We start from the raw sequence: 57,493 nt of genomic DNA on the forward strand, positions 1-57,493 counted from the left end.
GCCCGCTGTGGCCTGGGCCTATCCCGCGCTACCTGCCGGTCAGCGCGTGACCGTTCCGGCAGCCCCCATCATCCCTGTCGAGACGGCCCGAAACTATCGCTATGGACTGACTGGCGATAGTCCGCCGTGGCGACCCATTTCTGTCTTTGACGATGGCCGCCGCGTCTATGTCGTCTTCCCGCGCGGCATCGTGCAGGGCGAGATGCCACCGATCTTCGTCATCGGCTCCGAGGGCGAGACCCAGATCGTCAACAGCCGCATTCACCAGAACATCCTGATCGTGGATCGCCTGTTCGGGGCTGCCGAGCTGCGCCTTGGCAGCGGCGATCGCCAGCAGACCGTCAGGATCGTCCGCGTCGAACAAAGGCCGGCGGCCCAGCCCGCAAAGACCGGGGAGACTCCGTCATGAGCGAAGAGGCGACCACCAACTCAGCCCCGATGCGTCTGCGCGCCGAGCCGCCGCGCGTCACCCGCCTGTCACGCAAGATGCTGGCCGGTGTGGGCGCCGTCGCGCTCCTCGGCATTGGTGGCGCATTGATCTATGCGCTCCAAACCCGCGACATGAATGGCAGCGGCGAAGAACTCTATTCAACCGAGAACCGCGCAACAGCGGACGGGCTGGCTGGTCTGCCGCGCGATTATACCGGCCCCGTCCTGGGGCCAGCTTTGCCGGGCGACCTCGGCGGCCCGATCCTCGACGCTCAGAACAGGGGGCAGCCTGTTACGCCGCCCCTAATAGTAACACCAACTCGCGATCCTGCCGAGGAGCGACGTCTTGCCGAAGAAGAAGCCGCGCGTCTGAGCGCGGTGTTCTTCCAGTCGGGGCAGCGATCAGCGACGACACCCGGCTCCAATATGCCGGGCTTCGCTGGCCTTGACCTTGGCGGTCAGCCCACAACGCAGGACCGGCACACGGCATTTCTGAATGGTCCGGTGGATCGCCAGACCGTCGCCACCGATCGGATCATGGCACCAGCCTCGCCCTATATCCTTTATGCAGGAGCCGTGATCCCGGCGGCGATGATTACCGGCATCCGTTCCGATCTCCCCGGCCAGATTACCGCGCAGGTGACAGAAAATGTCTATGACAGCCCGACGGGCAGCCTGCTCCTGATCCCGCAGGGAACGCGCATCATCGGCCAGTACGACGCCGGTGTGCAGTTCGGGCAGCGCCGCGTGCTGCTGGTATGGAACCGCCTGATCCTGCCCAATGGCCGCTCCATCGTGCTGGAGCGCCAGCCGGGTGCTGACGCTTCCGGCTATGCCGGTCTTGAGGATGGCGTCGATTACCACTGGTGGGATCTGATGAGGGCGGCGGGCCTGTCCACTCTACTCGGCATCGGCACGGAACTGGCGACCGACGACGAGGATCGCCTGATCCGCGCCATCCGCGACGGGGCGCAGGACACCATCAATCAGGCCGGACAGCAGATCGTCCAGCGACAGTTGCAGGTCGCGCCGACGCTGACCATCCGGCCTGGCTATCCCGTCAGGGTCATCGTCACCCGCGACCTGATACTCGAACCTTACAGGAGCTGACCATGACGAAGCTGAAACTTGGGCCACTCGTTGAAGACAAACCCGTCAAAGTGACGGTGGAACTGCCCGGAGCGCTCCACCGCGATCTGATCGCCTATGCCGAGGTGCTGGCCCGCGAAAGCGGCCAGCCCACTGCTGACCCTGTCAGACTCATCGTGCCGATGCTGGAGCGTTTCATCGCCACAGATCGCGGGTTCTTAAGGATGCGGCGAGCCGAAAAGAGGGGGCTGACAGTTTGATCGGCCGCATTGATGCCGATAACCCCTCAAATGGGGTCCGTATTCCATGGTGAATGACATACGGTGAATTCCATCGAAGTTGCCACGCTCCATGGTTGGAATTGCGGATAACTTCGCCTTTATGCGCCTAGCCATCTTGGCCTGATGTGTATCCAAGGGCTACACTCCGACTCATGAAGGAAAAAGATGCCGGAATGCGAATCCGTGTCGAGCGGGTGCTTCGCGATGAATTCCTGAAGATGTGCCGCGAGCAGGATCGCCCTGCCGCGCAGGTCATCCGGGAATTCATGCGGGAATACATTGCGGCAAGAAGAATGCAGCGCGCTGGCCAGGTCGAGACCATCGGCGAAATGGATGTCGCGCCAAGGGGTGAAGAATGAACGCCGTAGAGATCGAAGAAGCCATATCGGCTCTCGCCGAGCAGCCGTTTGACGCAGACGAATTTCCGTTCGCGTTCCTTCAGGCGTTCGGGGCGAAGGAGACCACGCTTCGACGGCTGCGTAGTGGCGAGACCAACAAGTCCGATCTGGGCGGCGTTCTTCAGACCAACAACATTCACATCGCGGTTGCGCCCGAAGGTGCGGTGACCGAGACGCTCGGCAAGCTCAAAGCCAGCCCGGCGACAACACGCGCGAAGGCGAAATTCGCACTCGCCACGGACGGCAGGGAATTCCAGGCGGAAGACCTGAACACGGGCGAAGTCGTCGTTTGCGACTTCCCGGATTTCCCGGATCATTTCGGTGTATTCCTGCCGCTTGCGGGCATTTCCACTGTCAAACAAATCCGTGAAAGCGCCTTCGACATCAAGGCGACGGGGCGACTGAACCGGCTCTATATCGAACTGCTGAAAGACAATCCGGAATGGAGTTCTGCCGCCCGCCGCCATGACATGAACCATTTCATGGCCCGCCTGATCTTCAGCTTCTTTGCCGAAGATACCGATATCTTCCTGAAGGATGATTTGTTCACCTCGACCATCGAGAAGATGAGCGACAAGGACAGCTCGAACACCCATGAGGTGATCAGCGAGATTTTTCGTGCGATGAACACCAAACGGGAAGATCGGGCCAGCGCTGGCATCGCCCGTTGGGCAAATGACTTCCCCTATGTGAACGGCGGCCTATTCTCCGGCAGCACCGAGGTTCCGCGCTTTTCCAAGATCGCCCGCTCCTATCTGCTGCATGTCGGCAAGCTCGATTGGAAAAAGATCAACCCTGACATTTTCGGGTCGATGATCCAGGCTGTCGCCGATGACGAGGAGCGCGGCGCGCTCGGTATGCACTACACCAGCGTGCCGAACATCTTGAAGGTCCTCAATCCGCTATTTCTGGACGATCTGCGCGAACAGCTTGAAGAAGCGGGAGACAATGCTCGCAAGCTTTTGAACCTTCGCAACCGCATGGCGCGCATTCGTGTGTTTGATCCGGCCTGCGGCTCCGGCAATTTCCTTGTTATCGCCTATAAGGAAATGCGCTCTATAGAGGCTGAGATTAACAAGCGGCGCGGTGAATCTGATCTCCGCACGGAAATCCCTCTGACCAACTTTCGTGGGATCGAGCTTCGAGATTTCCCTGCGGAGATTGCGCGCCTTGCATTGATCATAGCTGAATATCAGTGCGACGTGCTTTATCGTGGTCAGAAGGAGGCATTGGCTGATTTTCTGCCGCTTGACGCCAATAATTGGATCACTTGTGGCAATGCCTTGCGGCTTGACTGGCTTGGCTTGATGGATGTCGAAAACGTCGGTGTGAAACATCATGCCACTGATCTATTTCACGTGCCAGTCGACCAGCCGAAGATTGACTTCCAAAACAAGCATGGGGAAATTTATATCTGCGGAAATCCCCCTTTCAAGGGCGCTCGAAAGCAGTCGAGCGAGCAAAAGTCCGATCTTTGTGAGATATTTGGAGGTGGAAATGACTACAAGGACTGCGACTATGTCACTGGATGGTATTTAAAGGGGGCAGACTTTCTCGCCCGCGAACCTGGCGCTTTAGCGTTTGTCTCAACAAGTTCGGTTTGTGAAGGTGAGCAGGTTCAACATATTTGGAAGAGAATTTTCGACAAGGGGTTAAGTATATTCTTTGCGCACAGACCGTTTCCTTGGAGAAATAATGCAAGCAATATCGCAGTTGTAACATGCATTATTGTCGGGTTGCGTAGTTCCTCGGAAAAAACGTTGGGTATCTATGAAGGCGATAGTTTCCTGAGATGCCAAGGTATATCTCCATACCTGGTGCCAGGTAGCCCTGTGTTTGTGCAGGCAGAAAATTCGCCTATATCAGAGAATTTTCATGTGATGTCGTCGGGCAGTATGCCCAGAGATGGCGGCTATTTGCTTTTAGACAACGACGAAAAGTCAGACCTTGAAAAAGATTGGCCTCTCGCGACGAAATTCTTGAAACGGTACTCGGGCACCAGTGAACTTACCAACGGAAGTATACGGTGGTGCATTTGGATTGATGATGAAACGCTGCACGAGGCTGTCCATATCCCGCCAATTGCAGAGAGGGTTCGGCTGGTTGAGAAGTTTCGCCTAGATTCCACGGCCAAAACGACCGTGGGCTATGCTCGAATTCCGCATAAGTTCGCGCAACGATCACATCGTCAAGGAAATGCCGTATTAGTGTCTGCGACAAGCTCTCAAAATAGAGAATATATACCTGCTGACTGGATAAACGATAGAATAGTAGTATCAAATGCTGCGTATGTTGTTTATTGCGCAGACTTATTTGAAATTTCGATTGTTATGTCTCGAATGCATCTGGTTTGGATTGCGACCGTTTGCGGGAGGATGAAAACCGATTACAGGTATTCAAAAACCCTGGGTTGGAATGCCTATCCCGTCCCTAAGTTGACCGAGAAGAACAAAGTTGATCTGGCCCGCTGTGCCGAGGACATCCTTTTAGCACGCGAGGCGCATTTCCCCGCGACCATCGCCGATCTGTATGATCCTGAACAAATGCCAGCTGACTTGCGTGCTGCGCATGATCGCAATGATGAGGTGTTAGAGCGCATCTATATCGGTCGCCGCTTCCGCAGTGATACGGAACGCCTCGAAAAGCTTTTCGAGCTTTATACCAAGATGACGACCTTGAAGGATTCCAAAACTAGCAATTTGAAGATGAAAGCCTAATGCAATGACCAGCGAAAAACACGTCCCTTCCGTTTCCGTCACCTACGCGCAGAATGGCAATTCAACCAAGCCGAACGAGCTTGGCATGCGGCCTATGCAGGAGGCGGTGTACGAGAAGCGGGGCGAGCAGTATTTGCTGATCAAATCGCCTCCCGCATCGGGCAAGAGCCGAGCGCTGATGTTCGTCGCGCTGGACAAGCTCAACAATCAGGGCTGCAAACAGGCGATTGTCGTTGTGCCGGAGAAATCCATCGGGTCCAGCTTCGCCGACGAGGCGCTGTCGAAGCACGGTTTCTATTGGGATTGGCATGTCTCTCCGAAATGGAACCTTTGCAATGCGCCCGGCGCAGACGGCGGCAAGGTCAATTCCGTGGAGGCGTTTCTGGATGGCGACGACAAGGTTCTCGTCTGCACCCACGCCACTTTCCGCTTCGCCGTCGATAAATTCGGCATTGAGGTTTTCGATGACCGGCTGATCGCGGTGGATGAGTTTCACCACGTTTCCGCGAATCCTGACAACAAGCTTGGTTCGCATCTTGGTCAGCTCATCGGGCGCGGCAAGACGCATATCGTTGCCATGACCGGCTCTTATTTCCGGGGCGACGCCGAGCCCGTGCTGATGCCCGAGGACGAGACCAAGTTCGAGCCTGTTACCTACACCTACTATCAGCAGCTCAACGGCTATAAATATCTGAAGTCACTGGATATCGGCTACTTCTTCTACGCCGGAGCCTATTCAGACGACATCCTGAAGGTGCTCAATCCGGATGAAAAAACCATCATCCATATCCCGTCTGTCAATTCACGCGAGAGCACCAAGGACAAGATCAGGGAAGTCGAGCATATCATTGAAGAGCTGGGCACCTGGCAGGGCTCCGATCCGGCAACCGGCTTCCAACTGGTGAAACGTCCCGATGGACGTATCCTGAAAATCGCCGATCTGGTCGATCCCGATCATCAGGCGACAATCCAGGCCAGTCTCCGTTCGCCCGAAATGAAAACCAACCGCGATTATGTGGACATCATCATCGCCCTTGGCATGGCCAAAGAAGGCTTTGACTGGATTTGGTGCGAGCACGCCCTCACCGTTGGCTACCGCTCCAGCCTGACCGAGGTCGTTCAGATCATTGGCCGCGCGACACGTGATGCCCCTGGCAAAGCCCGCGCGCGTTTCACCAATCTGATTGCCGAGCCGGATGCGTCCGAGGAGGCCGTAACGGAAGCGATCAACGATACGCTGAAAGCCATTGCGGCGAGCTTGCTCATGGAACAGGTGCTCGCGCCCCGTTTCAATTTTACGCCGAAGCGCCCGGAAAACGAGCCGACGCCCGGCTTCGACTATGGCGATGGCGGTTATGATCCGAACAAATGCAATGTCGGTTTCAACGAAGAGAGCGGTGAGTTCCAGATCGAGATCAAGGGTCTTGCCGAGCCGAAGAGCAAGGAAGCGCAGCGCATTTGCCAGGAAGACCTGAACGAGGTCATTACAGCTTTCGTTCAGGACAAGAGGTCAATTGAACGGGGCCTGTTCGATGAAGAATTGGTGCCGGAAGAGCTGACCCAGGTCCGCCTTGGCAAGATCATCAAGGATAAATATCCGGAATTGGACGACGAGGATCAGGAGGCCGTGCGCCAGCATGCTATTGCAGCGCTGAACCTGACCCAGCAGGCCAAAGCCGCGCTGAACCCCGATGGTGAAGCTCCGAAGTCCGGCAATACAGCCTTGCTTGACGGCATACGGAAGATCGCCATGGATGTGCGAGAGCTCGACATTGACCTGATCGACCGCATCAATCCGTTCGGCGAAGCATATGCCATCCTTGCCAAGACGATGAACGAGGAGAGCCTGAAGCAGGTCGCGGCCGTCATTTCCGGGAAGAATGTCAAGTTGACACCCGAAGAGGCTCGCGATCTTGCGCGCCGGGCCGTCAAATTCAAGCAGGAGCGCGGGCGTTTGCCGTCCATCACCGCCGCCGATGCGTGGGAACGGAAGCTAGCGGAAGGTGTGGCTTTCCTCGCGCGCATGAAAGCGGAGGCCGCAAATGGCTGATTTCACCGACGAAGATGATGCTCTGCTTGCTGAGCTAGGGGTTGAGGTCGAAACCAAGAAGGCTGGCAGCCGCACGCCGCGCGAAGAGCGCATTATCGCAGGCTTTGAAGAAATTCAGCGCTTTGTCGAAGAACATGGCCGTGCGCCACGCCACGGCGAAGATCGCGACATTTTCGAGCGGCTTTATGCCGTTCGGCTGGATCGTATCCGTTCGCTGGAAGAGTGCCGCGCGCTGGTCGAACCGCTCGATCATCAAGGCTTACTTGGCGATGAGATTGCAACCGCTCAGCCCGATATTGACGAAATGGACGATGATGCGCTTCTGGCCGAACTCGGAATCGAGGCGGAAGCGCCAGAGATTACGACTCTGAGGCATGTTCGTTCAACGGCAGAAAAACGGGCAGCGGAGGAGATTGCCAACCGTGAGCGCTGCGAGGATTTCGAGAAATTCAAGCCACTGTTCGACCAGGTCCAGGCCGATCTGAAAAGCGGCGTCCGGACGACACGGAAATTCGTGAAGGACGCGGGGTTCTTGAAAGCCGAAATCACGGTGGGCCAGTTTTTCATTCTGGGCGGACAGACTGCCTATGTCGCGGACGTTGGCGAAACGATCAAGGCTCCGAATGGTGAGACAGACGCCCGTTTGCGTGTGATCTATTCCAATGGCACGGAAAGCAATCTGCTGCTGCGGTCACTTCAGCGCGCCCTTTATAAGGATGAGGCAGGTCGCCGTATTACCGAGCCGAGCGCCGGTCCGCTTTTTGCTGAGGAGACCGATGAGGATGATACCGCCAGCGGAACCATCTATGTTCTGCGCAGCAAATCGAACCATCCTCTCGTGGCCGAGAACCGCGACATCGTGCACAAAATCGGAGTGACCAGCGGCAGCGTCGAAAAGCGCATTGCCAATGCCAAGCTCGATGCCACCTTCTTGCTGGCAGATGTGGAAATTGTCGCGACCTACGAACTTTACAACATCAACCGGGCGAAGCTTGAAAACCTGATCCACCGGGTGTTCGAACCGGCAAAGCTCGAAATCAAAATCAAAGATCGCTTCGGGAACCCCGTTGTGCCGAGAGAGTGGTTCTTGGTGCCGCTGTTCGTGGTCGATGAGGCGGTGCAAAAAATCAAGGACGGGACGATTGCAAACTATATCTATGAACCAGCGACTGCTGGCTTGAGAGAGATGTAGATATAGATGTCACGTGAGATGGCCATATTTGATCATTCATCATTCCCTTCAGCTGCTATCAGAAGCCAGCGGAGTGAAGGCCGAGAAATGTGGTATGGTTGATGCATCTTCTTCATCCTGATCTGCTGGACGACTACAATTCACTTGCGAGTAAAGGAATATTTGCGGCCACGCTAAAAGGCCACGGGCTCTATAGTACATTTCAGTTTGTTCTACGCCTCTCGCCAGCCGTACACCGAAAGCTTTCGTCTATGCCTAACGGCATCGTCAATTCCGTGATGGTTGACGTCGCGGGAATCCAGGCCTTCTCGACATTCTTACATGAGACAATTCATTGGTGGCAGCATGTAGGATCGACCTATGGCCTGATGCTGAGTATGACATACCCGGCGCAGGCGCACGCCAATTACAAGCATCTTAAAAACCTAATCAGTAGCGTCGGGTTCAAAAAATCAGTTCGCCAGCTTGCCGATGTGCTGCCGGGCGGCGGTTATGGAACTCCGGCTGGTTTGGTCAATATTATTATCAATAACCACTTCGATATGGAGGCGTTCCGGGGGCTGACCGTGAGTCCGCATTCAGCAAGTCCGATCGTGCAGAATCCGCAGTTTGAGAATTTGGGCCATGCCTACCACATTGCGTACGGCAATATTATCAGCCTTCTCTCCGCAGTCTCAGACCATAAGTTCGATGTCATTCCCCACCCCAAGGAATGGAGCGAGCCGTTTTTTAAGCTCCAAGAGGCGAGAGAGGAAGGGTATTACTACGGATCACCAGTCTCGCTTTATCCTTTGGGAGCATACGAAATATTTGAAGGTCAAGCTCGGATGGCCCAGCTGCAGTATCTTCATTTTGCCACCGATGGGTTTCTCGGTATGGAATATGCTGAAAAGTCAGGGATGTTCAATGGGGTGTATGGAAAAGCGTTTTCTGATTTTCTCCATCTAACGGAACTTGAGCGACCGAATTCTATCGATCACCCAACCGTCGGATTGTTTCTGCTTATCTGCGATATCGCCCTCAATCCGGGATCAGGCTTCCCATTCCCGGTTGTCCACTATTCAACGTTTATACGAGATATTGAGCCGGGAGCGCGCTTTGTTTGGCTATGCAGAATAGCCCGCCTGAAGCACCCTGAAATCATGGATGTCGTTCGAGATTACTCCCGCGAAGAATATGCTGCCATCAGCAGCAAGCTATGTGCTGCAATCTTTGAACACCCTCCGCTTGAGATTGCTCAAGAATTTTGCCGTTGGGCTGCTCTGCCAGAGTTTTCGCCGTTAATGGCGGAACACCAATCATTTTCCTTCGAAAAGGGAAATGTTGCGGTCAGGATGATTTTTGCTCATTTTCTTGCGTTCATGCGAGATAAATTCGCGCATCCTGAATTTTTTTGTTGGCCGGGGGCGTGGATGGCCGGGCGGCGTATATCGCCGAATGCACAGACTCTTTTTGACCGGCACGGAGCATTGTTCATAGATAAAGAAGATGATGACGGCGTGTTTCCGAGACTACTGCCTGGGCGGAGTGAAAGCGATGTACAGAAGGCATTTGAGGACTTCTATGCGCATAACGTCGTTTTCGATCTAACGCGCCAGTGGATCACGGAGCCAGGTTCTTTTCGCTATGAATACCGATGGCTTTCTCAAACAGGCAGCAATTCGGAGATCCAAGGCTTCGCTGAGCGAACTTTTGAATCCGTATATGGCGTGAAGCCAAGTTCTGCCGAAATACTATAATGTAGCTGCGCTGGCTGATAGGTCCCGGTGCTTAGCAGGTCACGCCCTGCGCAATTTCCGCTTACTGTTTTGGGGCTTGCAGCCCCGTCCTCCGTCCAGACCAAGCCCTTCGGGCAAAAGCATCCGGGCCTTGGCTCGGCGTTCGCATGCGCCCGCACCGCCCCGCACGCTTTTGGTATGGACGGTTCCCCCTGATCTTATTCACGCAATCGATTTTGGCGTGCCTGCCGAGCTGGGCTGGCCGGCTTGGGTGCGGCTGCCGCATTGCACTGGTGGGTTGTTTTAGAAAAGACGAGGATAACGCGCGCTCGGAACCCCAAATGTTCTTGAGTTGTTCTTGTAAATTGTTACGCTGGTTGTATGAGCCACAAAACTAGCGTTTCGATTCTTGCCTCGCTATTGAGGCCCGACAACGACGCTCGCCCCACATTTTTGTTGGGGGCGGGGGCCTCATTTTCCTCCGGTGTTCCTCTCGCTGCTGAAAGCGTCCGTCGGCTTGCAAAGCAAGTCTATGCCGAGCGTGAGCTTGGAGGCAGGACACTTCCCGAGCGCATAAAACCCTCGGAATGGACCAGTTGGCTGCATCAGCAGGAGTGGTTTATTCATGGAGATGATCATCTCGCCGAGAATTTTCCGCTCGTCGTCGAGAATTTGCTAAAGCCGGAAGCGTATAGACGGCGGTTGTTGTTGGAGCTCGTCAGCCTGAAGGGCGGGCTCGGTTCAGGTTACCGCGCCCTTGCTGATCTCGTCCTGCGCGGGCTTGCCGGAACGGTGATGACCACCAATTTCGATTTGTGCCTGCCGATGGCGCTCGGGGAGAAGCACCCTCATATAAGGCATGTTGCGGAAATCAATCGCAGGCCCGACGACTTCAACGAATTTAACCCCTTCGCAAGGGCTCAGATTGTCTGGCTTCACGGCAAAGCAGAACAGTATACCGACCGAAACCTTGTTCATGAGACGCAAACTCTCGATAGCGCTCTCCTCGAAAAGCTGCATCCGCTCCTTGAGTTCTCGCCCTTGATCGTCATGGGGTATCGAGGGTACGAGCCGTCGATCATGTCATCGCTCCTCGGAGCCGCAGACCAGAAATTCCGGCACGGTATATTTTGGTGCGTGAGAGCAGGTGAGCAGCTTCACCCCAATGTTCAGGCGTTGTCGGACCGCTTGGGGAGTAATTTTCAAAAACTGGAGATCAAAGGCTTTGATGAAATTCTGTCCGACTTGAATGTGGAGCTTGCCGGTGTCCAGAGGTTCGTAGCTCTTCCAGTGGCCGAAGCCGGAGAGAGCTTTGATGACCGGATATGTGACGGGGCTGTTTGGGCTGATGTCGATGCGGACCTGGCGCTGGTAACCCTCCGGCAATATTGCGAGAAACTTGAGCGCGGTAGTCTCACATCGGATCAGCTCAAGCCACTGATGCGCGAAATCGGCCTATTGGCCCAGAAAAAGGATGCTCCCGAACAGCCGACGAATGCCTGCATCCTGCTGTTCGGTCGAAATCCTGAACGCTTCTTTCCGCACTCTGTGATTTCCGCGACTATTTCCGGAAAGAGGCGCATCGTTTTCGAAGGCAATCTCATCTCTCAATATCGTGCATTGCTTGAGTGGCTGGAAAGCAAAGACGTCAATCCCATCATCAAGGTTAAAGGCAAGCAAAAGCATTATACGCGCGCCGCATACCCTGAACGGGCCTTGATTGAAATGCTGGTCAACATGATCGTTCACCGGGATTATGAGATGGTTGCGCCGAGTCAAATCGACGTGGACGGAAATTCTGCCGTGTGCTTTTCCAACCCTGGTGGAATGTCTGCGCAGTCGAAAAATCGACTTGAGACAAATGATGAAGGTGCGTTCTCTCCCGTGCCGGAGTTCAGCGATCTCCGCAACGGAACCCTATGCGATGTATTCTTTGGGATCAGCGCCATGGAACGCGCGGGTACTGGGTTATCCGACACCCTCGATCTTTGTTTCGAAGCTGGGGGCTCTGCGTCATTCGCTTTCCCGCCGGGGGAGGATGGATTCCTTGCCAAGCTTTTCAGGCCGGGCGCTTCTGCGGGATCAGCCTCCGTGTCGATCGACACCCGCCCTGTGGGTACTTACACGATAAACTCGCTGATGTTCTCCGCTTTGCCGGAGACGATTACGCGCCTCAAGATCAGAGAGGGCGTCGATCTGGGGCGGGACGTTCCGCTGCATGAAGCCGGTACCTTTGTCTATGAGCGCCGCAGCGGCGATTTGTGGACGTTCTTGCCTGCCCCTATCGCCAACCTTTTATTCGCGAATGCCCTTTTGGAAGAGGCGACAGTCATCTCACTGACAGAGGCGGATTCAGACATTGTGCTGCACCGGAAAATTGCTTGGCTGATACGCAAGCATTTTGAGCAGCATATTCGGTCCTTTGAGAAGGACGGCCTTGTCGTTGAAAAGACGAAGAAAGGCCATCCGGCGAAACGTGCCTATTTCCAGAGCAGGAATAAAGACAACAGAACCATTGTTTATGACACGCCACGGCGGAAGGGCATCAGACGCGATGTTGTCAAAAAGCGCGGTGATGACGGAAAGCCTTGGTTCGAATGTGAAGGCTTCGGCTACGAGATCGTGCGCTTGGGCAATGGGTGGGGTGTCCGGATCAAGCCGTTCTATATGTTCACGAAGCAGGACGGCATCACGCCGCTGCCGGGATACATGCGGACAAGCCGCGCTACGCGTCGCATTCGCTTCGATAGAAATACCAATGTCGAGAGCGATCTCGTGTTCTGGGGGCGATTCCTATCCCAAGGAGGACAAACGATAAATATCGGTGATGAAAACGTGCCTGATTTGGTGCTGGAAGGCAGTTTTTACACCCAGGATGTAACAGAAGAAGGGCTGGTGGATCATGACGATTCAAATGAAAATCGACGTACTGCGTGAGCCCAGAATCGAGTTTTCTAATGCGAAAACCGACATCGATCCACGCCGGGGACTGCCAAAGAATGGACCGTCTGATAACACGGGTCTGCGGCAGATCAAGCTGGGCTTTGTAGGCCTATCGGAGGATATCGATGCTGCCGTTGCATGGCTGTCGCGATTTGAGACTTTCATTCCGGCGAAGGAGAACAACTCCGCGCGATTTCGGAATTGGCCGGGACTAGAAAAGGCCTTGAATGCAAAATTCATCATGGAGAAACGGCACAGGCGGATCGTTGCTTCCTCGAAATATGATCAGCTTTTTCGTGAGGCACAAAAGGGCCAAAAATTCGGCGAACTGGTCGAGCTCTTCGAATACGAGATCAGCAGTCTGTACGGGGACGAGGCCCCGGACTGCATAATCCTGTGCATCAAGCCTGAACTCGGTGATTTGCGCGTCATGAACCCCGGCTTGTCACCAGAAGAACGCCGGGCGCTGGAATTTTTGCGCGCCGAGGAGGAAAGCGACCAGCTTGCGCTCTTTCAGCCCTCGCCAGACGAGCTTGAAGCGGCGAGTGCCCTCTATACGATGGCAGACGATTTGCTGTTCCGAACGTTCTACCGTGCCCTTAAAGCCAAGATCATGTCTGATAGCCAGGCTGTTCCGATCCAGGTCGTTAGACGGGACACAATCGAACGGCCAGACGATAAGGGGCAAAGTCAGGCTACTCGTGTCTGGAACGCTGCCGTTTCCATCTATTATAAATCCAAGGGCATCCCGTGGCGGCCTGCTGACCTGCCGAAGAATGTCTGCTTTGTCGGGATTTCCTTTCACCACATGAAAAAGCGTGGCGGGCATCTGGTCTATGCCAGTGTGGCGCAGGCCTATTCGACAGATATCGAACCTTACGCGATCAAAGGGGCGAGCATCGATCATGACCAGAAGCGTGATCGCCAACCCTATCTGAACGAAGCGCAAGCGCGTCAATTGCTTGAGCAAATACTCGAAGAGTACGAGCGGCGAGCCGGAGTGACACCCGACCGTGTCGTGATCCATAAGACGACAAACTATCAGCCAGAAGAAGAGCGGGGCTTTCGGACGGCTGCCAAAGATCGGGTCGCCAACTGTGATCTGATCTGGCTGCGCAATACCTCGTTTCGAGTCGTTCGCAAAGGAACAGAAGAACCATGGCGCGGCACGTTGTGTTCGCTGGATGGTCATTCCTATCTTTTCACGAGCGGATATATCCCGTGGTGGAACGAGTTCCCTGGGATGCACATTCCGGCACCACTGGAAATCGGCTCTTGCGGTGAAACCGACATTCGGGCACGCGCGGAGGAAATCCTGGCATTGACCAAAATGAACTGGAATTCCAGCGATGGGATTACCCGTTTCCCGATCACGCTGCTCTTTGCACGGCGTGTAGGGGAACTGATGTGCGAGTTGTCGGATAACGCGACACCCAATCCCTCTTATCGCTTCTATATATAAAACTGGTTTTCTGACTCTGTGGATCAGGTGTTTCACCAAATGCCGCATCCTGTGACGGACAGGACCGGGCTGTTGTGAACCGAGCCAGTGGTCTCGGCCATTCGGATTCTATCCCTTGCGCTTGACGGGCCGCATTTCGCGGCCCTTTTGCTGAGCAGGGCTCTTTTACGCGCCCTGCGATATTACCGCTTTCTGTTTGGGGGCTTGCAGCCCATCCTCCGTCAAGACCAAGCCCTTTGGGCAAAAACATCCGGGCCGTGGCTCGGCGTTCGCCTGCACCCGCACCACCCCGAACGTTTTGGTCTGGAAGGTTTCCCTCTCCCTTCGCCAGAGGGGCAGATCGGTTGCATGCGCAACCCGATCAAATGAAGAAGGAAATGAAAACAGTGAAAACAGATGTCTACAAACAAGTAACCGATAAGATTATTGCCGATCTGGAAAGAAGCGAGCTGACCTGGCCGAAATCCGCAGCGAATTTTCAGTGTACTCTGTCTGACCTTAATTTTAATATTGCTAGATCGCTATTTCAAGCGAATGTCGGTATCGGTAGTTGCGAGCCCCCGCAACCAAGAAACAAAGCTATATCAGCTACTTATGCAAAAGCCCCGATCAGAAATGACGGGGCTTTTGGTGTTCAAGGGACGCCTATTATCAACACCAAGCAATACGTCTCAATAATAAAATTGATGTGGGAATGGGCGCAACTGAGGTTAATTCAATCATATTGGTGGTTTGGTTGTTGGCAATTATGCCTATGAATTCCCTGCAGTATAGACGAGAGCTGGTATCCAGATAGGTTTCGCTAACGGCCCGGATTCATGGGCACAAATTTTTACATAGTCAGAAAACTAAGGTTTTTATTTCTTCCAATAGTGTCGGGTGAGGGCAATATTAGGACGACTCCAGGAAGGAATACCCAATGACAGCCTTAAAACTTGTTGGTCTGGCCGGCAGTTTCAATCGACCTTCAAAAACGCTGTCGCTCGTGCAGCATATCGCTGAACGCGCCAGTGTCGATTACGGTTTTGATACCAGAAGCTATGATCTCCACGATGTCGGTCCCTCCCTCGGACGGGCCTTGTGGCGCAAGGATCTTGATGATCAGGCCCAAGCTGTTCTTGACGAAATTATTGCTGCGGATGTGCTGGTGATCGGTTCTCCGACCTTCAAGGGATCTTATCCCGGGCTATTCAAGCACTTGATCGATCTCATTGACCCGCAGGACCTGCGCGGCAAACCTGTTCTGATTGCCGCGACAGGTGGTGGCGACAAGCATGCGCTGATTGTGGAGCACCAGTTACGGCCCTTGTTCGGTTTTTTTTCGGCACATAGTCTTCCGACTGCGGTCTATGCATCCGAGCGCGATTTTACCGATTACCGCCTGTCATCCGAGCCGCTGTTAAGCAGGATCAATGATGCGGTCGCAGAACTGCAAACCTTCTTTCCAAATAGGAGTGCGGCTCTCGTCGCAGCCGAATAAATAGCTTTCTCTGAGGAATAGCAGGGGAAAATTGAAGCGACCATCAGGCCAAGTCATGATGGTCGTTCAGTCTTCAGGCTGAAGTGTTCTCGGTTGCGATGCTGTAGCATCGATTTTACTGGTCGCCGAGTACTTCTCGCGCAGAGTCAATCTGTGCTAGATGATCTCTATGAATGTAGCAGAGTCTGAACTTCCGATTTATCATCCGCCATTGGAGCCGTATGTTGCGATCATACATCTTGATGCGGATATTTTGGTACTGGATAAACCAAGCGGACTTTTATCTGTCCCTGGAAGGCATCCTGTGCTGTCTGACAGCCTCGCTACCCGTGTTCAAAAGAAATTTCCCAATGCATTGATGATTAATCGTCTGGATAAGGACACATCAGGTCTTGTTCTGATGTCACTCAATCGCAAAGCCCATGCAGCAATTGCTGCGCAGTTTGAAGCGCGGACGACAAAAAAACAATATATTGCCGAGGTTTGGGGACAAGTCGATAAGGATGAAGGTTTTATCGACCTTCCTCTCGCCATTGATCTTCATAATAAACCTCGCCATCATGTGGATTATGAAAATGGCAAGTCAGCGCAGACGCGCTGGCAAGTTCTTCATCGGCATGAAAAAACAACCCGGCTGCAACTCTTTCCATTAACCGGCAGAACGCATCAGTTGCGCGTGCATATGAAAGCGCTCGGACATGCGATACTTGGTGATGAATTTTATGCTGAGGCTGATGCACTTGCCGCAGCCGATCGTTTGATGCTGCATGCTCAGGAACTGACTTTCAGACATCCTGATGGAAATGATATTACTTTTTCTGCTCCTTGTCCGTTTTAAGAATAGCCATGCATCAAGAAACAGAAGCATCCGGGCTTGTTGTTGATTTTGTCGGCGGTGCTGTTGGCCACAGGTTTCGGTCGGGCGAAGGTCGAGGGCAGGCTCTTGCCAAAGCCGCGGGCCTCGCAAAAGGTCTCGCGCCCGATATTGTGGATGCAACAGCAGGGCTTGGCCGCGATGCATTTCTGCTGGCGTCACTGGGTGCAAAGGTTACGCTGATTGAGCGTTCGGAAAAAATGCATGCTCTTCTTGCAGAAGGGCTGGCACGGGCGGCTGCCGAAGGCGGTAAATATGCTGAGACAGTGGCTCGAATGACTTTGCTCTACGGAGATTCAAGTCTTTTGTTGCCAGAGCTGAGGCCGCAAGTCGTGTTGGTCGATCCAATGCATCCGCCACGTGGAAATTCAGCGCTTGTTAAAAAGGAAATGCGGCAGATACGCGAGATTGTCGGAACGGACCCGGATTCGGAAAGGCTGATGCAGGTTGCATTGGAATATGCGCAAAACCGTGTTGTGCTGAAATGGCCTTTGCGGGCGGAGCCAATGGCAGGAATCAGAAAGCCATCGCATCAGATATTGGGCAAAAGCACCCGCTATGATGTGTTTGTCAAAGCAAAGCTTCAGGTAAGATAGGGTCCTGACCCTAATCTTCATCCACTATACGCAGGCGCATCTGGGGAGTCGTATTTTCTGGCTGGCGCGTTGATTGATGCGGTTCCTCACCGGGGGGCGGACCGAATTCGAGTGCTTCGATTTTTGCACCGCGCTTCGTCACCTTGTTTGAAGATACGAGAATATCGTCGATATCCTTGTTTGCCTGTATAAAATGGGTTTGCAGCTTGCGCACGCGCTCATCAAGGCGGCCGACATCTTCCATCAACCGTATCACTTCACCCTGAATGACATGTGCCTGTTCGCGCATACGCGCATCCTTGAGGATTGCCTGAATAACCTGAATGGACAGCATCAGCAGCGATGGCGAGACAATCACGATCCGCGCCCGATGTGCACGCTGGATCAGCGCTTCAAAATGCTCGTGAATATCCGCAAAAATAGATTCTGACGGCACAAACAGGAAAGCTGTATCCTGAGTTTCACCGGTGATCAGATATTTGTCGGAGACATCCTTGATATGGACTTCCATATCGCGGCGGAATTGCGCAACGGCTGTCTTACGCGCTTCCGGCTGTTCCGTTTCGCGCATGGAGTTCCAGGCTTCAAGCGGAAATTTTGCATCAATGACCAGTGAAGGCGCATTGTTTGGCATGCGCACAAGACAGTCCGGGCGGGTGCCATTGGAAAGTGTGGCCTGAAATTCGTAAGCGCCTTGCGGCAGGCCATCAGCGATGATTGCTTCCATGCGCGATTGGCCGAAAGCGCCGCGCGTTTGCTTGTTGGCAAGAATGGCCTGCAATTGCACGACCTGTCCGGCGAGCGACTGAATATTATTCTGCGCCGTGTCGATGACCGCAAGGCGCTCCTGAAGCTTTGCAAGATTTTCGTGGGTCGAGCGGGTCTGTTCGGTCATGGTCTGGCCGATGCGGTGCGTCATGCCATCAAGCCGTTCGCGGATCGACTGGTTCAGCTCTGCCTGTCGTGAGCCGAAGACTTCGGCCATGGTCTGCATCCGGCCCTGCATTTCGGATTGGGCTTTGAGAATCTCCGCCATGCGGTATTCAGCATCACGGGCGCGATCTTCAGCCTGCGCTTCCGCAACCGCACGAAGACGCGCTGAACGCGCTGCCGCAATCAGAAAAATTGCCAGGCAAGCTACCAGCACAATAATGCCTGCAAGCAGGATATCGCCCAGCGTGAAAGAGGTTGCGCCAAGCTTCAGAAGCGGTTCGTTCAAGAGATTCTGGTTTTCCATTGCGCAAGCTTAGCTGATTCGTGACGAGTTGATGAGATCAAAACGAGAACATTTTTCAATCTGCAATTGACGATTCTCACGCAAGCGATTACGTGAAGCAAATGTCTATAAAACCGCTCATTATCCTTCCCGATCCCGTATTGCGCCAGCTGTCCAAGCCTGTTGAGCGCTTTGATGATCAGTTGCGCAAATTTGCCGACGACATGCTCGACACCATGTATGACGCGCCGGGCATTGGGCTGGCCGCCATTCAGGTTGGCGAGCCTCTTCAGATGCTGGTTATTGATCTGGCCAAGGAGGATGAGCCAAAGACTCCTCAGGTCTTTATCAATCCGACGATTGTATCCTCATCCGACGAACGCAGCGTTTATGAAGAGGGCTGTCTGTCTATCCCGGATTATTATGCGGAAGTTGAGCGTCCTGCGAGCATCAAGGTCAATTATTTTGATGTGGATGGCAAAGCGCAGTCTATTGATGCGGATGGGCTGATGGCGACCTGCCTGCAGCATGAGATCGACCATCTCAATGGCGTGTTGTTTATCGATCATATTTCCAAGCTCAAGCGTGATATGGTCATCAAGAAGTTTAAAAAGCTCGCAAGCCAGCGTGCATCGAACAAGGTTTTGTGATGCGGATCGTGTTTATGGGAACACCGGATTTTTCGGTGCCAATTCTCACAGCCATCATCGGACAGGGCTATGACGTGGTTGCCGTTTACTCGCAGCCACCGCGTCCGGCTGGCCGCCGTGGGCTGGAATTGACCAAATCACCCGTCCATGAAAAGGCTGAGGAATTCGGCATTCCGGTTTTCACGCCGAAAAGTCTGAAAGGCACGGAAGAGCAGGACGTATTTGCAAGTCTTGAAGCAGATGTTGCAATCGTGGTCGCCTATGGTCTGCTGCTGCCACAGGCAATTCTCGATGCGCCGCGTCTTGGATGTTACAATGGTCATGCCTCGCTTCTCCCGCGCTGGCGTGGGGCGGCACCTATTCAACGTGCGATCATGTCGGGCGATACAGAAACCGGCATGATGATCATGAAGATGGATGCGGGGCTGGATACGGGGCCGGTCGCCATGGCCGAAAAGGTTGCAATCACCCCGGATATGAGCGCAGGCGAGCTGCATGATCGTTTGAGCATGATTGGTGCTGATCTGATGGTTCGTGCGCTGGGTGCGCTTGAGCGTGACAGTCTCACACTTCAGGCGCAGCCGGAAGAGGGTGTGACCTATGCCGCCAAGATCGACAAGGCGGAAGCACGTATCGACTGGTCAAAGCCTGCAAAGGATGTTCACAATACGATCCGCGGCATTTCACCATTTCCGGGCGCCTGGTGCGAGATGGAAATCAATGGTGTGGTTGAACGTGTGAAACTCCAGCGTTCCACATTAGGTGAGGCCATTGGGGTCGACGGCAGTGGCGTTCCGGGAACGATCCTCGATGATCGTCTGACGATTGCTTGCGGGGATGGTGCGGTGCGGCTTGTGACGCTGCAACGTTCGGGCGGCAAGCCTCTGGTCGCGCAGGATTTTCTGCGTGGTGCGCAAGTGACGAAGGTTCTTTGAGCGTTGCCTCGTTACAAGATCACGGTCGAATATGACGGTATGCCCTATGTCGGCTGGCAGCGGCAGGAAAACGGCCATGCCGTGCAGAATGCAATTGAGCAGGCATTCAAGAGGTTCTGCGGCGAGGATCTGACATTGAGTGCGGCTGGCCGGACTGACGCAGGCGTTCATGCGATTGCGCAGGTTATTCATGTCGATCTGACCAAGGATTGGGGTGCTGCGAAAGTGCGTGATGCCCTGAATGCACATCTGGTTATGGCGGATGAGCGTATCAGCATTCTCAATGTCGAGAAGACGACAGATGCTTTTGATGCGCGCTTTTCGGCGCGTGCCCGGCACTATCTTTATCGCATTCACAATCGTCGCTCACCGCTGGCAATTGATTATCAGCGGGTATGGTGGGTGCAGAAGCGCCTTGATCACGAAATGATGCATGAGGCGGCAAAGCGGTTGCTTGGTGAGCATGATTTTACGACATTTCGTGCAACACAATGTCAGGCAAAAAGCCCGGTCAAGACGCTCGACAGGCTCGATGTCACACGCAATGGTGACTATGTCGAAATGCGCGTTTCTGCGCGTTCGTTTCTGCATAATCAGGTGCGCTCCTTTGCGGGGAGCCTGATGGAAGTTGGCATTGGCCGCTGGACGGCGGATGATTTGCAGGCAGCTTTAGAGGCAAAAGACCGCAAGGCTTGTGGTCAGGTTGCGCCGCCTTATGGTCTCTACCTTATTGGTGTTGATTACCCATTTCCGTTTTAGAATGTTTGTGCGCTGATTCCGATGCCAAAAAGCTGTTGCAGGAACACTGTGATAAACAGTGAGCCGAAAAACATGCAGGCAAAGAATGGCGCCACATAGCTGTGGGGGCGCTGGAGAGCGATGAATGTCAGCCGGTAGCTCAGGATGATTGATATTCCGAAGAGCACGAATGCGAACAATGTTGCGACATCGAGAAATCCCGGAAAAAACAGTTGTAAAAGCGTGATTGGTGCAAAAAGCCATGCCAGAAGTGCACTGCCCCAATTGGTCGCAATCACATAGGTGGCATAGCGGTTTGCAATGTCGATACGTTTGGCAATCAGGCCAACTAGAATGATCGGTATCACCCAGGCAGCCATATCAACACATGCAGCTCGAAAGACTATGGCCAGCCGAAGACCTGCCTCGTCGCGCCCCGCGGTGAGATCGGCTGCATAGGCCACCCATGTTGCAAGAAGTGGCGGCAGGGCAATTATGATCGCATAAAATGATGCCCAGAAATCTTCTGCCGATATGTCCAGATAGGCAAGGCCGTCCTTGCGGCCAAGCATCATTTTCCAGACGCCTGTGAAATATCTGAGAATATTATCCAGACTCGGCATTGTTGATCCTATCCGAAAAAGTCGGCTATGAAGCGTTCGTAAACTTGCGTCAATCCTTCAAGATCAGCAAGAGCTACGCGCTCATCGACCATATGCATGGTTTGACCGACAAGACCAAATTCGACGACCGGGCAATAATCCTTGATGAAACGCGCATCCGATGTGCCGCCTGAGGTGGAGAGTTGCGGGCGTTTGCCGGTTACAGCTTCCACAGAAGCGGTCAGCGTTCCGATCAGCTTTTCATCGCGGGTGAGAAAGACATGGCTTGGGTGTTCGCGCCAGCTCAGTTCATAGTTGATTGGCGTTTTACGGCCCGGACGAAAACGCTCATTGCGCGAAGCCTTTTCAAGACGTGAAATGATTTCAGCCTTCAGACTGTCTGCGGTCCATGTGTTGTTAAAACGGATACTGAAGGAAGCGCTCGCCTTGTTTGCAATGACATTGGTGGCCTTGTTGCCAACGTCAATGGTCGTGACTTCCATATTGCTGGCCTGAAAGTCATCCGTGCCTTCATCAAAGGCTGGATAAAGCAGGCTATCGATCAGGGTGGTAATGCCGCGCACCGGATTTTCTGCAAGATGCGGATAGGCAACGTGGCCTTGTGTGCCATGCACTGTGATCGTGCCGGATATTGAGCCACGGCGCCCGATCTTGATCATGTCGCCGAGTGTGTCAGGATTGGTTGGTTCGCCCACAAGCGACGCATCCCATGTTTCGCCGCGCTCTTTGGCCCATTGCAGCAGTTTTTCAGTTCCGTTGATGGCCGGTCCTTCTTCATCGCCGGTGATGAGGAAGGAGATACTGCCCTTGAGATTGCCATGTTTTTCAATGTGACGCGCGACAGCGGCCACAAAGCAGGCGATGCCGCCTTTCATATCCACAGCGCCGCGGCCATACATGATGCCGTCTTCTATAGCGGCAGAGAATGGCGGATGCTTCCAGTCGCTCTCATTGCCCGGTGGTACGACATCGGTGTGTCCGGCAAACATCAGATGCGCACCATTGCCGGATTTGCGGGCATAGAGATTTTCAATATCCGGCGTGCCCTCTTCAGTGAAGACAGGACGCTGAATGGAAAAGCCCATTGGCTCGAGCATAGCTTGCAGAACTGTCAGCGCACCGCCTTCGGCGGGTGTCACGGACGGGCAGCGAATGAGAGCAGCAAGGTTTTCGGCGGGATTTGCAGGAAGGCTCATAATGTCAAAGCTTTGTTCTGAGAATCGTATGGGCTGAGATTAGATCGTGAAGCTTCCAGATGAAATAGCAATCGCCTCTTTAGGGTCCTGAGCCTAGATAAACAAGTTCGAGGACGCACCAAAATCGCAGCTTTTCCCAGATCGCTGCAATTGCAGAATGAATTTTCCTTGACCAGAGGGGCTTTGTCATCGTTAGTTAAAAAAAGGTTGATAACGAGATCCGGGAAACGGACCGGTCAACGGGGAATAATTTCAGAAAATGCTCTTCGGAGTGTTTTTAAAAATGGGAATCCGCCATGCGTTTACTGGTTTCTGCCGTTGCAGGTTTAACAATTGGACTATTATCTGTTCCTGCTCAGGCGGGGCAATGGAGTGAAGCGGGCGGCTTCACCAGCATTCCTTATGGTCATCTTGATTATTGCAAGCGTAGTCCGCGTGATTGTGGCGCACACCGTGCTTTGCGACCGATGAAGCTGACACCGGAACGTATGAAGGTGCTGCAAAGCGTCAATGCTTCCGTGAATGCGGCTATCAAGCCGGTTTCCGATCAGCAGAATTATGGCAAGCGTGATTACTGGACCATTCCGAAGAATGGCAAAGGTGACTGCGAGGACTATGTTCTGTTGAAACGTGCCAGACTGATTGCGCGTGGCATGCATCCGTCACAGCTTCTGATTACCATGGTGCAGGGGAGTGAAGCGCATATTGTGCTGAGCGTTCGCACCGACCAGGGTGATTATATACTCGATAATATGCGCAAGGAGGTCTTGCCGGTTGAGAAGACCTCTTATCGCTATATCAAGATGCAGTCGCCCGCCCATGCCGGTCAATGGGTTTCTATTACTGGACGCTCTGTGGCTGTAGCGAGTAACTAGACCGGTTTTAAGAAACACCCTGCCGTGAAGGAGCCGATTGATCGGTCCCTTTTTTGATTCCAGTGCTGTTTCTTTTGGGAGTGAAATCTATAAGCCAAGCGATCATGATCAAAACCGCTTTATTGTTCGCTATTCTTTTACAATAAATGATGACGCACTGTTCACAAAAATCGAACAAAATTGACACAATAACAAATGTGTGAATGCTGATATATGATTTAAATACATGATAATAAATAATAATTTTTATTATATTTATGCACGGATGTCGGTTTTTGTGCACAATTATGTGATTATGAAAACATTTTCGTGACTGGAAATTTTTATCACTGTCACCCATCTGAGGTGCATGAGGACGACGCATAGAACGTTGTTCTAATGACTAAGGAGATAGAAAATGAATAAGTTTGTTCTTGCTGCTGCTGCTCTTGCTCTTAGTGCCGGCGCTGCTTTCGCTGAAAATCCACATGTTGGCGAGCCTGCAAATCTTTATGCGAGTGATCGTACTCCGGTTGCAACACGCGGTGTTGATTATACTGCTCCTGCATCGATCCAGACACAGACGAACACAGATGGTTCTGCACATCGTTTTGGTGATGCATCGCCTTCAAGCTACCAGAAATAAGTTTTCTGTTTGCTGATACAAAAAAGGCGAAGCTTACGAGCTTCGCCTTTTTCTTTGATAATATTGACAAATTAGTCGCGCAGCAATTCGTTAATCGAGGTTTTTGAACGGGTTTTTTCATCGACGCGCTTTACAATCACAGCGCAATAGAGGCCCGGACCAGCTTCGCCATTCGGGAATGGCTTACCCGGCAGGGTGCCGGCAACCACAACCGAATAGGGCGGCACTTCACCGTAAAAGATTTCGCCGGTTGCGCGGTCGACAATCCTGGTTGATTTGCCAATGAACACACCCATGCCAAGCACGGCGCCTTCGCGGACAATACAGCCTTCGACAACTTCCGAACGCGCACCGATGAAGCAATTGTCTTCAATGATGGTTGGACCAGCCTGCATGGGTTCCAGAACGCCGCCGATACCAACGCCGCCTGAAAGATGCACATTCTTGCCGATCTGGGCACAGGAGCCGACGGTTGCCCATGCGTCGACCATCGTGCCTTCATCGACATAGGCGCCGAGATTGACAAAAGACGGCATCAGGATCGCATTGGGTGCGATATAGGCTGAATAGCGCACAACTGAGTTTGGAACAGCACGAATACCTGCCTGTTCGAACTCATTGGCTGTCCAGCCGTCAAACTTGGAAGGAACCTTGTCCCACCACGAAGCATTGCCGGGGCCGCCTTTGATGATCTGCATCGGGTTGAGGCGGAAAGAAAGAAGCACTGCTTTCTTGAGCCATTGATTAACCTGCCAGTTGCCGTCAGCCTGTTTTTCTGCCACACGCGCTTCACCGCGATCGAGTAAGAAAAGCGATTGCTCCACAGCATCGCGGATTTCGCCGCGCGTTGTGGTGTTGACGCCATCGCGTTCGTCAAAAGCCTTTTCAATGACCTTTTCAAGGGAGGCGAGATCTGGCTTGGTCATAGGGCGGTCTCCATAAAATGGCAGGATAAGCGGCTGCCGTCTTTTTGGCCGGCAGTTGTCAGCCAAGTGATTAAGCGAAGGCAGGATAGGGGTCAATCGCGTTATTGTGTGAAATATCTGAACGCAATTGCGCCAGGTTAAGAATTTAACACTGAAAATGATGCTAAGTCATCAATATGCATTGAAATTGAAGGAGCAGGCAAGCATGAACCCAATGGAGAAGACTGGCTGGACGCCTTTCCCGAATTCTGAGGAGGCCGTTAAGCAGGCGCGTACCGTGCCCAAAACGCCTCAGACCGAGGCTGAAGCCTATCGCCTTGCTTTCATGGATGATGATTTTATGACGCGGCGCGATATGCGCCCCATCCGGCTTCAGCTTGAGCTTCTTAAGCCTGAACTCATTCTTGCTGATCGTGGCATCAAGTCGACGGTTGTGATGTTTGGTGGCGCACGTATTCCTGAGCCGGGCGGTGAGGCATGGGCGGCAAAAAACGAATTGCAGAAGAAGAATCTTGAAGCAAATTCGCGTTATTATGAAGAAGCACGCAAATTTGCCCGTATCTGTTCAGAATATTCGGCCAGCACCTATTATCGTGAGTTCATCGTGGTGACGGGTGGTGGCCCGGGCGTGATGGAAGCAGGAAATCGCGGTGCCGCTGATGTTGGAGCACCGACCATTGGTCTTAATATTGTGTTGCCGCATGAGCAGGCACCCAATAGCTATGTGACGCCGGAATTGTGCTTCAACTTCCATTATTTTGCATTGCGTAAAATGCATTTTCTGATGCGTGCGAAGGCTATTTGCGTCTTCCCCGGTGGCTTTGGCACCATGGATGAATTGTTTGAAGCGATGACGCTTATCCAGACCGATCGCATGGAACGTATGCCGCTGATCCTGTTTGGCAAAGAGTTCTGGAGCAAGGCAATCAATATCGAATTTCTGGCAGAGCAGGGCACAATTTCGCCCGCCGATATTGAGTTGCTGACCTTTGTCGATACTGCCGACGAGGCCTGGGACGAGATCAAGAGTTTCTATAAGCTCTGATTGAGAATGGAAAAGCCCGGTTGATCACAACCGGGCTTTTTTATCAGTTTGCAATGATAGTTTGCAGAAATTGCGTCAGATTGTCGGTCACATAATCGACCTGATCGGTAAATTCAGGATCACTTTCCCAAATTTCGGAGAAGGTTGGTTCAAAATTATTCGGCACAATCAGCACGGTCTTCATGCCGAGGGTTTTTGGCACAACGAGATTACGCGCCAGATCCTCGAACATCACTGCTTTTTGTGGGTCAATGCCAAAGGTGCCAAGAAAACGGTCATAAGTGGCGCGTTCCGGTTTGGGTATCAGGTCGGCTGCAACAATGTCGAAAATATCGTCGAAATCATCGAGAATACCAAGTTGACGGGCAGCGCGTTCTGCATGGCCACGATCACCATTGGTGAAGATGAAACGGCGACCGGGCAGGGCACGGATTGCCTTGCCTAAGGCTGGATCAAGTTTCAGCCATGAATAGTCAATATCATGGACATGTTTGAGAAAATCGTCCGGATCAATCTGATGACATTCCATCAGACCTTTGAGCGTTGTGCCATATTCCAGATAAAACTGTTTCTGAATCTTGCGGGCTTCGTCACGGGGCAGATTAAGCAGCTTTTCGACATAGTTTGTCATCCGCACGTCGATCTGTGAGAACAGATCGGCAGCATGCGGATAGAGTGTATTGTCGAGGTCAAACACCCAGTCGGTGACGTGAGCAAAGGCAAGAGCGTCAGGTTGGTTAGCCATGGTTTATCACGGCACGATTAACGTGCTGTCTCCATTACGGCACGATTAACGTGCCGGCACCATGTTCGGTGAACAATTCAAGCAGCACTGAATGGGGTGTCTTGCCATTGAGAATGACAACGCCTTCAACGCCACGGCGGATTGCATCAATACAGGTTTCGACCTTGGGGATCATACCGCCGGAAATTGTTCCGTCCCTGATCAGTGCCTGCGCATCGGCAACCGAGAGTTCCTTGATAAGTTTCTTGTCCTTGTCGAGAACGCCCGGAACATCTGTCAGGAATAAAAGACGTGTTGCAGCCAATGCACCGGCAATCGCCCCTGCAAAAGTGTCTGCATTGATATTGTAAGTGTGACCATCACGGCCCGGCGCAACAGGGGCAATAACCGGAATCATTTCCGAGCGTGCGAGCAGATCAAGCAATGTACGATCAACTTCAGCCGGCTCGCCGACAAAGCCAAGATCAAGCACTTTTTCAATGTTGGAATCGGGGTCAATAATGGTCTTATGCGCTTTGCGTGCAAAAACCATGTTGCCGTCCTTGCCGCAAAGCCCGATGGCCCATTCGCCTTCTGCATTGATGAGGGCGACGATTTCCTTGTTGATGGAACCGGCCAGCACCATTTCCACCACTTCAACCGTTTTTTCGTCGGTGACGCGCAAACCGCCTTCAAAACGCGATTCAATGCCGAGCTTGGTCAGCATGGCCTGAATCTGCGGACCGCCGCCATGCACGACAATCGGATTGATGCCGGATTGCTTTAAAAGTGCGATGTCGCGTGCAAATGCCTTGCCCAGTTCCGGGTTGCCCATGGCGTGGCCACCATATTTCACCACGACATTCTTGTTCTCATAACGCTGCATATAGGGCAGGGCTGCGGAAAGGAGCCGTGCTTGCATTTCAGGATTTTCAAAGGTCGTCATCGTCGTTTCCATTGCGGGCAACAGGGCAAATCGGGAGCGTTCTAAAGCAGTCTCAGATATATGGAAACTGCTTTATGGTTTCGGATTATTCTTTGGCCACAAGCGCGATTGCAGCGCGTAATTCATCAAGTCCCAGACCTTTTTCCGACGATGTCGTGATGATGCCGGGAAAACAGGCTGCCCGTTTTTTCGTAAGCGCATGGGTCTCTTCGAGCAAACGTGGAATGCCGGCAGCTTTGATCTTGTCAATCTTGGTCAGCACAATCTGATAGGATACGGCGGCCTTGTCGAGCAGGTCGAGCACTTCGGCATCGTTTTTCTTGATGCCATGGCGTGAATCGATGAGCAAATAAACGCGCTTCAATGTCGTACGGCCACGAAGATAGTCGAATACAAGCCGCGTCCATGCATCGACATGGGACTTTGGAGCTTCTGCAAAGCCATAGCCCGGCATATCCACGAGTGCGAGCGGCGGCAGATCGCCATTCTCGCCGGAATAGCCATCGGGAACGAAGTAATTAAGTTCCTGCGTGCGGCCCGGCGTGTTGGATGTACGCGCTAAAGCTTTCTTGCCGACAATCGCATTGATGAGCGATGATTTTCCGACATTTGAACGTCCGGCAAATGCAATTTCAACGGGACCTTCCAGCGGCAGAAACTTCATGGAAGGCACACCGCGGATGAATATCCATGACTTTTTGAACAGCAGACGTCCTTCTTCGACCAGAGCTGCATGTGCTGCACGGGTCGCATCGGCTGCTAACTGGGCTGCTGCCTGCTTTTTGTCCTGATCACTCAATGGGGTCTTCCTGATATGTCTTTGTGTAGACTACACGCATCAAGGTTACGCACAGCATTGTCAACCGCTGTGCATGAAGGAGCACAAAAAAAGCCCGGCTCAGAGCCGGGCTTTTATGTTTACTTCTCTATTTCTTTCGGCTTTCGCTTGAAGAGGTCTTTCAGATTGTCAAACAATTCAATCTTGACGCCCTGACGCTTCATGATGAAACCCTGCTGGAGGATCGAAAGCGTGTTGTTCCATGCCCAGTAGATCACGAGACCAGCCGGGAACGATGCCAGCATGAATGTGAAGATAACCGGCATCCAGGTGAAGATCATCGCCTGTGTTGGATCTGGCGGCGTCGGGTTCATGCGCATTTGCAGGAACATGGTGATGCCCATGATAATTGGCCATGCGCCGATCATCAGGAATGCGGGAACTGCATAAGGCAGAAGACCAAACAGGTTGAAGATCGATGTTGGATCCGGCGCTGCAAGGTCATGAATCCAGCCAAAGAACGGCGCATGGCGCATTTCGATGGTGACATAGAGGACCTTATAAAGCGCGAAGAACACTGGAATCTGGACCAGTACCGGCCAGCAACCTGCAAGCGGATTGATCTTCTCTTCCTTGTAGAGACGCATCATTTCCTGCTGTTGCTTCATTTTGTCATCCGCATATTTCTCGCGGATTTCTGTCATTTTGGGCTGCACAAGCTTCATACGCGCCATTGACTTGTACGACTTGTTGGCAAGCGGGAAGAACACACCCTTGAGCAGAACGGTAACAACCAGAATAGCCACACCGAAATTGCCGGAGAATTTGTAGATCCAGTCGATGAGATAGAACATCGGCTTGGTGATGAAGTAGAACCAACCCCAGTCGATCAGAAGATCAAACTGTTTGATGCCGAGATTGTCCTGATAGTTCTGGATGTCCTGCACGACTTTTGCACCGGCAAAGACATGGTTCTTGATTGCCTGCGACTGACCGGCATCAATGGTAACCGGAGCACTCAGAATGTCAGACTGGTAGCGCGGGCGACCATCTGTGAAGTGTGAGAAACGGGCGGTAAATTTTTCATTCTGCGCAGGAACCAGCGTTGCAGCCCAGTATTTGTCGGTAATACCGGCCCAGCCGCCTGTTACATCCTTGAATGAAATGTCCTTGTCGTCTTCGACCTTGGAATATTTGATTTCCTGAAGCCCGTCCTGCCCCATGACGCCGATAAGTCCTTCATGAAGAACATAGGTGGCGCTTGCATGTTCGGGCTGGTTGAAGCGGGTTACGCGGCCATAAGAGGCAAGAGAAATTGGTGTGGCTGCATTGTTGGTGATCGTGTCATCAATGGTGAACATATAGGCATCATCAACCGAGATGACACGCTGGAAGGTGATGTTCTTGTCATTGGTATAGGTCAGCGTAACCGGTGTTGACGGGGTTAGCTTGTTGTTACCCTCGACCGCCCAGACAGTATTGGGTCCGGGAACCTGTCCGGTTGTTTCATTGCCGGTAAAGCCAAGCTCTACAAAATATCCCTGTTTGAGATTTGATGGGGCCAGCAGTTCGATTTCAGGTGAATTCGGGTTGACCGTTTCACGATATTTCTTGAGATAAAGATCATCAAGGCGTGCGCCGGTCAGATTGATTGAGCCGCGCAATGATGCTGTATCAATGTCCACACGCTGGGACTGGGCTGCGGCTGCTTCGCGGGTGAGTGTGCCGCCTGCGACTGCACCATCGTTTAAGCCAGGAATTGCGCCGGAGGTTCCGGGCATTTGTGGCGTCTCGCTCTGGGTGGTCTGCTGGGCCTGGCTCTGCTGCTCCTCAATGCGTGTCTGTTCCCGCTGAGCTTCCGTTTTAGGACCCAGATAGAATACTTGCCACAGCGTTAATACGAGGATGGACAGGGCAATGGTTATGAAGAAATTACGATTATTTTCCATCGACGGGTCCTGATTCCGGTCTTTCCGTTCGGCGTTTCTTTTCGCTCCGCTGATTGTCCTTCGCTTTAATGCGCTTGGAGAGTTCTGCGGTGAGTTGCGAAAAGGGCGCAGTAAGTGCTTGCTCGCGTGCTACGATGACATAGTCTGTCGAGAGCGCCATGTCACTCCCTACGTAACAACGAACTGCTTCTCGTAACCTGCGACGGATACGATTGCGTATCACTGCATTGCCGTTTTTCTTGGTGACGGTGAAGCCTATGCGGGGTTTTTCGCCAATTTTGGCAGCTTTTGATTCTTCTTCAGACCGTTCACGGACCTCCAGAAGAAACAGTGGACCACGCCGTTTTTCACCATTCCTGACAGACAAAAACTCCGCTCTCTTGCGAAGGCGGAGTATTTGTTTCTGCTTTTTCATATCTTTATTCACCGCGCTGGCCGCGCGGGGAAAGATTAAGCGGAAAGCCGCTTGCGACCGCGTGCGCGGCGAGCGGCGAGAACCTTGCGACCGCCGGCAGTTGCCATGCGTGCACGGAAGCCGTGACGGCGCTTGCGGACGAGATTGGATGGCTGGAATGTGCGCTTCATTTATTTAATACCGCGGTGTGCGGCCCTTCTTGGTTCTGTCTTTTCGACGGACATGATCTTGTCTGAAATCCAAAGTTACGTTTCAGGATCACGCCCTATTGAACAGGAGCGCGTTCTTTTCCCATAAGAAGGATAGCAAAAGCCATCCATTAACCCTTATGGGCGAACGTGGAGCGGCTTATAGGGAAAGGGGGGCAAAGAGTCAATCGGGCGTCAATAATTCTCGGCACTATATATGTATCAGCCATTGCCAAAACATGCAGGGACTTTCATAAGGGAACGCCTTTCGATCTGATCGGATCAGATTGGCGCTCTGAATAGTTGTTTTGACGCGCATCTTTACCCGAAAACCTTTTCTCATTTTTCGGGATGCGCTCTGTTTTTACAAGCGGGATATCCGCAGCATTCATAAGAGGAGTTCACCATGAGCATCCGTCGTATCGAAGTCGGACCACGTATGAGCCAGGCCGTTGTTCACGGCAATACTGTTTATCTCGCCGGTCAGGTTGGAGAGCCGGGCGCAAGCGTCACGGATCAGACAAAGGCCATTCTGGTTGAAGTTGATCGCCTGCTGGCAGCTGCCGGTTCTGACAAGTCAAAAATTCTTCAGGCAATCATCTGGCTTGCAGATATGAAGGATTTTGCAGAAATGAATGCAGTCTGGGATAGCTGGGTTGATAAGGCCAATACGCCAGCACGCGCGACCGGTGAAGCAGCGCTTGCAACGCCTGATTACAAGGTCGAAATCATCATTACCGCTGCAATCTGATAATTATAGCTGATTGACTGGAAACCCCGCTCAAGCACCTGAGCGGGGTTTTTTATTGGCGTATGCGCTGTGAATAGTCTTCACGACCACCGGCTTTGGCTTTTTCGTCAATGGAGGCGCGCTGGCGGGCTTCCTCCGTGGTGCTGCCATTATTCTTGATCCATCCATGATCATGAAGATAAGCGGGCAGATAGCCGGACAGAAGGACGCGATAATCAAAGGGGATGCCCGGATCAAGCAGGCGTGCCATCTTGAAAATAATGGTCGTACAATTGGTCGTCACTGTGTTGTAGAATTTGGCTTTTTGGGCAAGCTGGTTGCCTTGTTCTACATAAGACAGAAACAGTTCTTTGGCGGCTATAGGTGAAAGGTCTATTTCATAGCGATAGACATCTTCCTGGCGGACATTGGTGCGCAGGAAAATAATATCGCGCTCTTCGGCTGCAATCATCGCCAGTTCAAATTCGCGGAAAAAACCACCAATTGACGAATAGGTTTCGTGGTGTTCCTTGCGGATTTCACCTGAAAAGACGACATGGCGCCCATCTTCAAAGCCGAATGATAGCAATGTATGTGCAATTGCTGGGCCAGCCCAATAGGACAGATAGAGATCGACGGATGTGATTTTGTCGAGATTGTAGGTTTCATCCTTCCAGACAGGTGTGAAGTCATCCACGGTGCGCCAGTCGAAATCACGTATATTATAGAGTGTGACCAGATTGCCATCTACCTTGCCGGTGATGGTACGGGCCACTTCAGGTGCCCAGATGCGGTCAAGTGACGGGCGGATGGTGGACCACCAGCCAAGAATGATGAGAGCCAACAGGCAGAAAAATAATCTTTTACGCCGGCAATGGAGCTTTCGCTCACCTGCAATTGTCCAAAGGGCGATTGCCAGCCAGGCAACGATGATCGAGCCACGCACAGCATTGCCGAAGGGGAGCTGAAACCACATTGCAAAGCTGGACCAGACAGCAAAGATTATAACGAACAGAACGAATAGAAATTTTCCCGTGAAGCGGACAGGTCTGGATTTCAAGATAGATAACATGGACATCCCGTATTCGCTGGCCGCTTTTTATCAAAGAAGTGGCGATACTGGCATGATTTGCAGTTCAATGTCATCGCCTATCCTGTGGGAAAGCCGATTTATCTGTTAGATTAGAATCTATTGAAAAATATCTGTTATCTTATTTCTTTATGATTACGGTGGCTTTGCGTGGATATTTGATTTGTTTGCTTCGTTTTATGAATGGCCTTGCTATGCGCCATATCAGAAGCATCGCAACAATTGCCGCATAAATTACGGGTTCCGCGGGCCAGCTTTTTACGGACATCAGAAAATGAACAGCACCGCCCGCTATCGCCAGATAGACCAGCTTGTGAAGCTTGATCCAGCCTTTTCCAAGCTTACGGATTGACCACTTGTTTGAGGTGAGTGCCAAGGGAAGCAGAACAGCAAAACTTATCATGCCAATGGTGATGAATGGTCGTTTGACGATATCGGCGATTACAGCCGGGATGTTCATCTCCTGATCCAGCACCATATAGGCTGCAAAATGCATCAAAACATAATAGAAGGCGAGTAGGCCAAGTGCCCGGCGATAACGCAGCAGGCTGATGCCAGTTATGTCGCGCATAGGCGTGACGCATAAGGTGAGAATGAGAAAACGCAGTCCCCATAGGCCGAGTATATGCTCAAAGCTTTTGACGGGATCTGCACCCAGTTGATCGGTGGCTGCGAGATAAAAGGTCCAAAATGCGGGAATAAAGCCCAGAACATACAGACCCCAGACTTTCAACGCATTGATACGTATCGATGGGGTTTGGGTGGCCATATCAGTAGTTTTTCCGCAAATCCATGCCTGCATAGAGTGAGGCAACCTCCTCGCCATAGCCATTGAATGGCAAGGTTGGACGGCGGCTTGGGCTAAAAAAGCTGCCTTCACCAATCCTGCGTTCGGTCGCCTGGGACCAGCGCGGATGATCAACATCCGGGTTCACATTGGCATAGAAGCCATATTCATCTGCGACCTGTTGCTGCCAGGATGTTGGCGGCTGCTTTTCAACAAAGCTTATTTTTGTGATCGATTTGATGCCTTTGAAACCATATTTCCATGGCACAACAAGGCGAACAGGCGCGCCATTGGCATTGGGAAGGGTCTCGCCATAAAGCCCGACCGAAAGGATCGTCAGCGGATGCATGGCTTCGTCAAGCCGCAGGCCTTCCACATAAGGCCAATCGAGCGCCTGAAACAGCCCTGTCTGGCCCGGCATTTCCTCGGGACGAACAACACCGGTGAACGCAATATATTTGGCAGAACCAAGGGGCTCGACCTGAGAAAGCAGGCTTGCAAGCGGAAAACCAATCCATGGGATGACCATTGACCAGGCTTCAACACAACGCATTCGATAGATACGTTCCTCAAGCGGCATTCTGGCAATCAGTTCCTGCATGTCGAATTCTTTTGGCTGTTTGACCAGCCCATCGATTTTCAGCCGCCATGGTAATGGTTTGAAGTTTCCTGAATTGGCAGAAGGGTCACTCTTGTCGGTGCCAAATTCATAGAAATTATTATAGCCCGTGACAGCGTCTTTGGGCGTCAGTTTTTCATCGATCTTATAGGCCGAAGCCGCAGCTTTCAAAGGATCAGCGAGTGCAGGCGATGCAAAACCGGTTATAGCGATCGCACCGGCGCCCACAAGAAATTCGCGGCGGCGTAAATAAAGGTTCTTCGGCGTTATATCGCTCGAATTGAGGCGGGCAGGAGAATAACGGCCCGGCTTGAAGCTGCTCATGGTGAAGTCCTCTCTGCCAGAAATCCTTTATCATGGGGCGGATTATTGCACTAAAGACGTCAAAAAAATGATTTTTTTGCTGTCCCATTATGGTTCACGCCTTGTTGATACGCAAAACAAGTGTAACATGAATGTAACAGATTGTAATTTTCCGTGTTTCCGTCACATTCTTGCTCAAACTTGGCTGTTAGGGTCCTGACCCTAAGAGCACTGATCAGATCAAACTTGAGACCTCTCTTAAAAGCTTCGTTAATATATAAGTGGCAAGTTGAGCTTATGGTAAAGAAGACGTTTATAGCCGCCATATTGATGGCGTTTGCAGCAACAGCGAGCACTGCATTTGCAGGCAATGAGATCATGAATGAGATCAGGCCTGTGAAGGTCGTGAGCAAATCGCAGGGCATGGTGCTAAACGGTATTTCTGCTTTGATGAAAGATGAAACAGGCACTCCGCGGCTCGGGGAGGGCGTAACAATGCGTGACAGAAATATGGAAGTTGAAACGACGACGGAACAGAATTTTTCACGCAGCAAGCGGTTTATCTATCGTTTCTATAAGCCGGAAAATGCATCGAATGAATTGATTGTTCTGCTGCATGGTTCGGGCGGCAATGAAACGAGCCTTGTGCCGATGGCTTCAAAAATCTGGCCGCGTGCAACATTGCTGGGTGTCCGCGGTCGCATCATGCAGGATGGTGGCACGCGCTGGTACAAGCGCATCACGCCCGTCAAATTTGACCAGAAAGACGTGAAGCTTGAAGCCAATGCATTTGTGACATTTCTCACGCGTCTTGCAGACGAGAAGGACCTTGATTTGCCCCATGCAACCTTTGTCGGTTACTCCAATGGTGCAAATCTGCTGGCTGCAACCATGATGCTGCACCCGGATCTGGTCAAGCGTGCGGTGCTGATGCGCTCTATGCCTGTGCTGGATAATGTATCGGTTGCAAATCTTGGCAAGACGCGCGTGCTGACGATCACGGGTGAGGCAGACAAGCTTTATTCGCCTTTTGCCCCGGCTCTTTCAGCCTTGCTGCGCTCTGGCGGGGCAAAGGTTGATGCGCGTATTATTGAAGCAGATCATATGCTTGGTGAAAAAGATGCGTCAGCCATCAGCCAGTGGGTGGCCTCACTTGGCCCAGACGGTGGCCCAACGGTCACTATGAAATCCAAATAATAAAAGGCCTCGTTTGAGGCCTTTTATTCAATCTATCAGGTGGTTGTCATGTCCACGACACCACAGTCGCCCGTTTCAGAGCCGAATGCGAGACGTGTGCCCTGATCATCCCAGCCCATGCTGGTGATCGCACCTTTACCGGGACGGCGAAGCAACACTTCCTTCTGGTCTGAAAAACGTACCAGCAAAATCATGCCGTCATTATAGCCAATCGCTGCAATCTCTTCGAGCGGATGGCAGGCAACGGCTGTCACCATGCTGTCACCGCGCAGACCCAGCTCAAGCGGTGCTTTGCCCATCGGGCCGTCTTTGCCGGCAAAAGGCCAGATGATTGCTGCCGGTGCACCGGACGTTGCAAGCCATTTGGCCTTCACGCTCCATGACCAGTCTTTGACTTTGGCCGGATAGCCGGTCATGCGCATGTGTTTGCTATCTTCCAGACGCCAGCCATGCAGCGCATTTTCCTGCATGGAGGTGATCAAAAAACGATTATCTGGCGAGAAGAGTGCGCCAATATGTGCGCCTTTCCATTCAAGCTCGACAGGCTTTGCTTCTGTCCCCGGCCAGATCAATGTTGCACCATTATAACGTGCGATTGCCAGACGCTGACCTTTGGGTGCAAAGGCAATGCCTTCAACGCTGCGTTCCTGCTTGTATTCCTGTATTTTCCCGTTGGATGAACGCACCCAGGCCGAGCGACCGGAGGCGAAAGCGACGCTGCCGGCAGGGCCGCTTGCAACAGCCGTTATCCATTTGCGGGCAACCTTGGCAAGCTCTGTGAGAGTACCATCTGCGGCCATTTCACAAACGCGGCCGTCTTCGCCGCCAGTCAGAAGTGCTTTGCCGTCGAAAGTCAGTGTTGCGCTGAGAAGGCCGTCATGGGCTATGCTGGTCTGATGACCATTGTCCAGCCGGTGGATGGTTCCATCGGCCAGAGCAAAAAAAGGAATCCCACTGATAAAGCAGGCATAAAGACAATGACCATCAAGGTCGAGTGGGGCAACTGTAGGCATCAGTTTCCAATATTATTTTGGTTGGCAGTTTTCAAAACCGGCTTTGAGTTCTTTGGCGTCAAGCTCGCGTCCGATGAATACAAGGCGGCTTTCACGCTTCTCTTCCGGCTTCCATGCGCGTTGATGATCACCTTCGATGATCATATGCACGCCCTGCACCACATAGCGGTCCGGATCATCCTTGAAGGCAATAATGCCCTTGAGCCGCAGAATGTTTGGTCCCTGTGTCTGGGTAATGTTCTGGATCCAGGTGAAGAATCTGGCCGGATCAATTTCACCCGCACGCAACGATACGGATGTCACCGTTATATCATGGATGGCCGATGCATGATGATGGTGGTCATGCCCACAGTCTGGACCACATGTGTGGTCGTGATCATGGTGTTCATGATCGTGCCCATGGTGGTGATGGTGCCCATCGTGCTCATGATGGTCATGATCGTGATCGCAATCCGGGCCGCAGACGTGATCCGGGTGATCATGGTCGAGGAAATGCGGATCGTTTTCGAGCGCCCGTTTGAGGTCAAAGGCGCCGCGATCAAGAACACGATCAAGCGGAATTGCAGAACGTTCGGTCCGGTGGATGATTGCATGCGGATTGATGGCGCGGACAGTGGCTTCAACCGTAGCCAGTTCTTCCGGTGTCACCAGATCGGTCTTGTTGATCAGCACCACATCGGCAAATGCAATCTGGTCTTCGGCTTCGCGGCTGTCTTTCAGGCGCAATGGAAGATGCTTGGCATCTACGAGGGCTACAACAGCATCAAGAACCGTCTTGGCGCGTACATCGTCATCCATGAAAAAGGTCTGCGCGACAGGAACCGGATCGGCAAGTCCAGTGGTTTCAACGATAATCGCATCAAAACGACCCGGACGGCGCATCAGGCCTTGCACTACACGGATCAAATCTCCGCGCACGGTGCAGCAAATGCAGCCATTGTTCATTTCGTAGATTTCTTCGTCCGATTCGACGATCAGATCATTGTCGATGCCGATCTCGCCGAATTCGTTGACAATAACTGCATAACGCTTGCCATGATTTTCAGTGAGGATGCGATTGAGGAGCGTTGTTTTACCCGAGCCCAGATATCCGGTCAAAACGGTAACGGGAATGCGGACAGCTTCTGTGCCAGCGTCGGGGGTCGACTTGTCCTCGGTTTGGGCTTCTGTCTGGCTCATTGTTTGTGCCTCTTGAGTTGCTGCCTTTTGATGGTGGCGCAGATGCGTCCCGATAAGGCTTCATACAGGGTATTTCATATAAGGGAAGGTGCCTGTGAATGCTATATGCAATGCTATATTATTACATCAGCTTTAGAGCGGATTTCGATCTGATTGAATCAGATCGACGCTCTAACTCCTTTTATTTGAAGCATAATCTTATCGATCCTCGTTTCACTCCGGTCGGATTATGCTTTAATCACGTTCTTGACAGTTCTTCCTTTGTAAAGCGTGCAAGGTCAAACTGATCGACATCCTGCAGAAGCTCAATGAAACCCGCGACAGCATGGGCAAGGATTTTTTCGCCGGCTTCGGCTGTGGCAGCACTTGCATTGCCGGCAACGCCTTCTTCATTCAGATCATGCATTTTCCAGCCGAAAGCATGAGGGCCATAGGCCCGCAAATGCTTGAACTCTTTTGCAAAGTCGGATTGCTTGTTGGTGAAATTTGCAGTTTTTGACATGTCCACCAGATCGGGACGCAGGGCCAGCATGACCGATGTTTCAATAAACCCGCCATGAATATCGAGTGATTTGTCTTGCGGGGTGATCAGTCCTTCCGGCAGGCCAAAGCGGGTCCAGCTTGTGGCCACGGCCAGCATGTCGAGGCGGGTGCGTAACTCTGTTGCGACAATGGTCATCAGCGGTGAATTGCCGCCATGGGCATTGAGCATGACCAATTTGCGAATGCCGCCTGCATGAAGGTTTTCGCCAATGCCGACCCATTGATTGACAGCTTCTGAAAAAGCGAGGCTTTGTGTGCCTTCGACATCCATATGCTCGATGGAATAGCCTACTGGCTGGACGGGCAGAAAATTGACATTCAAATCGACCGGCAGTGCTTCGTTCACACGTGCAACGATGCCTTCAGCAATGATCGTATCGGTTTCAAAGGGCAGGTGCGGGCCATGTTGCTCGTGGGCGCCAAGGGGCAGGACGACGATCATGTCGCTGTTCTGGTCGCGCAGACTGGTCATGTTTTTCTCCGTGTTGAAAGGGTTCTGACCTTAATGTTGATCGATTATAACAGCAATCATTGGTCTGATTCCGACATTAAAGGTGTTTCGATCAGATTGAATCAGATCGGGGCTCTGAATAGTTGTATTAACGCGCATCTTTGACCGAAAACCGTTTCACAGTTTTCGAAATGCGCTCTTGCGTTTGCATTTGCCAAAGATATGCAATCTTCGCTGTGAAATTTTATTTGCTGCGGCAATTTTACTTTATAGCTCCAAAGTTTACCTTAACTTGTTGTTGGCGCTTGTGGCTTCATATCCCAGACAATATCTTGCTGTATATTGCACTTTATTAGTCGGATGACCAAAGGGTGGGTGAGGATGAGTAAAGACAACAAGACAGTAATGCTGTACCGGCTGCAATCGGTCGCGCGTCTGACAAGAACTGTGCTGGCCACACGCCTGCTTGATCTGGGTCTTTATGCCGGTCAGGATGCTGTGATGTTGCAGCTTGCATCAGAAGACGGCTTGCCGCCGGGTGTCCTTGCCCAGCGCCTTGGTGTCCGTCCTCCGACCATTACAAAAACGATCACGCGACTGCAAGGTCAGGGCTTTGTCGTGAAAAGAGCGTCAGAGACGGATCAGCGCCAATCGCATGTTTATCTCACCCCTCAGGGTGTCGAGGCGATCAGGAATATCGAAAAATCCATTCGAAAGACGGAAAAGGATATGTTGAAAGGCCTTGATAAGAAGGAGCGCAAGGCGTTTCTCAAGATGCTTGGTCGTATGGAAAATAATCTTGCAACACGTGGCAGCGTGCGTCTGTCCGATGATTTGGACAGCCAGGTTGCTGATGATGACGATGCGGAATGAGTGCAAGGCTATAAAGCCGCGCCGAAAAAACTTTCAATTCAATGTTTGCAATGGCATAACCCTTTTTAAATGGGATGGCGATTTCTGTTTTTGAACTGATTTGAAGCTATTCCTGTTGTGATTGATGCATGATCATATCGGGGAGGCGACTTGGCTCAGAAAATCAAGCTTTCGACCATCGCAGACGCGCTTGGTGTTTCTACGGCTACCGTTTCGCTGGCCTTGCGTGACAGTCCGCTTGTCGCTGATCAGACACGCGAAAAAATCAAGGAACATGCCCGTGCGATCGGTTATATATATAACCGCAGAGCGGCCAGTCTTCGCACATCGCGCTCCGGTATTGTGGGTGTTGTTGTGCACGACATCATGAACCCGTTTTTCGCAGAAATTTTGCGCTCCATTGAAACGGAACTGGATCGCTCGCGGCAGACTTTCATTTTGTCCAACCATTATGACCAGCTGGAAAAGCAGCGCACCTTTATGGATACGCTTCTTCAGCTTGGTGCAGATGGCGTGATCATGTCACCGGCTATTGGCACTCCGCCGGAAGATATTCAGCTTGCGGAAGATAATGGCCTTCCGGTCGTGCTGATTGCACGTGATGTTGAAGGTGTTCATGCGCCGGTTTTCAGAGGCGATGATGCTTATGGTATTGGTCTGGCTACCAATCACCTGATCTCGCTTGGTCATACACGCATTGCGATGATTGGCGGAACGGATCAGACGTCGACGGGCCGTGATCGTTATCAGGGCTATTTGCAGGCCATGCAGAAAGCTGGACTGGAAGTGAAACCGGAATGGCGCATTGCTGGCCCGCGTACCAAGCAGGCCGGTTTTGAAGTTGCACCACAGTTTTTGGCGCTTAAAGACAAGCCGACAGCCGCAGTTTGCTGGAATGATCTTTCCGCTATTGGTTTGATGAATGGTATTGCGCGTGCTGGTCTTGTGCCGGGTGAAGATATTTCTGTTACCGGCTATGATGATCTTGAAGAAGCTGCCATTGCAACACCAGCATTGACGACTGTCTGGAATGGTCAGCGTGAGGTTGGCCGCCGTGCGGCACGTGCGCTTCTTGATCAATTGAACGGGGTTGAGGTTTCGCATGATCAGGAGCTGATCAAGCCGGAATTGCATATAAGGCAATCCACATCCAAACCGAAAAATATCTGACCAGTTTCATAATCAGCGAGCCAATTGCATTGGTTTGCTGAAACGTGCTCGAGCATAAGGAAGTGATCATGACCCAACGCGAAGCGACAATTCTGGTACTCGGCAATTTTAATGAATATGCCGTTGCCAGGCTTTCTGAGGAGTTCAGGATCAAACGTATTCCCAAGGGCGATGCGGCACTGGTTGAAGCTGGATGGGCTGGAGATATCAAGGGTATAGCCAGCATGTCGAGCGTGGATGCCGGCTTGATTGATGCGCTGTCAAATCTTGAAATCATCGGTAATTTTGGTGTTGGTTATGATGCAGTTGATGCAAAGCACGCAGCAACCAGAAGCGTCATGGTTACAAATACACCTGATGTCCTGACCGATGAGGTAGCCGATACCGCAATTGGTCTGCTGATCGATACTGTTCGGGAATTGTCAAAGTCGCAGGAATTTTTACGTTCCGGCGAGTGGATCAAACAGGGCCGTTATCCGCTGTCAAAGCTGTCTTTACGGGGTCGTAAAGTTGGTATTTTCGGTCTTGGACGCATTGGTAAAGCTGTTGCGCATCGTGTTGAGGCATTTGGCTTGCCGGTCGCCTATCATAATCGTCGCAAAGCTGATGATGTGAATTATGATTATTATCCAACCCTGCTGGAACTGGCCAAGGCTGTCGATACGCTTATTCTGGTCGCTCCGGGTGGTGCTGAAACTGAAAAAGCGGTCAATCGGCAAGTGCTGGGCGCACTTGGGTCAGAAGGCGTTCTGATCAATATTGGCCGCGGTTCAGTTGTGGATGAGGATGCGCTGGCACAAGCCTTGCAGGATGGCACGATTGCTGCCGCAGGCCTTGATGTATTTGCTGATGAACCGAATGTGCCGCAGGCGCTTCTTGACGCGCCGAACACGGTTTTACTGCCGCATATCGGTTCGGCTTCGGAAAAGACCCGTCAGGATATGGCTAATCTTGTGATCGATAATCTGATTTCATGGTTCGACAAGGGGGAGGCGCTGACGCCGGTGCCGGAAACCGCAAATATCAAGAGAGCATGATATTTCAGACAGTGCGCTCAGCGTGATAGATGCGCACTGCCTCACCAAAAGCCTCGAAAATCTTGCGTGATGGCATATCGGACTGCGCCCAGTATTCCGGATGCCATTGCACGCCGACGACAAAGCCCTTTGTATTTTTGCCCGCTGCATTTTTGACCGAGACGGCTTCAATCGTCCCGTCATCAGCCACAGCTTCAATTTCGAGTTGGGGGGCAAGCTTGTCAATCGCCTGACGATGGACCGAGTTCACCTTTACGCTTTCGGATTTGAGAATTCCTGCGAGACAGGAATCGGGTGCGATTTTGACTGAATGCTGAAGTGCGAAGCGTTCTTCCTGACTGGCGGTTTCTGGCGCCCGGTGATCTATCCGGCCTTCGAGTTCCTGAATTTCAGTTGCCAGTGTGCCACCCAAAGCAACATTGAGTTCCTGCAAGCCACGACAGATGGCCAGAACGGGGACGCCCTTTTCGATAGCGGCACGGATTAATGGCAGCGATGTTGCATCACGTGCATTGTCATAGGGTTCAAAATTTTCATTGGGTTCCACGCCATAAAGCTCTGGATTGACGTTGGATTTTGAGCCGGTGACGAGCAGACCATTTACACCAGCCAGAATAGTCTCAATATCCATTTTACTTCCAAAGCTTGGCACAAGAAGCGGTGTAACCCCGGCCACATCTATTGCGGCTGATAGATATTGCTCAGGGGCCGCATGCCATATGTAGTTCTCAAATGGCTTTAAATCGGTGGGAACGGCGATGAGAGGACGCGGCTTTTGGGGCATGGCTGGTTGGAATCCGGTGAGAGCCTTTTATAGTTCATTCTTTAAAGCACGCGGGGACAGTGCGCAATCTGGATGGATGCGCTTGTGAAACCTATTTGTTCACCTTTGCAGATGGTCATTCCAGATGCCATGCTCATCGAACTAAAATGCCCTGACCCTAGCAAGTTATAAATTGTGTCTTATGCCTGTGGCGGCTCCACAACGGCTATGGTCAGCCATGTGGCCGTCAGCGCCGGCTTAACGGTATTTTCGACTTCCAGCGTCACTTCATAATGATTGACCACCCGTCCTGAAGGTCGAATATCGGCATTCGCCAGTTTGAAACGGGCACGCACACGTGCACCGGTTTTGACCGGCGCCATGAAGCGCACCTTATCAAATCCATAATTGATGCCCATTGTGGCACCTTCAAGCATCGGCAGTGCTTCAAATGCCAGCGTAGAAAGCAGCGACAAAGTCAGAAAGCCATGCGCAATCGTGCCACCAAACGGCGTTTCCCTGACTGCGCGCTCTGGATCGACATGAATGAACTGATGATCATCGGTTGCATCAGCAAACTGATTGATCATTTCCTGTGTAACTTCGCGCCACTTAGAACATCCGATTTCCGTACCAATCGCCTCGCGCAACTGGTCGAGCGTAATTGCGTCCTTCATTCCCTCACACTTTCTGCTGAACTGATAGAGCCTTCTTTAACCTATAAAAAAAATCCGGCAATCCTAACCTCAAGCAGCAAGCAGGATTTCACGCGCAATATCGTCCCAATGGGCAAAAACACGACTTGCGCCCTTATCAGCCAAACGTTCGGCATGGCCTTCGTAACTATGTCCGCCGCCTGTATAGCCAAAAGCCGTCATGCCAGCCGCAATCGCGCCTTCGACACCAAAGGGCGAATCTTCGATCACCACGCAACGCGCCGGATCAACACCCATTTTGTCGGCAGCAAACAGAAAAAGATCAGGCGCGGGCTTTCCGCGTTTGACCATGCTGGATGAATATACCGCATCACCAAAATATTGATTGATCCCGGTCTTCTCAAGACTGAATGCTATACGCTCCGGATGCGACGAAGATGCAACACAACGCTTATGGGGCAAAACTTTCAGAAAATCGGCAATGCCGGCTGCTGGTTGCAAATGTTTGGCAAACAGATCGCGCGTGATAGGCCAAAAATCATCCACAGCGCCATCAGGCAATCGATTCCCCGTCATATCCTCGATCATATTTACAATATCGGCTACTTTCATACCAATGCCTTTGGCAACGCTCCCTTCCGGCAACATCATGCCATGATTGGCATAAACCTGCTCAAATGCGCGGCAGGAAAGCGGCTCGCTATCAACGAGAACCCCGTCACAATCAAAGATAACGAGATCAAAGGGAGAGGTGTGGCTCATAAAGACTCCGGTAGAATGCGTATTTTGTCGCGCTGATTTGGGATGCACAGGTTTCACAGTTGATATAGAGACTGTTCAACGATTACGCATCTATAACAAGTGAAGCGTGACAAAATTATCGCGGAGACTCTCATGACAACGAATGTGGCACTGGTTGGACTGGCGCGGGACTTACAAATCCGCGCTGAAACAGGAAAACCAATCCGCATCGGCCTTATTGGCGCAGGTGAAATGGGAACCGACATTGTCACACAGGTCGCCCGTATGCCCGGCATCGAAATCGGCGCACTCTCCGCCCGGCGTCTGCCAAACACCTTCAAAGCTATTCATACTGCCTATGGCAATGATGATAATGCTCACGAAGCTAATAGCGAAAGCGCCATGACAAGCGCTATTGAGAGCGGCAAGATCGCAGTCACCGGCGATAATGACCTGATCCTCTCCAATCCATTGATCGACGTTATCATTGACGCGACCGGCATCCCGGAAGTGGGTGCGCAAACCGGGATCAAGGCTATTGAGAACGGCAAGCATCTCGTCATGATGAATGTCGAAGCCGACGTCACCATCGGACCCTATCTCAAGGCGCAGGCTGACAAACAGGGCGTTATCTATTCGCTCGGTGCAGGCGACGAACCGTCATCCTGTATGGAGCTGATCGAGTTCGTTTCAGCTCTTGGTTATGAAGTGGTGTCGGCTGGCAAGGGCAAAAATAATCCGCTTAATTTTGATGCGATCCCGGATGATTATCAGGAAGAAGCCGATCGCCGGAACATGAATGTCCGCTTGCTGGTCGAATTTGTCGATGGTTCAAAAACCATGGTCGAAATGGCGGCGATTGCCAATGCAACCGGCCTTGTGCCTGATATTGCCGGTATGCATGGCCCCCGCGCAAGCGTTGATCAGTTAAGCCAAACACTCATCCCGCAGGCAGATGGCGGCGTTCTCAGCAAAAGCGGTGTCGTCGATTATTCTATCGGCAAGGGCGTTTCGCCCGGCGTATTTGTGGTTGCCAAGATGGACCACCCCCGCCTCAACGAGCGTCTGGAAGATCTGAAAATCGGCAAAGGCCCTTATTTCACTTTCCACCGTCCTTACCACCTCACTTCGCTTGAAGTGCCGCTGACGGTCGCACGCGTCGTTCTGCACGGAAAATCCGATATGGTGCCGCTGCCAAAACCGGTCGCAGAAGTCTGTGCCGTTGCAAAAAAAGATATGCAGCCGGGCGAAAAGCTCGACGCGATTGGCCAATATTGCTACCGCTCGTGGATTATGACAACGCCGGAAGCTCGTAGCGCAAAAGCCATTCCCTGCGGCCTGTTGCAAAACGGCACTGTCACCGCCTTGATCAAGAAAGGCGAACTGATCACCTATTCCAATGCAGCACCACAGCCCGGCTCAAAGATTGCTGAACTGCGTGCGCTTCAGGACAAAATGATCTATAGCTAAGCCAGCATAATCAGTCAGAAAAAAAGGGCGGCTTTGAGCCGCCCTTTTTGTTTTAGTGGTCCAATGCCTTCACAATGTTTTCGACCATCTTCTTTGCATCGGCAAAAAGCATCATGGTGTTGTCACGGAAGAACAATTCGTTTTCCACACCCGCATAGCCTGAACCCATGCCGCGTTTGATGAACAGAACCGTACCGGCCTTGTCGACATCGAGGATCGGCATACCAAAAATCGGCGATTGCGGATCGGTCTTTGCTGCCGGATTGGTCACGTCATTCGCGCCAATCACAAAGGCAACATCAGCCGTCGCAAATTCCGAATTGATATCTTCAAGCTCGAACACTTCATCATAAGGCACATTGGCTTCAGCCAGCAGCACATTCATATGACCCGGCATACGACCGGCGACAGGGTGGATTGCATATTTCACTTCCACGCCTTCGGCTTTCAGCTTATCAGCCATTTCACGCAGCGCATGCTGTGCCTGTGCCACCGCCATACCATAGCCCGGCACGATGATCACCTTGGATGCATTCTTCATGATAAAGGCTGCATCGTCAGCCGAACCCTGCTTGACCGGGCGCTGCTCGACTTCGCCACTGCTGGCAGCCGTCGTATCACCACCGAAACCACCAAGAATCACGGAAATGAACGAACGGTTCATGCCCTTACACATGATATAGGACAGGATCGCACCGGATGAGCCAACCAGCGCACCGGTAATGATCAGCGCCAGATTGCCAAGCGTGAAACCAATGCCTGCCGCAGCCCAGCCCGAATAGGAATTGAGCATGGAAACGACAACCGGCATATCCGCACCACCAATCGGGATGATGATCAGCACGCCAAAAACCAGTGCCAGAATGACGATCAGCCAGAATACGGAATGGCTTTCAGTATTGGTCAGCACAGCAATCAGGATCACGATTGCAGCAGCAAGGGCCGCATTGATCACATGGCGTCCCGGCAACATGATCGGCTTGCCTGACATGCGTCCATCAAGTTTCAGGAATGCAATGATCGAACCGGTAAAGGTGATTGCACCAATCGCAACACCCAGCGACATTTCAATCAGCGCCTGACCATGGATCTGGCCCACTTCGCCAATGCCAAAGGAATGCGGTGAGTAAAGGGCAGCCGCCGCAACGAGAACGGCGGCAAGACCGATCAGCGAGTGAAAGGCTGCCACAAGCTGCGGCATCGCAGTCATGGCAATACGGCGTGCAATCACTGCACCAATGCCACCGCCAATACCGACACCAAGAATAATCAGCACCAGACCGCCAAAGCTTGGACGGGCCAGCAGAAGGGTCGTGACAATGGCGATACCCATGCCGACCATGCCAAACATATTGCCCTGACGACTGGTTGTCGGATGCGACAGGCCCCGCAGCGCCAGAATGAACAATACGCCGGAAACGAGATAGAGAAAGGCTGCAAGATTAATGCTCATAATGGTTCAGCCTCACTTTTCTTTTTTCTTGTACATGGCAAGCATGCGCTGGGTGACGAGGAAGCCACCAAAAATATTAACACTTGCAAGAATGAGCGCGAAGAAGCCAAAGCCCGTCGCCCAGCCTGAAAGTGACAGCCCAACCGCCAGAAGCGCACCGACCACAATCACCGAAGAAATCGCATTGGTCACAGCCATCAAGGGTGTATGCAGCGCAGGCGTTACCGACCAGACCACATAATAACCCACGAAAATCGACAAAACGAAAATCGCAAGGCGAAACACAAACGGATCAACCACGCCACCACTTGCAGCATGAGCGGCAGCGGCGGCTGCATCACCCAGACCACCTGCATTTTCTGTTGCCTGTCTTACGGCATCCGCCGCCTGATTGAGGCTCTCAAGAGCTTTTTCGAGTGCTGTATTGGACATTATGCCTCTCCTCCATCAGCGGAAGTTTTCGCAGGCTTGGCAGGCGCTTTGCGGGTCGTCTTGCGGGCTGGTTTTTCGCCCACCGCCTCAACAGCAGCAGCTTCAGGCTTTGTTTCGGCTTCAACCTTGGCAAAAGCCGGATGCACGACTTTGCCTTCATGGGTCAACAATGTTGCCTTCACCAGCTCTTCTTCAGGATCAAGCTTGAAAAGCTTTGTTTCCTTATCGACCAGCGTTTCGAGAAACGCATAAAGATTGCGTGCATAAAGCTGTGAAGCAGTGGCAGCAATCCGTCCCGGCACATTGAGATATCCAACAATCTTCACGCCATCGACATCGGCAACCTGACCGGCAACAGCGCCTTCAACATTGCCGCCGCGTTCTACAGCAAGGTCAACCAGCACCGAACCCGGGCGCATGGCGGCAACCATCTGCTTCGTCACAAGACGCGGAGCCGGCCTGCCGGGAATAAGTGCTGTCGTGATAACAATATCCTGTTTGGCAATATGCTCAGCAACAAGTGCTGCCTGCTTCGCCTGATATTCCTTCGACATTTCCTTGGCATAGCCGCCGGAAGTTTCAGCAGCCTTGAACTCTTCATCCTCAACCGCAATGAATTTTGCGCCAAGCGAAGCCACCTGTTCTTTTGCAGCCGGACGAACATCCGTTGCAGTAACGACGGCGCCAAGGCGGCGTGCGGTCGCAATCGCCTGAAGACCTGCAACGCCCGCCCCCATGACAAACACACGGGCTGCCGGAACCGTTCCAGCCGCCGTCATCATCATCGGCATGGCGCGGTCATAGACGTCGGCTGCATCAATAACGGCCTGATAACCTGCCAGATTGGCCTGTGACGAGAGAACATCCATCACCTGCGCGCGCGTGATACGCGGCATGAATTCCATCGTAAAAGCGGATATCCCGGCCTTTGCCAAAGCTGCAACTGCTGCTTCATGGCCATATGGATCAAGCATCGCAAAAAGTGCGGCACCCGCTTTATACGTTTTGAGTTCCGCATCATTCGGACGGCGCACTTTCAAAATAACATCTGCCGTTTTGGCCTGTGCCGCAGTGCCGATCTTTGCGCCCGCAGTGACAAAATCGCTGTCAATAATACGCGATTTTTCTCCTGCGCCTTTTTCCACCACAACATCAAAACCAAGCGCGATGAATTTCTTCACCGTCTCGGCAGATGCCGCAACGCGGGGCTCAACGGGATCACTCTCTTTCGGAATGAATATAGTCTGGGCCAACTGGTTTCCCTTTCGTGGCTTAATCCGGCCTTACAGCCGGGCACAATCCGGGCTTCCGGGAAGAAGCCCCTTAAAATACTGAAACACGACATGCATAAAGCCCCGGCAAAGCGCATATTGCACTCACGCCAAGGCATTTTGATCAAATCCTGCAGATAATACCGGTAAACTCTTTAAAGGAGGAACCAGGCAGCGGCGCAGATCAGAACAAACAAAACGGTCGCGGAAAAGAAACCACCCGCAAAAAAACCGAATGCCATGGCAACAAAAAGTGCAACAACCGCCACGGTTGCCCACTTAAAAATGCCTACAAAACCGGCATAGGTTTTTTCGTGTTCGGAATAATCCATTGGCGCGCCAAGCTCAGCCGGGGCCGTATTCTGATGTTCTGCCATTTTCAGTTCCACCCATTGAGATATTCTGCCGAAGTTTAGACACAATATCCGCAATCTTCAATGCACACACAACACAGTTATAAGCTGTTCAGAAAAACAGCTGCTTTTATTATTATCCTCATCCGACGCCCCGCTCAGGGCGCTCCTGCGTCCCAATAGCTCTTTTTTTTGAAAATTACCAGATTTAATTGTTTAAAGAAACCTTCACGATAAATCCAATGACAAAAAGAAATTATCGTAAAGAGCCATTCTATAAAGCCCGATCAGACACCCAGGCCAGTATATTTCGCAGTAGGCAGAATAGTCAGCGGTCCAACATCATTCGCAAAACTCCCGAACATGGCGCGTCGCTCATGCGGTTGCGATTTGAAAAACGGGAAACGAACCGCAACGGCATCGCGAATATTGCGTATTGGGGCAGCTCCCAATCCTACCTTGATTCCATAACCTTCATGCTCCCGTGCTTCCGCCATGACACTTGTCCCGAAAATACGCTTGTAAAACGCCATATGTTCAGGCTTGACCGATGCAAGACATTGATCGGCTTGAAAATATTCAGAAGCCATTGCAGCAATGCGCAGGGTGACATAGGGAATAGCCGGATATTCACTGAGCAGTTCCGGGTCTGCGGCAAACCTTGTTGGATCAACAAAGCTCATGCCGCTATTCAATAACGGATCAAGGATATCAGGGAAAAGTGCATAACTGGTCCCGCGACGATGATCAGGCGTTATGTAATGAATACGAAGCGTACTCACCAGTTGCCCGTCAATATGGATACCATAGACAAATGCCTGGCTATCACGATCAATATCATCAACAATTGATGCGGCCTCGGATTCATGCATCACATTGGCGCTTCGGTAAGAGCGATAGCGCAAACGTCCAATCTCTTCGAGATCTTCCGAATGCACGACACGTCGATATTCTACTCGATCCAGAAATTGCAATAGCTGCCGCGCAAAATTGGATAGTGGCGGTTTCCCGCCAGAGACAGCTCCATTCATCATACAAATAGCATCCGCACCCCATCAAATCACCGCGCAGAATAAGGTGCTTTATAAGCGTGTAAAGCTATAAGTTTGAGTTTTTCTCACAGGAATGAACCATGCAGTGGGTATCTGATATAAAAAACGTCACTTTTCACATGCCCGGCGCATCCAGCGCTAATCAATAGACCTGCGCGACCGCTATTCAGAGCAGATTTAGCCAATTATCATAGCGCATTGGCCAGCGACTGAAACATGTGAATAGTTTCATCTTTCATGGCCTGACCATCAATATTGAAGTTTGCATAAGCGGATGTCTTGACGATCACCACGTTTTTTACAGGGTTCACATAGATAAACTGACCATAGATTCCCACGCCGACAAAGTCCCCCTGCGGGTCTGATGGAATCCACCATTGATAGCCATAACCATAAGCCACTTTACCATCAGGCATGTTTCGGCCAGGCATCAGATAAGGGGCATCCGGGGTTACAGAATCATGCACCCATTGTTCCGGCACAATCTGTTCACCGCGATAATTGCGTCCACCATTCATATAAAGCAGTCCAAAACGTGCAAAGTCGCGAAGAACAGCATTTAACCCGCCTGCGGCAACGACTTCGCCCTTGGGATCGATAAGCCAGTAAGCATCAGCCTCAGCTCCCAGCTTTGACCAAAGACGGTCCTGAAAATAACTCTGTATCGGCACACCTGTTGCGCCTTCCAGCACCAATGCAAGCACTTGTGTGTCAGCAGACACATATTGATTAAGGGTTCCCTGCTCACGTTCATTCTTCAAATGTGCTGTAAAATCCGCAACCGACCCGGTCAGCATCTGAATGATATAGCGGACAATATCCGAATTCAGATCGCCATAATCTTCATTAAAGCCAATGCCGGAGGACATTTGCAGGACATTTTTGACCTTGACGCCCTTATATCCCCCCTCTTTGAGAGCAGGCGCATAATGATCAACCGTTTCATCAAGGCTAATCTTTCCATCAGCAACCGCATTACCAATCAGAAAAGATACGAATGACTTTGAAAGAGACATTGCAATGGATTGTGACGCTTCGGAATTGCCACGATCATAGCTTTCATGGACAATCTCCCCGTCCTTGAGCACAATGAAACCCGTCGTATCCGTACGCTTTAAAAAATCCGAAATTTTCCGTGTTTCCCCTTTATAATTATAAGTCTCCGGCAATGAGCGTTCCGCCACCGGTAATATACTGACATCTGCCGTATGGGGCACACGGACAGATGGATAAACCTTGTAGAGACTGCGAAAATTCTTATCGATTACATCAGGCTTAAATATTTGAGCATACTGATATACAGCCCAATATTCGTTTATTTTGTTCCAGAACAATGCCGTTCCGGCTGCAAGAAAAACCAGAACAAAAAACAGAGCATACAAAAAGAAGCGAAAATTAAATTTCATTTTTCTCTAACATCTTTGCAAAATTAAAAACAAAACAACGATAAAATTTTTCGCCAAAAATACTGATGATGATGCAATATCATCATATTAATATCTTACTGAAAACCACTATAAATTGTTAATCGCAACCATACTACCCCTGATGCCCTCTCGATAACGGCAATCAGGAATCGGGGCATATTCGCTTAAACGAGCGTATGTCCCGAATCATACTGCACAACAGGCTTCGCTCTGGATGCCCGGATATCTTCTGCCGTCATTGGCTTGCCCATGAGATAGCCCTGTACCAGATCAGCACCGGCAGCAGCACGAATAAGGGCAAGCTGCTCTTCTGTTTCCACACCTTCAACCGTAACCGCCAGCCCAAGCTCGTGAGAAAGCTGCGTAACGCCGCGCAGCAGCATAAGCGAGCGTCGGTCGGTTGTAATATCCTGCACAAAAGAACGGTCCACCTTAACTTTGGTCAAAGGCAAACTGTTGAGATAACTGAGACTGGAATAACCTGTTCCGAAATCATCCAGTGCAATATTGATACCGGCATTTTTAAGCCGCTGCAAAACCAGCGATGTCTGGTTGCGGTCCGCGATAATCGCGCTTTCAGTCACTTCCACCTCAAGCTGGCGGGCCGGCAATCCCGATTTCTGCAAAGCATAGGCAATATCACGTGTTATATCGCTGTTTTTCAGATCAATTGCTGAAAGATTGACAGAAACGCCAATACGGTCATCCCACGCCATACAGTCCTGACAGGCCTGCTCCAGCATGAAGCGTGTAATCTTGGAAATGATCCCGATTTCTTCAGCCAGTGGAATAAATTCCGCAGGAGGAATCGGTCCAAGATCTGCATGTTGCCAGCGAGCAAGTGCCTCATAAGCCACCACACGCAAAGACTGGGCGCTGACAATCGGCTGGTAAACCACCTTGATTTCACGGTTTTCAATTGCAAGACGCAAATCTACCTTGAGTTTCTGGCGGCTGCGATATTTCGTATCCATGGCACTCACAAACAGTGCCCATTGCTTTCCTTCGTCACCTTTTGCTTCATATAAAGCCAGATCGGCGCGCATATGCATGCTGCCTATATCAAACTCATCAATATCTCCGGTTGCAACACCGGCGCTGATATTAATGTCAACCTCATCGCCATTCAGATCATAAATACCGCTTACAACTGAAATTATGTGATCCATTACCGGGTTGAGTTCACCTTCACTATGAAGGTTAAAGACAAAAACGACAAATTCATCACCTCCGAAACGGGAGGTAACATAGCGCTGTGGATCAAGAGAATTAAGCCGCTCGGCAAAAAGCCTGAGCAGCATATCCCCCACATGGTGCCCCAGCGTATCATTGACATGTTTGAAATGATTAATGTCAATCACAATCAAGGCTGCAATCGTGCCCTTGTCCTGATGCTCACGCAAGGACCGGACCATGGTTTCAAAATAATTGCGGTTCGGGAGCCCAGTCAAACCGTCAAAACGCGCCATATGCTGAATACGCGCTTCCGATTCAACCCGCTGCGTGACATCCTCGAACATTAAAACAACACCAGCATTTGAAGTCTGGTTTGCCATGCATTCTATATAACGATTATCAGCAAGCTGAAAAATATCCCGCGATGTCTGCCCGTTCAGAAGAGCACGCATGCGGGCACTGATATTGGCAAGATCATTATGCGGAAACAAACCTTGCCGGATACAATAGCGCAGCAGAACTTCCAGCCTGCGACCACGCAATTTTGTGTGCCCTGCAATTTTCAGCAAAGCTTTTGTTTTATGATTGATAACAGCAATGCGTTGCTGCGCATCCAGCATAAGCAGGCCTTGCGGCATGTTGTTAAGTGCGGCATCAAAACGGCTGGCAACAACCGACAAGCGACGTTTGCCCATCACAGCAGCAAAAAGAAACTCGCGCAAACCGTTGGCCATCTGAATATTGGACAGGAAATACGGTATCAGCAACAGGCCAATAACCACATGGAATGGTGTTCCAGCAAGAATAAGGCCGGCCAGCACTGGAATAAGTGTGCAGGCAGACATGAGCACAACGGCTTTGGCAGAGGCATAATTGCGGCCAACAATCGACACCACGGATGCAAGCAGAATTGTCAGGCTTGCAAGTTCTGCAAAGGAATCACGCAAAACATAGCTTGAAAAAAAACAGAGCATGCCAAGCGTGGTGCAAACCAGCGATGCCCCGACGAGATAGCGTGTCTCCCATTTATCAAGATCAGCATGGGTCAGGTTCCCACGCTTGGCCTGATCGAATTTATGCATATCATAGAGACGACCCAAGGCTACAATTGTAAAAAATCCGGCAAAGCCCAGAAAGCGCCAATCTGCCGTTTTTACATATATGACGACGCACGCTACGACATGAGCGAGCAAGCCGAACCATAATGTTGTGCGATTGCCATAAAGCGAACGCAAAAATGAGAGCCGCACATCGGCAGGTATCTCAGGCTGCAGGTTACGCCACATCTTTTTACTTGCACCCCTTTCAGAGGGGGATATACCAACAATCCTTTAAAAATATCTTTCACGCAAACAAACGAAAGCTGTTAAATATAACAATCAAAAGATGTATTCTTGTTTTACACAATTTAATAAATTACAGAGATACTATACAAGAATACAACTATAACGTTTTATCTCATTTTTTAGATATGGATAAACAAGATTGCATTAATCAATAAATATATGTGCAATCGGCGAGATCGCAGGATGATATCCTGGGTTGGGGACTCATTTAACGCCTGCGATCACTGCTGATACGAGGGCAATAGCTGAGAGGTAATTTATTGCCAGTCTGTAGTAACGCGTTGCCATATGCCGCTGGTTCTTGAGTCGGCAGAAAAGGCGTTCGATCACGTTACTGCATCGATAGGCTTTGTTAGGTAGCAGTCGCTTTGTGTGGGGGGGACATGACTTCCGGTAGCGGGATGGCTATTTTGATGTCTGCGATATTGCCGGGTGCCAATCACTTGCGCCCACGCCCCCTTTTGAGCCTTGGGCAGAGCGATGTGCCTTGATATGTGTGGAAAGTTCTTCTGGCACGGGGCCCGTTGCAGTCATTTTTTCGAAAATACGTTGTCAGATACGCCTTTTGCGACCAACGATGGTAACGATTATAGATTGTCTTTGCCGGACCATATTCGGCTAGAACTTCACTTCAGCGACAACCACCTTCAACACATGAAGAATGCCGAAGATCACTCGTCTATCATCAACACGCCGCGCATCGGGCTGGTTTTAGCAGGTGCGGCTCAAGAGCCGACCATGCAGCTGCAGAAAGCTCAGCGCACATAATCTTCTCCTTGTGTAAAACTTAATAACACAAAGAATTACTCAATTATGACAACAACTTGATCAAGTCCTCATTCTAAGCCTTCCCTCTTCATCAAGAGGGGCGGCTTTGTTTTTGTATGTTGTCATCAGGTCGCGAAAGAAGAACGGACCATGCAGGAACATGCCAAAGTCGTAAAAGTTTTTCTTTTCCGCACCGCGCATATAGAGCAGGTGCATGAGGAAAAAATTGCCCTTTGAGCGTTTGTAGCGGTTTTCACTATGTATGTTCTTGAAGCGGATGTGATGGATGAGTGGTGGCGTCTTCGTCTGGATTTTCAGCGCCTTCGCCGGATCAGAGCCATAGAAGTGGATAATGTCGGTCAGAACCTGAAATTCTGACCACAGGACAGGGCTGTTATTGAGCACCACACGCACATCCTCGCGCAAGCCGCGAGCCTTGGGGTGAAGTGCTATCATCAGCAGGCAAGAGCCGATGGCAAGCAGAGAGACCGGCTGTTTTGCAAGCAAATCAGGGCGCTCACGCTGAACGTCAGCAAGCGCTTGAATAGCGGGGACGGTCCCGAGACTATGGCCAATGATAATCACCTCATCGGCATTGCTTTCCTCGATTTTCTTTTTCAGCGCTTCTGCAAATGCTTTGCGACGTGATTTGAGCTTGTCATTGCGATCATAGATGCGGTCATAGGCTGCCGACCAGTCATCGAGCAGATAAGACATGAAGAATCGGTCGCCGGGCCAGCGCACAAGCAATGTTGCAATAATGGCCGCCAGGGGCAGTGACCAGACAAGATTCCAGACGGGCAAGCCTGCCAGCATTGGTGCAGCCATGATCAGGGCTGCAATTGCGATAATTACAATCGACAACAGAAATGGCCACATGAAAAATATTACAAAGCGCCAGCTTGTCAGCAAATAGCGAAACAGGGTGCCTGTGAAGACAATATTCATGAAGGCGCGAAAACCTGTCAGCATACGCATGGGGGTCGGGCGTGCTGCATAGTCGTCAAAGATGTCGGCAGTGCCAAATTGGCAGAATTCGGTTTGCGATTGCCAGCCATTGCCCTGAGTCGTGGCGATCAGCGTGCCGCAATCATTCTGCTCGTCTTTCATCGGCGGCAATCTGGTCTTTGCGTGCCATAAACGGTCAAAGTCCTTTATTGCCTGCGCATGGCGCACGCGGACGGCTTTAGGGTGCAGGCCTTCATAGCCTGTGAACTGAATAACGAGTCGTTTGCGGAAAGACATAAATCTCGACAGAAGGAATCAATGGAATTGGGCGGGGCGATCAATTAGCCGGTTTGCTGCTATGATGGAGCAATAAGGCTGAATTGTGCGGAAAGTGCAGGCTCTCTAGCGCATAGGGCGCAATTTAGTCACTATAAATTGTCGTGAAGTCATTATTTATGCTCAACGCACGCCAAAGTCTTATCTTGAGGTGGACAAAAGGCAGTCTATCTGGTAATGCCACCCCCAATTTGCAACGTTTATGTTGCGAAGCTTGGGAGCCTTTGGGCGTATAGACAGTTGACTCTATCGACTGAACATCGTTAAGAGACGCCCTTAATGCCTCAGGCTCAATCGAAATTCTAACCGATACGGGATTACACGTGCAGGTACTCGTCCGCGATAACAATGTTGATCAGGCTCTCCGCGCTCTTAAGAAAAAGATGCAGCGCGAAGGTATCTTCCGCGAAATGAAGATGCGTGGCCATTATGAAAAGCCTTCCGAAAAGCGTGCCCGTGAAAAGGCAGAAGCTGTTCGCCGTGCACGCAAGCTCGCTCGCAAGCGCGCACAGCGTGAAGGTCTTATCGGCGGCGGTCGTACAGCTGCTCGTTGATTGACTGGAAACAGGCGCTGCATGTGCGGCGCCTTTTTGCTTTCCGGCGCGGCTTATGGCTTGCGCCGGTTTTTGTATGTCTGAATATTTAAGCTTAATATCAGCTTGTTTCATGTCATAAGATATGATGACTTGCATTGTCAGAAGCCTGCCACATACTGACCTTTATTGTGGTGTTGTTCTGACTGCTTGTTAGCCGGGGACAAAGTTGACGGAAGTTGATGAAAATATCCTGTGCTCCGTTCACGCAGAAAGGAACGCTGTCGTTGCCAATGTACTTCAAGGTGATGCATTCGTCCGGGAATTTTGTTGTCCGTAACGCATTGATGGCTGCAACCGCAGTTCTGGTTCTGGGCCTTGCCGGTTGTCAGAGTTCTTCTACGCATACTGCCTTGAGCACGGTTGATCGTGCGCAAGGATCGAGCGAAAATATCAGCTCGCTTACCAGCGTCATTCAGAGCAATCCACGCGATCCTGAAGCATATAATGTTCGTGGCTCCGCCTATGGCAAGGCCCGGCGTTACAAGGAGGGATTGCGTGATTTTGATCAGGCGATTGCGCTTAATCCCAATTTCTACCAGGCCTATGCAAATCGTGCGCTGATTTATCGATATATGAATGATAATGGCAAGGCTGTGCAGGATTATACGAGGGCAATCCAGATCAATCCGCAATATGATGCAGCCTATGTTGGACG

General features: G+C 51.6%; 55 protein-coding genes and 1 pseudogene (2 of these 56 cut by a window edge). 28 read left to right on the plus strand and 28 right to left on the minus strand.

Features of this window, described 5'->3' with window-relative positions:
- From trbG to FHY56_RS02520, 14 genes are all read left to right on the plus strand, one after another.
- A protein-coding gene (gene trbG, locus FHY56_RS02455; RefSeq protein ID WP_140903602.1) for a P-type conjugative transfer protein TrbG crosses the window boundary here: on the plus strand, positions 1 to 409 show its final stretch. The gene continues 605 nt to the left of window position 1, outside the view; 409 of the gene's 1,014 nt are visible here — the last part of the coding sequence; its start codon lies off the left edge, out of view; it ends in the stop codon at positions 407 to 409.
- A gap of 29 nt (positions 410 to 438) precedes the next feature.
- Positions 439 to 1,539: a TraB/TrbI/VirB10 family type IV secretion system protein gene (locus FHY56_RS02460; protein ID WP_452101245.1), complete on the plus strand. Its 1,101-nt coding sequence runs from the start codon at positions 439 to 441 to the stop codon at positions 1,537 to 1,539.
- Between the two features lie 2 nt (positions 1,540 to 1,541).
- On the plus strand, positions 1,542 to 1,778 hold the full coding sequence (locus FHY56_RS02465) for a DUF2274 domain-containing protein (RefSeq protein ID WP_140903604.1): 237 nt from the start codon (positions 1,542 to 1,544) through the stop codon (positions 1,776 to 1,778).
- Between the two features lie 173 nt (positions 1,779 to 1,951).
- Complete coding sequence (locus FHY56_RS02470) at positions 1,952 to 2,158, plus strand: hypothetical protein (RefSeq protein WP_140903605.1); 207 nt, start codon at positions 1,952 to 1,954, stop codon at positions 2,156 to 2,158.
- Positions 2,155 to 4,914: a class I SAM-dependent DNA methyltransferase gene (locus FHY56_RS02475; protein WP_140903606.1), complete on the plus strand. Its 2,760-nt coding sequence runs from the start codon at positions 2,155 to 2,157 to the stop codon at positions 4,912 to 4,914. The genes FHY56_RS02470 and FHY56_RS02475 overlap by 4 nt, the downstream gene beginning before the upstream one ends.
- A 4-nt stretch (positions 4,915 to 4,918) precedes the next feature.
- Entirely contained in the window at positions 4,919 to 6,964 is a 2,046-nt protein-coding gene (locus FHY56_RS02480; RefSeq protein WP_140903607.1) for a DEAD/DEAH box helicase, read from the plus strand.
- Positions 6,957 to 8,156, plus strand: coding sequence for a GIY-YIG nuclease family protein (locus FHY56_RS02485; protein ID WP_193556749.1), 1,200 nt, complete (start codon positions 6,957 to 6,959; stop codon positions 8,154 to 8,156). Before FHY56_RS02480 ends, FHY56_RS02485 begins: the two co-directional genes overlap by 8 nt.
- A gap of 101 nt (positions 8,157 to 8,257) precedes the next feature.
- Positions 8,258 to 9,895 (plus strand): hypothetical protein, encoded by a 1,638-nt coding sequence (locus tag FHY56_RS02490; RefSeq protein WP_140903608.1) that lies wholly within the window; start codon positions 8,258 to 8,260, stop codon positions 9,893 to 9,895.
- Positions 9,896 to 10,255: 360 nt separating this feature from the next.
- Positions 10,256 to 12,811, plus strand: coding sequence for a hypothetical protein (locus FHY56_RS02495; protein ID WP_140903609.1), 2,556 nt, complete (start codon positions 10,256 to 10,258; stop codon positions 12,809 to 12,811).
- Positions 12,777 to 14,279, plus strand: coding sequence for an argonaute/piwi family protein (locus FHY56_RS02500; RefSeq protein WP_140903610.1), 1,503 nt, complete (start codon positions 12,777 to 12,779; stop codon positions 14,277 to 14,279). Before FHY56_RS02495 ends, FHY56_RS02500 begins: the two co-directional genes overlap by 35 nt.
- A 377-nt stretch (positions 14,280 to 14,656) precedes the next feature.
- Positions 14,657 to 15,037 carry a hypothetical protein gene (locus tag FHY56_RS17975; RefSeq protein ID WP_193556750.1) on the plus strand — a complete coding sequence of 127 codons (381 nt, stop codon included), beginning with the start codon at positions 14,657 to 14,659 and terminating at the stop codon, positions 15,035 to 15,037.
- A 161-nt stretch (positions 15,038 to 15,198) separates the two neighbouring features.
- Entirely contained in the window at positions 15,199 to 15,759 is a 561-nt protein-coding gene (gene msuE / locus FHY56_RS02510) for an FMN reductase (RefSeq protein WP_140903611.1), read from the plus strand.
- Between the two features lie 169 nt (positions 15,760 to 15,928).
- Complete coding sequence (locus FHY56_RS02515) at positions 15,929 to 16,597, plus strand: pseudouridine synthase (protein WP_140903612.1); 669 nt, start codon at positions 15,929 to 15,931, stop codon at positions 16,595 to 16,597.
- A gap of 8 nt (positions 16,598 to 16,605) precedes the next feature.
- A complete protein-coding gene (locus tag FHY56_RS02520; RefSeq protein WP_140903613.1) occupies positions 16,606 to 17,229 on the plus strand; it encodes a class I SAM-dependent methyltransferase in 624 nt (207 codons plus the stop codon).
- Between the two features lie 10 nt (positions 17,230 to 17,239).
- Here FHY56_RS02520 and FHY56_RS02525 read toward each other — a convergent pair whose 3' ends face one another.
- Positions 17,240 to 18,466, minus strand: coding sequence for a DNA recombination protein RmuC (locus FHY56_RS02525; protein WP_140903614.1), 1,227 nt, complete (start codon positions 18,464 to 18,466; stop codon positions 17,240 to 17,242).
- Positions 18,467 to 18,567: 101 nt separating this feature from the next.
- Between FHY56_RS02525 and def the strand changes: the two genes are divergently transcribed.
- The 3 genes from def to truA are packed head-to-tail and all read left to right on the plus strand — an operon-like array spanning position 18,568 to position 20,789.
- Positions 18,568 to 19,095 carry a peptide deformylase gene (gene def / locus FHY56_RS02530; RefSeq protein WP_140903615.1) on the plus strand — a complete coding sequence of 176 codons (528 nt, stop codon included), beginning with the start codon at positions 18,568 to 18,570 and terminating at the stop codon, positions 19,093 to 19,095.
- Complete coding sequence (gene fmt / locus FHY56_RS02535; protein WP_140903616.1) at positions 19,095 to 20,030, plus strand: methionyl-tRNA formyltransferase; 936 nt, start codon at positions 19,095 to 19,097, stop codon at positions 20,028 to 20,030. Before def ends, fmt begins: the two co-directional genes overlap by 1 nt.
- Positions 20,031 to 20,033: 3 nt before the next feature.
- Entirely contained in the window at positions 20,034 to 20,789 is a 756-nt protein-coding gene (truA, locus tag FHY56_RS02540; protein ID WP_140903617.1) for a tRNA pseudouridine(38-40) synthase TruA, read from the plus strand.
- On the opposite strand, the gene FHY56_RS02545 is transcribed toward truA, so the two are convergent.
- Positions 20,786 to 21,391: a hypothetical protein gene (locus tag FHY56_RS02545; RefSeq protein WP_140903618.1), complete on the minus strand. Its 606-nt coding sequence runs from the start codon at positions 21,389 to 21,391 to the stop codon at positions 20,786 to 20,788. The two genes, truA and FHY56_RS02545, sit on opposite strands and share 4 nt — an antisense overlap.
- Before the next feature lie 8 nt (positions 21,392 to 21,399).
- Entirely contained in the window at positions 21,400 to 22,587 is a 1,188-nt protein-coding gene (dapE, locus tag FHY56_RS02550) for a succinyl-diaminopimelate desuccinylase (protein WP_140903619.1), read from the minus strand.
- A 296-nt stretch (positions 22,588 to 22,883) separates the two neighbouring features.
- Here dapE and FHY56_RS02555 point away from each other — a divergent pair, with 296 nt between their 5' ends.
- On the plus strand, positions 22,884 to 23,462 hold the full coding sequence (locus tag FHY56_RS02555; protein ID WP_140903620.1) for a transglutaminase-like cysteine peptidase: 579 nt from the start codon (positions 22,884 to 22,886) through the stop codon (positions 23,460 to 23,462).
- A gap of 397 nt (positions 23,463 to 23,859) precedes the next feature.
- On the plus strand, positions 23,860 to 24,087 hold the full coding sequence (locus FHY56_RS02560) for a hypothetical protein (protein ID WP_140903621.1): 228 nt from the start codon (positions 23,860 to 23,862) through the stop codon (positions 24,085 to 24,087).
- A gap of 71 nt (positions 24,088 to 24,158) precedes the next feature.
- Here FHY56_RS02560 and dapD read toward each other — a convergent pair whose 3' ends face one another.
- A complete protein-coding gene (dapD, locus tag FHY56_RS02565) occupies positions 24,159 to 25,013 on the minus strand; it encodes a 2,3,4,5-tetrahydropyridine-2,6-dicarboxylate N-succinyltransferase (protein WP_140903622.1) in 855 nt (284 codons plus the stop codon).
- 205 nt (positions 25,014 to 25,218) lie between these two features.
- Between dapD and FHY56_RS02570 the strand changes: the two genes are divergently transcribed.
- Positions 25,219 to 26,058, plus strand: coding sequence for an LOG family protein (locus FHY56_RS02570; RefSeq protein WP_140903623.1), 840 nt, complete (start codon positions 25,219 to 25,221; stop codon positions 26,056 to 26,058).
- A 43-nt stretch (positions 26,059 to 26,101) separates the two neighbouring features.
- Here FHY56_RS02570 and FHY56_RS02575 read toward each other — a convergent pair whose 3' ends face one another.
- The 6 genes from FHY56_RS02575 to rpmH all read right to left on the minus strand — a co-directional run bounded on the left by FHY56_RS02575 (position 26,102) and on the right by rpmH (position 31,040).
- A complete protein-coding gene (locus FHY56_RS02575; RefSeq protein WP_140903624.1) occupies positions 26,102 to 26,803 on the minus strand; it encodes a pyrimidine 5'-nucleotidase in 702 nt (233 codons plus the stop codon).
- A gap of 34 nt (positions 26,804 to 26,837) precedes the next feature.
- Positions 26,838 to 27,728, minus strand: coding sequence for an acetylglutamate kinase (argB, locus tag FHY56_RS02580; protein WP_140903625.1), 891 nt, complete (start codon positions 27,726 to 27,728; stop codon positions 26,838 to 26,840).
- 85 nt (positions 27,729 to 27,813) lie between these two features.
- Positions 27,814 to 28,527, minus strand: a complete 714-nt coding sequence (gene yihA / locus FHY56_RS02585; protein ID WP_140903626.1) for a ribosome biogenesis GTP-binding protein YihA/YsxC — start codon at positions 28,525 to 28,527, stop codon at positions 27,814 to 27,816.
- A 119-nt stretch (positions 28,528 to 28,646) separates the two neighbouring features.
- Positions 28,647 to 30,455: a membrane protein insertase YidC gene (yidC, locus tag FHY56_RS02590; RefSeq protein WP_140903627.1), complete on the minus strand. Its 1,809-nt coding sequence runs from the start codon at positions 30,453 to 30,455 to the stop codon at positions 28,647 to 28,649.
- Complete coding sequence (gene rnpA / locus FHY56_RS02595) at positions 30,445 to 30,870, minus strand: ribonuclease P protein component (RefSeq protein WP_140903628.1); 426 nt, start codon at positions 30,868 to 30,870, stop codon at positions 30,445 to 30,447. The genes yidC and rnpA overlap by 11 nt, the downstream gene beginning before the upstream one ends.
- A 35-nt stretch (positions 30,871 to 30,905) precedes the next feature.
- On the minus strand, positions 30,906 to 31,040 hold the full coding sequence (rpmH, locus tag FHY56_RS02600) for a 50S ribosomal protein L34 (protein WP_007876380.1): 135 nt from the start codon (positions 31,038 to 31,040) through the stop codon (positions 30,906 to 30,908).
- 424 nt (positions 31,041 to 31,464) lie between these two features.
- Between rpmH and FHY56_RS02605 the strand changes: the two genes are divergently transcribed.
- Positions 31,465 to 31,809 carry a RidA family protein gene (locus FHY56_RS02605; protein WP_140903629.1) on the plus strand — a complete coding sequence of 115 codons (345 nt, stop codon included), beginning with the start codon at positions 31,465 to 31,467 and terminating at the stop codon, positions 31,807 to 31,809.
- 52 nt (positions 31,810 to 31,861) lie between these two features.
- Here the strand turns inward: FHY56_RS02605 and FHY56_RS02610 are convergent, their stop codons facing one another.
- The 3 genes from FHY56_RS02610 to msrP all read right to left on the minus strand — a co-directional run bounded on the left by FHY56_RS02610 (position 31,862) and on the right by msrP (position 34,608).
- Entirely contained in the window at positions 31,862 to 32,860 is a 999-nt protein-coding gene (locus FHY56_RS02610; protein WP_193556751.1) for an Lnb N-terminal periplasmic domain-containing protein, read from the minus strand.
- A 139-nt stretch (positions 32,861 to 32,999) separates the two neighbouring features.
- The gene (msrQ, locus tag FHY56_RS02615) at positions 33,000 to 33,668 is read right to left on the minus strand and encodes a protein-methionine-sulfoxide reductase heme-binding subunit MsrQ (RefSeq protein WP_376890255.1); all 669 of its coding nucleotides are present in this window, start codon (positions 33,666 to 33,668) and stop codon (positions 33,000 to 33,002) included.
- The gene (gene msrP / locus FHY56_RS02620) at positions 33,649 to 34,608 is read right to left on the minus strand and encodes a protein-methionine-sulfoxide reductase catalytic subunit MsrP (RefSeq protein ID WP_140903632.1); all 960 of its coding nucleotides are present in this window, start codon (positions 34,606 to 34,608) and stop codon (positions 33,649 to 33,651) included. The genes msrQ and msrP overlap by 20 nt, the downstream gene beginning before the upstream one ends.
- A gap of 276 nt (positions 34,609 to 34,884) precedes the next feature.
- On the opposite strand from msrP, the gene FHY56_RS02625 reads away from it, so the two are divergent.
- Positions 34,885 to 35,784 (plus strand): alpha/beta hydrolase, encoded by a 900-nt coding sequence (locus FHY56_RS02625; RefSeq protein ID WP_140903633.1) that lies wholly within the window; start codon positions 34,885 to 34,887, stop codon positions 35,782 to 35,784.
- Positions 35,785 to 35,819: 35 nt separating this feature from the next.
- Here the strand turns inward: FHY56_RS02625 and FHY56_RS02630 are convergent, their stop codons facing one another.
- The 3 genes from FHY56_RS02630 to FHY56_RS02640 all read right to left on the minus strand — a co-directional run bounded on the left by FHY56_RS02630 (position 35,820) and on the right by FHY56_RS02640 (position 38,991).
- Entirely contained in the window at positions 35,820 to 36,797 is a 978-nt protein-coding gene (locus FHY56_RS02630) for a WD40 repeat domain-containing protein (protein WP_140903634.1), read from the minus strand.
- A gap of 12 nt (positions 36,798 to 36,809) precedes the next feature.
- A complete protein-coding gene (locus FHY56_RS02635) occupies positions 36,810 to 37,976 on the minus strand; it encodes a CobW family GTP-binding protein (RefSeq protein ID WP_140903635.1) in 1,167 nt (388 codons plus the stop codon).
- Positions 37,977 to 38,214: 238 nt separating this feature from the next.
- A complete protein-coding gene (locus tag FHY56_RS02640) occupies positions 38,215 to 38,991 on the minus strand; it encodes a creatininase family protein (protein ID WP_140903636.1) in 777 nt (258 codons plus the stop codon).
- A gap of 360 nt (positions 38,992 to 39,351) precedes the next feature.
- On the opposite strand from FHY56_RS02640, the gene FHY56_RS02645 reads away from it, so the two are divergent.
- The 3 genes from FHY56_RS02645 to FHY56_RS02655 all read left to right on the plus strand — a co-directional run bounded on the left by FHY56_RS02645 (position 39,352) and on the right by FHY56_RS02655 (position 42,050).
- Complete coding sequence (locus FHY56_RS02645) at positions 39,352 to 39,843, plus strand: MarR family winged helix-turn-helix transcriptional regulator (RefSeq protein WP_140903637.1); 492 nt, start codon at positions 39,352 to 39,354, stop codon at positions 39,841 to 39,843.
- Positions 39,844 to 39,993: 150 nt separating this feature from the next.
- Entirely contained in the window at positions 39,994 to 41,013 is a 1,020-nt protein-coding gene (locus FHY56_RS02650; protein ID WP_140903638.1) for a LacI family DNA-binding transcriptional regulator, read from the plus strand.
- 68 nt (positions 41,014 to 41,081) lie between these two features.
- A complete protein-coding gene (locus FHY56_RS02655) occupies positions 41,082 to 42,050 on the plus strand; it encodes a 2-hydroxyacid dehydrogenase (protein WP_140903639.1) in 969 nt (322 codons plus the stop codon).
- Between the two features lie 4 nt (positions 42,051 to 42,054).
- Here the strand turns inward: FHY56_RS02655 and FHY56_RS02660 are convergent, their stop codons facing one another.
- From FHY56_RS02660 to FHY56_RS02670, 3 genes are all read right to left on the minus strand, one after another.
- Positions 42,055 to 42,834, minus strand: coding sequence for a gamma-glutamyl-gamma-aminobutyrate hydrolase family protein (locus FHY56_RS02660; protein WP_140903640.1), 780 nt, complete (start codon positions 42,832 to 42,834; stop codon positions 42,055 to 42,057).
- A gap of 179 nt (positions 42,835 to 43,013) precedes the next feature.
- Positions 43,014 to 43,490: a MaoC family dehydratase gene (locus tag FHY56_RS02665; protein ID WP_140903641.1), complete on the minus strand. Its 477-nt coding sequence runs from the start codon at positions 43,488 to 43,490 to the stop codon at positions 43,014 to 43,016.
- Between the two features lie 69 nt (positions 43,491 to 43,559).
- Positions 43,560 to 44,231, minus strand: a complete 672-nt coding sequence (locus tag FHY56_RS02670) for an HAD family hydrolase (protein ID WP_140903642.1) — start codon at positions 44,229 to 44,231, stop codon at positions 43,560 to 43,562.
- Positions 44,232 to 44,363: 132 nt separating this feature from the next.
- Here FHY56_RS02670 and FHY56_RS02675 point away from each other — a divergent pair, with 132 nt between their 5' ends.
- Positions 44,364 to 45,680: a 1-deoxy-D-ribulose 5-phosphate reductoisomerase gene (locus tag FHY56_RS02675; protein ID WP_140903643.1), complete on the plus strand. Its 1,317-nt coding sequence runs from the start codon at positions 44,364 to 44,366 to the stop codon at positions 45,678 to 45,680.
- Positions 45,681 to 45,732: 52 nt separating this feature from the next.
- Here the strand turns inward: FHY56_RS02675 and FHY56_RS02680 are convergent, their stop codons facing one another.
- The 9 genes and pseudogenes from FHY56_RS02680 to FHY56_RS02720 form a co-directional block, all read right to left on the minus strand.
- Complete coding sequence (locus FHY56_RS02680; RefSeq protein ID WP_140903644.1) at positions 45,733 to 47,133, minus strand: NAD(P)(+) transhydrogenase (Re/Si-specific) subunit beta; 1,401 nt, start codon at positions 47,131 to 47,133, stop codon at positions 45,733 to 45,735.
- Positions 47,134 to 47,145: 12 nt separating this feature from the next.
- Positions 47,146 to 47,565 carry an NAD(P) transhydrogenase subunit alpha part 2 gene (locus FHY56_RS02685; RefSeq protein WP_140903645.1) on the minus strand — a complete coding sequence of 140 codons (420 nt, stop codon included), beginning with the start codon at positions 47,563 to 47,565 and terminating at the stop codon, positions 47,146 to 47,148.
- Positions 47,565 to 48,818, minus strand: coding sequence for a Re/Si-specific NAD(P)(+) transhydrogenase subunit alpha (locus tag FHY56_RS02690; protein ID WP_140903646.1), 1,254 nt, complete (start codon positions 48,816 to 48,818; stop codon positions 47,565 to 47,567). The genes FHY56_RS02685 and FHY56_RS02690 overlap by 1 nt, the downstream gene beginning before the upstream one ends.
- Positions 48,819 to 48,991: 173 nt before the next feature.
- On the minus strand, positions 48,992 to 49,213 hold the full coding sequence (locus tag FHY56_RS02695) for an aa3-type cytochrome c oxidase subunit IV (protein WP_140903647.1): 222 nt from the start codon (positions 49,211 to 49,213) through the stop codon (positions 48,992 to 48,994).
- 263 nt (positions 49,214 to 49,476) lie between these two features.
- On the minus strand, positions 49,477 to 50,223 hold the full coding sequence (locus FHY56_RS02700) for an N-acyl amino acid synthase FeeM domain-containing protein (RefSeq protein WP_140903648.1): 747 nt from the start codon (positions 50,221 to 50,223) through the stop codon (positions 49,477 to 49,479).
- A gap of 206 nt (positions 50,224 to 50,429) precedes the next feature.
- Positions 50,430 to 51,647 (minus strand): serine hydrolase domain-containing protein, encoded by a 1,218-nt coding sequence (locus FHY56_RS02705; protein ID WP_140903649.1) that lies wholly within the window; start codon positions 51,645 to 51,647, stop codon positions 50,430 to 50,432.
- Positions 51,648 to 51,832: 185 nt separating this feature from the next.
- Positions 51,833 to 54,130: a putative bifunctional diguanylate cyclase/phosphodiesterase gene (locus tag FHY56_RS02710; protein ID WP_140903650.1), complete on the minus strand. Its 2,298-nt coding sequence runs from the start codon at positions 54,128 to 54,130 to the stop codon at positions 51,833 to 51,835.
- A 264-nt stretch (positions 54,131 to 54,394) separates the two neighbouring features.
- Positions 54,395 to 54,956 (minus strand): annotated as a pseudogene (locus FHY56_RS02715) (transposase).
- A gap of 62 nt (positions 54,957 to 55,018) precedes the next feature.
- The gene (locus tag FHY56_RS02720) at positions 55,019 to 56,203 is read right to left on the minus strand and encodes an alpha/beta hydrolase (RefSeq protein WP_140903651.1); all 1,185 of its coding nucleotides are present in this window, start codon (positions 56,201 to 56,203) and stop codon (positions 55,019 to 55,021) included.
- A 362-nt stretch (positions 56,204 to 56,565) separates the two neighbouring features.
- Between FHY56_RS02720 and rpsU the strand changes: the two genes are divergently transcribed.
- Both rpsU and FHY56_RS02730 read left to right on the plus strand, forming a co-directional pair.
- The gene (rpsU, locus tag FHY56_RS02725; RefSeq protein ID WP_007876315.1) at positions 56,566 to 56,796 is read left to right on the plus strand and encodes a 30S ribosomal protein S21; all 231 of its coding nucleotides are present in this window, start codon (positions 56,566 to 56,568) and stop codon (positions 56,794 to 56,796) included.
- Positions 56,797 to 57,017: 221 nt separating this feature from the next.
- Positions 57,018 to 57,493, plus strand: the 5' portion of a protein-coding gene (locus tag FHY56_RS02730; RefSeq protein ID WP_376890160.1) for a tetratricopeptide repeat protein. The gene runs 427 nt beyond the window's last position; only the first 476 of its 903 coding nucleotides appear in the window; the start codon lies at positions 57,018 to 57,020; its stop codon lies beyond the right edge, outside the window.

It is taken from the genome of Brucella gallinifaecis (genome assembly GCF_006476605.1).
Taxonomy (GTDB): domain Bacteria; phylum Pseudomonadota; class Alphaproteobacteria; order Rhizobiales; family Rhizobiaceae; genus Brucella; species Brucella gallinifaecis.

Bases quoted from the DNA above. Each gene is read 5' to 3' on its own strand.
- FHY56_RS02575 (WP_140903624.1), bottom strand. From the start codon at position 26,803: ATGGCTAACCAACCTGACGCTCTTGCCTTTGCTCACGTCACCGACTGG.
- FHY56_RS02545 (WP_140903618.1), bottom strand. From the start codon at position 21,391: ATGCCGAGTCTGGATAATATTCTCAGATATTTCACAGGCGTCTGGAAA.
- fmt (WP_140903616.1), top strand. From the start codon at position 19,095: ATGCGGATCGTGTTTATGGGAACACCGGATTTTTCGGTGCCAATTCTC.
- FHY56_RS02685 (WP_140903645.1), bottom strand. From the start codon at position 47,565: ATGTCCAATACAGCACTCGAAAAAGCTCTTGAGAGCCTCAATCAGGCG.
- FHY56_RS02700 (WP_140903648.1), bottom strand. From the start codon at position 50,223: ATGATGAATGGAGCTGTCTCTGGCGGGAAACCGCCACTATCCAATTTT.
- FHY56_RS02695 (WP_140903647.1), bottom strand. From the start codon at position 49,213: ATGGCAGAACATCAGAATACGGCCCCGGCTGAGCTTGGCGCGCCAATG.
- FHY56_RS02710 (WP_140903650.1), bottom strand. From the start codon at position 54,130: ATGTGGCGTAACCTGCAGCCTGAGATACCTGCCGATGTGCGGCTCTCA.
- FHY56_RS02625 (WP_140903633.1), top strand. From the start codon at position 34,885: ATGGTAAAGAAGACGTTTATAGCCGCCATATTGATGGCGTTTGCAGCA.
- FHY56_RS02470 (WP_140903605.1), top strand. From the start codon at position 1,952: ATGAAGGAAAAAGATGCCGGAATGCGAATCCGTGTCGAGCGGGTGCTT.
- FHY56_RS02460 (WP_452101245.1), top strand. From the start codon at position 439: ATGCGTCTGCGCGCCGAGCCGCCGCGCGTCACCCGCCTGTCACGCAAG.
- FHY56_RS02635 (WP_140903635.1), bottom strand. From the start codon at position 37,976: ATGAGCCAGACAGAAGCCCAAACCGAGGACAAGTCGACCCCCGACGCT.
- FHY56_RS02485 (WP_193556749.1), top strand. From the start codon at position 6,957: ATGGCTGATTTCACCGACGAAGATGATGCTCTGCTTGCTGAGCTAGGG.
- msrP (WP_140903632.1), bottom strand. From the start codon at position 34,608: ATGAGCAGCTTCAAGCCGGGCCGTTATTCTCCTGCCCGCCTCAATTCG.
- FHY56_RS02665 (WP_140903641.1), bottom strand. From the start codon at position 43,490: ATGAAGGACGCAATTACGCTCGACCAGTTGCGCGAGGCGATTGGTACG.
- FHY56_RS02480 (WP_140903607.1), top strand. From the start codon at position 4,919: ATGACCAGCGAAAAACACGTCCCTTCCGTTTCCGTCACCTACGCGCAG.
- FHY56_RS02705 (WP_140903649.1), bottom strand. From the start codon at position 51,647: ATGAAATTTAATTTTCGCTTCTTTTTGTATGCTCTGTTTTTTGTTCTG.
- msuE (WP_140903611.1), top strand. From the start codon at position 15,199: ATGACAGCCTTAAAACTTGTTGGTCTGGCCGGCAGTTTCAATCGACCT.
- FHY56_RS02645 (WP_140903637.1), top strand. From the start codon at position 39,352: ATGAGTAAAGACAACAAGACAGTAATGCTGTACCGGCTGCAATCGGTC.
- FHY56_RS02495 (WP_140903609.1), top strand. From the start codon at position 10,256: ATGAGCCACAAAACTAGCGTTTCGATTCTTGCCTCGCTATTGAGGCCC.
- FHY56_RS02655 (WP_140903639.1), top strand. From the start codon at position 41,082: ATGACCCAACGCGAAGCGACAATTCTGGTACTCGGCAATTTTAATGAA.
- FHY56_RS02640 (WP_140903636.1), bottom strand. From the start codon at position 38,991: ATGACCAGTCTGCGCGACCAGAACAGCGACATGATCGTCGTCCTGCCC.
- FHY56_RS02465 (WP_140903604.1), top strand. From the start codon at position 1,542: ATGACGAAGCTGAAACTTGGGCCACTCGTTGAAGACAAACCCGTCAAA.
- FHY56_RS02520 (WP_140903613.1), top strand. From the start codon at position 16,606: ATGCATCAAGAAACAGAAGCATCCGGGCTTGTTGTTGATTTTGTCGGC.
- FHY56_RS02490 (WP_140903608.1), top strand. From the start codon at position 8,258: ATGCATCTTCTTCATCCTGATCTGCTGGACGACTACAATTCACTTGCG.
- FHY56_RS02500 (WP_140903610.1), top strand. From the start codon at position 12,777: ATGACGATTCAAATGAAAATCGACGTACTGCGTGAGCCCAGAATCGAG.
- FHY56_RS02560 (WP_140903621.1), top strand. From the start codon at position 23,860: ATGAATAAGTTTGTTCTTGCTGCTGCTGCTCTTGCTCTTAGTGCCGGC.
- argB (WP_140903625.1), bottom strand. From the start codon at position 27,728: ATGACGACCTTTGAAAATCCTGAAATGCAAGCACGGCTCCTTTCCGCA.
- def (WP_140903615.1), top strand. From the start codon at position 18,568: ATGTCTATAAAACCGCTCATTATCCTTCCCGATCCCGTATTGCGCCAG.
- FHY56_RS02570 (WP_140903623.1), top strand. From the start codon at position 25,219: ATGAACCCAATGGAGAAGACTGGCTGGACGCCTTTCCCGAATTCTGAG.
- FHY56_RS02525 (WP_140903614.1), bottom strand. From the start codon at position 18,466: ATGGAAAACCAGAATCTCTTGAACGAACCGCTTCTGAAGCTTGGCGCA.
- FHY56_RS02610 (WP_193556751.1), bottom strand. From the start codon at position 32,860: ATGTTATCTATCTTGAAATCCAGACCTGTCCGCTTCACGGGAAAATTT.
- FHY56_RS02680 (WP_140903644.1), bottom strand. From the start codon at position 47,133: ATGAGCATTAATCTTGCAGCCTTTCTCTATCTCGTTTCCGGCGTATTG.
- FHY56_RS02660 (WP_140903640.1), bottom strand. From the start codon at position 42,834: ATGCCCCAAAAGCCGCGTCCTCTCATCGCCGTTCCCACCGATTTAAAG.
- dapE (WP_140903619.1), bottom strand. From the start codon at position 22,587: ATGAGCCTTCCTGCAAATCCCGCCGAAAACCTTGCTGCTCTCATTCGC.
- rpmH (WP_007876380.1), bottom strand. From the start codon at position 31,040: ATGAAGCGCACATTCCAGCCATCCAATCTCGTCCGCAAGCGCCGTCAC.
- FHY56_RS02475 (WP_140903606.1), top strand. From the start codon at position 2,155: ATGAACGCCGTAGAGATCGAAGAAGCCATATCGGCTCTCGCCGAGCAG.
- FHY56_RS02630 (WP_140903634.1), bottom strand. From the start codon at position 36,797: ATGCCTACAGTTGCCCCACTCGACCTTGATGGTCATTGTCTTTATGCC.
- yidC (WP_140903627.1), bottom strand. From the start codon at position 30,455: ATGGAAAATAATCGTAATTTCTTCATAACCATTGCCCTGTCCATCCTC.
- FHY56_RS02555 (WP_140903620.1), top strand. From the start codon at position 22,884: ATGCGTTTACTGGTTTCTGCCGTTGCAGGTTTAACAATTGGACTATTA.
- rnpA (WP_140903628.1), bottom strand. From the start codon at position 30,870: ATGAAAAAGCAGAAACAAATACTCCGCCTTCGCAAGAGAGCGGAGTTT.
- FHY56_RS02605 (WP_140903629.1), top strand. From the start codon at position 31,465: ATGAGCATCCGTCGTATCGAAGTCGGACCACGTATGAGCCAGGCCGTT.
- FHY56_RS02670 (WP_140903642.1), bottom strand. From the start codon at position 44,231: ATGAGCCACACCTCTCCCTTTGATCTCGTTATCTTTGATTGTGACGGG.
- FHY56_RS02675 (WP_140903643.1), top strand. From the start codon at position 44,364: ATGACAACGAATGTGGCACTGGTTGGACTGGCGCGGGACTTACAAATC.
- FHY56_RS02515 (WP_140903612.1), top strand. From the start codon at position 15,929: ATGAATGTAGCAGAGTCTGAACTTCCGATTTATCATCCGCCATTGGAG.
- dapD (WP_140903622.1), bottom strand. From the start codon at position 25,013: ATGACCAAGCCAGATCTCGCCTCCCTTGAAAAGGTCATTGAAAAGGCT.
- FHY56_RS17975 (WP_193556750.1), top strand. From the start codon at position 14,657: ATGAAAACAGTGAAAACAGATGTCTACAAACAAGTAACCGATAAGATT.
- FHY56_RS02720 (WP_140903651.1), bottom strand. From the start codon at position 56,203: ATGTCTTTCCGCAAACGACTCGTTATTCAGTTCACAGGCTATGAAGGC.